At 59.8% G+C, this 47,558-nt stretch carries 47 protein-coding genes and 1 pseudogene; 31 read left to right on the top strand and 17 right to left on the bottom strand.

What is annotated here, in order from left to right; translation table 11 throughout:
- The 3 genes and pseudogenes from EZI54_RS25130 to EZI54_RS19685 all read right to left on the bottom strand — a co-directional run.
- Nucleotides 1–348, bottom strand: a pseudogene (locus EZI54_RS25130) (IS630 family transposase); the annotation flags it as partial.
- Nucleotides 260–586: a helix-turn-helix domain-containing protein gene (locus EZI54_RS25125; protein WP_242674534.1), complete on the bottom strand. Its 327-nt coding sequence runs from the start codon at nucleotides 584–586 to the stop codon at nucleotides 260–262. The pseudogene EZI54_RS25130 and the gene EZI54_RS25125, both read right to left, overlap by 89 nt.
- 380 nt (nucleotides 587–966) lie before the next feature.
- A complete protein-coding gene (locus EZI54_RS19685) occupies nucleotides 967–1,698 on the bottom strand; it encodes an ion transporter (protein ID WP_131483588.1) in 732 nt (243 codons plus the stop codon).
- Between the two features lie 167 nt (nucleotides 1,699–1,865).
- Here EZI54_RS19685 and hxsD point away from each other — a divergent pair, with 167 nt between their 5' ends.
- The 12 genes from hxsD (at nucleotide 1,866) to EZI54_RS19625 (ending at nucleotide 13,551) form a co-directional block, all read left to right on the top strand.
- The gene (hxsD, locus tag EZI54_RS19680; protein ID WP_131483587.1) at nucleotides 1,866–2,138 is read left to right on the top strand and encodes a His-Xaa-Ser system protein HxsD; all 273 of its coding nucleotides are present in this window, start codon (nucleotides 1,866–1,868) and stop codon (nucleotides 2,136–2,138) included.
- Nucleotides 2,135–3,544 carry a His-Xaa-Ser system radical SAM maturase HxsB gene (gene hxsB, locus EZI54_RS19675; RefSeq protein ID WP_131483586.1) on the top strand — a complete coding sequence of 470 codons (1,410 nt, stop codon included), beginning with the start codon at nucleotides 2,135–2,137 and terminating at the stop codon, nucleotides 3,542–3,544. The genes hxsD and hxsB overlap by 4 nt, the downstream gene beginning before the upstream one ends.
- Nucleotides 3,537–4,649: a His-Xaa-Ser system radical SAM maturase HxsC gene (gene hxsC / locus EZI54_RS19670; RefSeq protein WP_131483585.1), complete on the top strand. Its 1,113-nt coding sequence runs from the start codon at nucleotides 3,537–3,539 to the stop codon at nucleotides 4,647–4,649. Before hxsB ends, hxsC begins: the two co-directional genes overlap by 8 nt.
- A complete protein-coding gene (hxsA, locus tag EZI54_RS19665) occupies nucleotides 4,646–5,209 on the top strand; it encodes a His-Xaa-Ser repeat protein HxsA (protein ID WP_131483584.1) in 564 nt (187 codons plus the stop codon). Before hxsC ends, hxsA begins: the two co-directional genes overlap by 4 nt.
- Nucleotides 5,209–5,565 (top strand): TIGR03982 family His-Xaa-Ser system protein, encoded by a 357-nt coding sequence (locus EZI54_RS19660; RefSeq protein ID WP_242674533.1) that lies wholly within the window; start codon nucleotides 5,209–5,211, stop codon nucleotides 5,563–5,565. Before hxsA ends, EZI54_RS19660 begins: the two co-directional genes overlap by 1 nt.
- A 35-nt stretch (nucleotides 5,566–5,600) precedes the next feature.
- Nucleotides 5,601–6,821 carry a His-Xaa-Ser system-associated MauG-like protein gene (locus EZI54_RS19655; RefSeq protein WP_207389279.1) on the top strand — a complete coding sequence of 407 codons (1,221 nt, stop codon included), beginning with the start codon at nucleotides 5,601–5,603 and terminating at the stop codon, nucleotides 6,819–6,821.
- A 298-nt stretch (nucleotides 6,822–7,119) separates the two neighbouring features.
- Nucleotides 7,120–7,476 (top strand): hypothetical protein, encoded by a 357-nt coding sequence (locus EZI54_RS24515; RefSeq protein ID WP_165495814.1) that lies wholly within the window; start codon nucleotides 7,120–7,122, stop codon nucleotides 7,474–7,476.
- A 394-nt stretch (nucleotides 7,477–7,870) separates the two neighbouring features.
- Nucleotides 7,871–8,350, top strand: coding sequence for a DUF1499 domain-containing protein (locus tag EZI54_RS24510; RefSeq protein ID WP_165495813.1), 480 nt, complete (start codon nucleotides 7,871–7,873; stop codon nucleotides 8,348–8,350).
- 291 nt (nucleotides 8,351–8,641) lie between these two features.
- A complete protein-coding gene (locus EZI54_RS19640; RefSeq protein ID WP_242674532.1) occupies nucleotides 8,642–9,376 on the top strand; it encodes a glycosyltransferase family 2 protein in 735 nt (244 codons plus the stop codon).
- A 2-nt stretch (nucleotides 9,377–9,378) separates the two neighbouring features.
- Nucleotides 9,379–10,047 (top strand): TVP38/TMEM64 family protein, encoded by a 669-nt coding sequence (locus EZI54_RS19635; protein ID WP_131483581.1) that lies wholly within the window; start codon nucleotides 9,379–9,381, stop codon nucleotides 10,045–10,047.
- 6 nt (nucleotides 10,048–10,053) lie between these two features.
- Complete coding sequence (locus EZI54_RS19630) at nucleotides 10,054–11,817, top strand: ArnT family glycosyltransferase (protein ID WP_131483580.1); 1,764 nt, start codon at nucleotides 10,054–10,056, stop codon at nucleotides 11,815–11,817.
- Between the two features lie 69 nt (nucleotides 11,818–11,886).
- Nucleotides 11,887–13,551: a phosphoethanolamine transferase gene (locus tag EZI54_RS19625; RefSeq protein WP_131483579.1), complete on the top strand. Its 1,665-nt coding sequence runs from the start codon at nucleotides 11,887–11,889 to the stop codon at nucleotides 13,549–13,551.
- Nucleotides 13,552–13,611: 60 nt separating this feature from the next.
- Here EZI54_RS19625 and EZI54_RS19620 read toward each other — a convergent pair whose 3' ends face one another.
- Nucleotides 13,612–15,246 carry a M28 family metallopeptidase gene (locus EZI54_RS19620; RefSeq protein ID WP_131483578.1) on the bottom strand — a complete coding sequence of 545 codons (1,635 nt, stop codon included), beginning with the start codon at nucleotides 15,244–15,246 and terminating at the stop codon, nucleotides 13,612–13,614.
- Between the two features lie 258 nt (nucleotides 15,247–15,504).
- On the opposite strand from EZI54_RS19620, the gene EZI54_RS19615 reads away from it, so the two are divergent.
- From EZI54_RS19615 to EZI54_RS19605, 3 genes are all read left to right on the top strand, one after another.
- Nucleotides 15,505–16,530: an adenosine deaminase gene (locus EZI54_RS19615; protein ID WP_131483577.1), complete on the top strand. Its 1,026-nt coding sequence runs from the start codon at nucleotides 15,505–15,507 to the stop codon at nucleotides 16,528–16,530.
- Between the two features lie 106 nt (nucleotides 16,531–16,636).
- Nucleotides 16,637–17,506 carry a diacylglycerol/lipid kinase family protein gene (locus EZI54_RS19610; protein WP_131483576.1) on the top strand — a complete coding sequence of 290 codons (870 nt, stop codon included), beginning with the start codon at nucleotides 16,637–16,639 and terminating at the stop codon, nucleotides 17,504–17,506.
- 245 nt (nucleotides 17,507–17,751) lie between these two features.
- Nucleotides 17,752–18,294 carry a hypothetical protein gene (locus EZI54_RS19605; RefSeq protein ID WP_131483575.1) on the top strand — a complete coding sequence of 181 codons (543 nt, stop codon included), beginning with the start codon at nucleotides 17,752–17,754 and terminating at the stop codon, nucleotides 18,292–18,294.
- Nucleotides 18,295–18,304: 10 nt separating this feature from the next.
- Here the strand turns inward: EZI54_RS19605 and EZI54_RS19600 are convergent, their stop codons facing one another.
- A complete protein-coding gene (locus EZI54_RS19600) occupies nucleotides 18,305–19,051 on the bottom strand; it encodes a DUF1223 domain-containing protein (protein WP_131483574.1) in 747 nt (248 codons plus the stop codon).
- A 259-nt stretch (nucleotides 19,052–19,310) separates the two neighbouring features.
- Between EZI54_RS19600 and EZI54_RS19595 the strand changes: the two genes are divergently transcribed.
- On the top strand, nucleotides 19,311–20,759 hold the full coding sequence (locus EZI54_RS19595; protein ID WP_131483573.1) for a TrkH family potassium uptake protein: 1,449 nt from the start codon (nucleotides 19,311–19,313) through the stop codon (nucleotides 20,757–20,759).
- A 185-nt stretch (nucleotides 20,760–20,944) separates the two neighbouring features.
- On the opposite strand, the gene EZI54_RS19590 is transcribed toward EZI54_RS19595, so the two are convergent.
- From EZI54_RS19590 to EZI54_RS19580, 3 genes are read right to left on the bottom strand one after another with little or no spacing between them, the layout of a single operon-like run.
- Complete coding sequence (locus EZI54_RS19590; RefSeq protein ID WP_131483572.1) at nucleotides 20,945–21,610, bottom strand: alpha/beta hydrolase; 666 nt, start codon at nucleotides 21,608–21,610, stop codon at nucleotides 20,945–20,947.
- A gap of 47 nt (nucleotides 21,611–21,657) precedes the next feature.
- Nucleotides 21,658–22,284, bottom strand: coding sequence for an acyl carrier protein phosphodiesterase (locus tag EZI54_RS19585; protein WP_131483571.1), 627 nt, complete (start codon nucleotides 22,282–22,284; stop codon nucleotides 21,658–21,660).
- A 7-nt stretch (nucleotides 22,285–22,291) separates the two neighbouring features.
- Nucleotides 22,292–23,485 (bottom strand): 1-acyl-sn-glycerol-3-phosphate acyltransferase, encoded by a 1,194-nt coding sequence (locus tag EZI54_RS19580; protein WP_131483594.1) that lies wholly within the window; start codon nucleotides 23,483–23,485, stop codon nucleotides 22,292–22,294.
- A 233-nt stretch (nucleotides 23,486–23,718) separates the two neighbouring features.
- On the opposite strand from EZI54_RS19580, the gene recQ reads away from it, so the two are divergent.
- Nucleotides 23,719–25,560: a DNA helicase RecQ gene (gene recQ, locus EZI54_RS19575; RefSeq protein ID WP_131483570.1), complete on the top strand. Its 1,842-nt coding sequence runs from the start codon at nucleotides 23,719–23,721 to the stop codon at nucleotides 25,558–25,560.
- Nucleotides 25,561–25,745: 185 nt separating this feature from the next.
- On the opposite strand, the gene EZI54_RS19570 is transcribed toward recQ, so the two are convergent.
- Nucleotides 25,746–26,303, bottom strand: a complete 558-nt coding sequence (locus EZI54_RS19570) for a DUF4442 domain-containing protein (protein ID WP_131483569.1) — start codon at nucleotides 26,301–26,303, stop codon at nucleotides 25,746–25,748.
- Nucleotides 26,304–26,492: 189 nt separating this feature from the next.
- On the opposite strand from EZI54_RS19570, the gene EZI54_RS19565 reads away from it, so the two are divergent.
- Nucleotides 26,493–27,440 (top strand): type 2 periplasmic-binding domain-containing protein, encoded by a 948-nt coding sequence (locus tag EZI54_RS19565; protein WP_242674531.1) that lies wholly within the window; start codon nucleotides 26,493–26,495, stop codon nucleotides 27,438–27,440.
- Between the two features lie 15 nt (nucleotides 27,441–27,455).
- Here the strand turns inward: EZI54_RS19565 and EZI54_RS19560 are convergent, their stop codons facing one another.
- Nucleotides 27,456–29,345 (bottom strand): methyl-accepting chemotaxis protein, encoded by a 1,890-nt coding sequence (locus tag EZI54_RS19560; protein ID WP_207389278.1) that lies wholly within the window; start codon nucleotides 29,343–29,345, stop codon nucleotides 27,456–27,458.
- 362 nt (nucleotides 29,346–29,707) lie between these two features.
- Between EZI54_RS19560 and EZI54_RS19555 the strand changes: the two genes are divergently transcribed.
- From EZI54_RS19555 to EZI54_RS19520, 8 genes are all read left to right on the top strand, one after another.
- Nucleotides 29,708–31,237 (top strand): bifunctional GNAT family N-acetyltransferase/carbon-nitrogen hydrolase family protein, encoded by a 1,530-nt coding sequence (locus tag EZI54_RS19555; RefSeq protein ID WP_131483568.1) that lies wholly within the window; start codon nucleotides 29,708–29,710, stop codon nucleotides 31,235–31,237.
- Between the two features lie 315 nt (nucleotides 31,238–31,552).
- Nucleotides 31,553–31,960, top strand: a complete 408-nt coding sequence (locus EZI54_RS19550) for a hypothetical protein (protein WP_328797770.1) — start codon at nucleotides 31,553–31,555, stop codon at nucleotides 31,958–31,960.
- Between the two features lie 181 nt (nucleotides 31,961–32,141).
- Complete coding sequence (locus EZI54_RS19545; RefSeq protein WP_131483567.1) at nucleotides 32,142–32,891, top strand: helix-hairpin-helix domain-containing protein; 750 nt, start codon at nucleotides 32,142–32,144, stop codon at nucleotides 32,889–32,891.
- Nucleotides 32,892–33,030: 139 nt separating this feature from the next.
- Nucleotides 33,031–35,301: a selenide, water dikinase SelD gene (gene selD, locus EZI54_RS19540; protein ID WP_341352862.1), complete on the top strand. Its 2,271-nt coding sequence runs from the start codon at nucleotides 33,031–33,033 to the stop codon at nucleotides 35,299–35,301.
- 120 nt (nucleotides 35,302–35,421) lie between these two features.
- On the top strand, nucleotides 35,422–36,279 hold the full coding sequence (locus EZI54_RS19535) for a putative selenate ABC transporter substrate-binding protein (protein ID WP_131483566.1): 858 nt from the start codon (nucleotides 35,422–35,424) through the stop codon (nucleotides 36,277–36,279).
- Nucleotides 36,279–36,929, top strand: coding sequence for a phosphonate ABC transporter ATP-binding protein (locus EZI54_RS19530; RefSeq protein ID WP_131483565.1), 651 nt, complete (start codon nucleotides 36,279–36,281; stop codon nucleotides 36,927–36,929). Before EZI54_RS19535 ends, EZI54_RS19530 begins: the two co-directional genes overlap by 1 nt.
- Before the next feature lie 18 nt (nucleotides 36,930–36,947).
- Nucleotides 36,948–38,423: a PhnE/PtxC family ABC transporter permease gene (locus EZI54_RS19525; protein WP_131483590.1), complete on the top strand. Its 1,476-nt coding sequence runs from the start codon at nucleotides 36,948–36,950 to the stop codon at nucleotides 38,421–38,423.
- A gap of 112 nt (nucleotides 38,424–38,535) precedes the next feature.
- Nucleotides 38,536–39,150: a hypothetical protein gene (locus EZI54_RS19520; protein ID WP_131483564.1), complete on the top strand. Its 615-nt coding sequence runs from the start codon at nucleotides 38,536–38,538 to the stop codon at nucleotides 39,148–39,150.
- A gap of 14 nt (nucleotides 39,151–39,164) precedes the next feature.
- On the opposite strand, the gene EZI54_RS19515 is transcribed toward EZI54_RS19520, so the two are convergent.
- The 5 genes from EZI54_RS19515 to EZI54_RS19495 all read right to left on the bottom strand — a co-directional run bounded on the left by EZI54_RS19515 (nucleotide 39,165) and on the right by EZI54_RS19495 (nucleotide 42,148).
- Complete coding sequence (locus tag EZI54_RS19515; protein WP_131483563.1) at nucleotides 39,165–39,479, bottom strand: hypothetical protein; 315 nt, start codon at nucleotides 39,477–39,479, stop codon at nucleotides 39,165–39,167.
- A gap of 473 nt (nucleotides 39,480–39,952) precedes the next feature.
- Complete coding sequence (locus tag EZI54_RS19510; protein WP_131483562.1) at nucleotides 39,953–40,423, bottom strand: hypothetical protein; 471 nt, start codon at nucleotides 40,421–40,423, stop codon at nucleotides 39,953–39,955.
- A gap of 76 nt (nucleotides 40,424–40,499) precedes the next feature.
- Nucleotides 40,500–40,877 (bottom strand): PilZ domain-containing protein, encoded by a 378-nt coding sequence (locus EZI54_RS19505; RefSeq protein ID WP_131483561.1) that lies wholly within the window; start codon nucleotides 40,875–40,877, stop codon nucleotides 40,500–40,502.
- 173 nt (nucleotides 40,878–41,050) lie between these two features.
- Nucleotides 41,051–41,743 carry an RES family NAD+ phosphorylase gene (locus EZI54_RS19500; protein ID WP_131483560.1) on the bottom strand — a complete coding sequence of 231 codons (693 nt, stop codon included), beginning with the start codon at nucleotides 41,741–41,743 and terminating at the stop codon, nucleotides 41,051–41,053.
- A complete protein-coding gene (locus tag EZI54_RS19495; RefSeq protein ID WP_131483559.1) occupies nucleotides 41,744–42,148 on the bottom strand; it encodes an MbcA/ParS/Xre antitoxin family protein in 405 nt (134 codons plus the stop codon).
- 276 nt (nucleotides 42,149–42,424) lie between these two features.
- Between EZI54_RS19495 and EZI54_RS19490 the strand changes: the two genes are divergently transcribed.
- The 3 genes from EZI54_RS19490 to EZI54_RS19480 are packed head-to-tail and all read left to right on the top strand — an operon-like array spanning nucleotide 42,425 to nucleotide 44,627.
- Nucleotides 42,425–43,351: an ABC transporter ATP-binding protein gene (locus EZI54_RS19490; RefSeq protein WP_131483558.1), complete on the top strand. Its 927-nt coding sequence runs from the start codon at nucleotides 42,425–42,427 to the stop codon at nucleotides 43,349–43,351.
- Entirely contained in the window at nucleotides 43,348–44,109 is a 762-nt protein-coding gene (locus tag EZI54_RS19485; RefSeq protein ID WP_131483557.1) for an ABC transporter permease, read from the top strand. The genes EZI54_RS19490 and EZI54_RS19485 overlap by 4 nt, the downstream gene beginning before the upstream one ends.
- Nucleotides 44,109–44,627, top strand: a complete 519-nt coding sequence (locus EZI54_RS19480) for a DUF192 domain-containing protein (protein ID WP_131483556.1) — start codon at nucleotides 44,109–44,111, stop codon at nucleotides 44,625–44,627. The genes EZI54_RS19485 and EZI54_RS19480 overlap by 1 nt, the downstream gene beginning before the upstream one ends.
- Nucleotides 44,628–44,638: 11 nt before the next feature.
- Here the strand turns inward: EZI54_RS19480 and EZI54_RS19475 are convergent, their stop codons facing one another.
- Nucleotides 44,639–45,034, bottom strand: a complete 396-nt coding sequence (locus EZI54_RS19475; RefSeq protein WP_131483555.1) for a DUF2306 domain-containing protein — start codon at nucleotides 45,032–45,034, stop codon at nucleotides 44,639–44,641.
- A gap of 92 nt (nucleotides 45,035–45,126) precedes the next feature.
- On the opposite strand from EZI54_RS19475, the gene EZI54_RS19470 reads away from it, so the two are divergent.
- The gene (locus EZI54_RS19470; RefSeq protein ID WP_131483589.1) at nucleotides 45,127–45,675 is read left to right on the top strand and encodes a PadR family transcriptional regulator; all 549 of its coding nucleotides are present in this window, start codon (nucleotides 45,127–45,129) and stop codon (nucleotides 45,673–45,675) included.
- A 6-nt stretch (nucleotides 45,676–45,681) separates the two neighbouring features.
- Here the strand turns inward: EZI54_RS19470 and EZI54_RS19465 are convergent, their stop codons facing one another.
- Nucleotides 45,682–46,692, bottom strand: a complete 1,011-nt coding sequence (locus tag EZI54_RS19465; RefSeq protein ID WP_131483554.1) for a substrate-binding domain-containing protein — start codon at nucleotides 46,690–46,692, stop codon at nucleotides 45,682–45,684.
- 372 nt (nucleotides 46,693–47,064) lie between these two features.
- On the opposite strand from EZI54_RS19465, the gene EZI54_RS19460 reads away from it, so the two are divergent.
- A partial coding sequence (locus tag EZI54_RS19460) for a hypothetical protein (RefSeq protein ID WP_131483553.1) occupies nucleotides 47,065–47,558 on the top strand: 494 nt, incomplete at its 3' end.

The following is a 47,558-nucleotide window of genomic DNA, read 5'->3' as shown; positions in this document are numbered from 1 at the left end:
TCGCCTGTGAAGACGTCCGATAACCTCACCGGTGGCCACGTCCAAGGCGGCAAACAGGGTGGTGGTGCCGTGACGAACGTAATCGTGCGTCCGAGTCTCTGAATAGCCAAACGACAGGGGGAGCGCCAGTTGGGTCCGGTTCAGCGCCTGTATCTGGCTTTTCTCATCCACACATAACACCCGAGCCCTGTCAGGTGGGTTCATATACAGCCCAACAATGTCGTGGACCTTGGCCACAAAGTGCGGATCGGTCGACAGCTTAAAGGTCTCCAGGCGGTGGGGCTTTAACCCAAAGGCTCTCCAGATTCGGCTGATGGCCATGGCATTGAGCCCGGCTTCCTTCGCCATCAGGGGGGGTAGACCAGTGGGTCGCACCTTTGGGTTTGGAGTGAAGGGTTTTGTTAATAACCTCTGTCACCTTGTCGTCGTCAATGCTGCGGGGCCGACCACTCCTGGGGGCATCGGTCAGCCCAGCCACCCGGAACTGCTCAAACCGCTTACGCCACTTGCTGACCGTTTCGGCCGTCACGCCCACTCGCTCTCCGATCACACGCCCGGGAAAACCCTCGGTGCTCAACAGGATCATTCGTGCTCGTTGTTGCTCAGCCGCAGGCATCTGCCGGCGACGAACCCACGCATTGAGCTCATCGCGTTCTTCGTCTGTAATAATCAAAGGGGTGACCGGTCGTCCCATTGCAGTAGCTCCCTCGATGCTTTCTGCAATTATAAACTTTAACCATAAAAATTCGACGAACTTTTGTTAAGGGACACTAGTGTCCCGTCTGATTAATTCGCTGATCTACTGAGTGCCTGAACGCTTTGAGAGCAAGGCGCGGTAGCGAAGGGTTGGCGCTCCGGTGGTACCAAATCGAGCTGCTGAAACACCGGTATCAAAGCGTTCAGATGCTCCCGACGGGCGCATCACTTTAATCGGGCTGGGCGCGCACGCAACGTCACGTTATCTACTTAGTGTCGCTCTGGATCGGATGTTTGGCGAACAGACGACAGCGCCGATGCCAAGATACCGGTGGGAACCGCAATCATTCCCAAACCGACCATCAGGATCACGAACGTGAACAACCGGCCGCCAACGGTTATCGGGTAAACATCGCCGTAGCCGACCGTCGTTAGCGTGGCGACAGCCCACCAAAGGCAGTCAAAAATGGATCCGAAGGCTTCCGGCTGGGCCGGATGCTCGAAGTAGTAAATACCAATGGCGGCCAGGTACAACAGCATGACACTTGCCAAGGTGAAAAGAACCAGCTCTTCTTTGGCGATCAGAACCGCGCGCGCGAAACGACGCAAAGCTTGGCTGTAGCGGGTCAGTTTCAGCAGACGCAGCAATCGGAAGAATCGCAGAATGCGAAGCGTCCGCAGATCAACGGCGAAGCTCAGATAGAAGGGCAGTATGGCGAGCAGATCAACCACCCCGAAGAAGCTGAACGCAAACCGCAACGGCCGGTCTGCAGCGTAGAGGCGTGCCAAGTACTCCGTCGTAAATACCGCCACCACTCCATATTCTGAATAACGTAGGAACAGCCGTTCGTCCAATGTGAGATTGGGCAGTGTCTGGAACGAAAAGCTCAACACGGAGTAGATAATCAGCAGGGTAATCCCGATGGCAAACGCGGGATGCTCAAGCAGCCGGTTAAGCTGGGTCTGGCCCGGACGACGAGTGGTCTGTCGAGTTGTGCGCATGGCGTCCTCTGCCTATTATTACGACATAAGCAGGCTATATTTTCAGAAGTCTTGGATGCATGCCAGTAGTTGCGCTTGACCGATAACAATTAATGGGTGCCTCTCTCTCTGCAGAGATTCGAGAAGAATTGCGGAAAGCAGCGGCTCGCTGGGTTGGATGAAAAACTGTGCGATATTTAGACAAGGAACGTTATTCGGAGTGGGTGGTTCGACAGGCACTCTATTGGCTCACGCCGACAACGCGATGGCGGTTGGACGAGACCGAAAACCAATGGGCCGTGGCGTTGGACGACGATTCGTATTCCGCCCAGGCTGAGCTGGATCGTTTGCTCAACGACTTTCTGCTAAGGGAGCGCATCGGCCGCCGGACAGAAACCACCCGATCGGCCATCGCCGACGCGGTCATCCGATCCATCCAGCAACGCCTCTCCGAATCATGATGCTCCCGTTCAATCTGGAACCCTTGAGCGATTCCCGGTACTTCATCAGCAACCTGGCGGGGTTCCACCGGGTCGTGGCTCGAGAAACGTTGGAGCTGCTTGCCGAGCAGGGAGACGGAGTCCTCGACGCTGGTATCAAGCAAGACTTGGCGCGAGGGTTGTTCTTGGCCGACAGCTCAGCGGGTGAGGAGGCCGGGGTGGCCGCTCTTGCCAGTGGCTACGCCCGGCGCCTAACACGGGATCTGGCGTTTCGCCCGACGTTCATGATCGTGCCGACACTGCGCTGTGACCACACTTGCAGGTATTGCCAGGTCAGCCGGGCCGCCCTGGGTGCCGCGCACTCGGACTATGACCTCGACGCCCGCCGGATTCCTCAGGTAATCGATCTGATCGCTCGGTTGGGGACGGCGCCCTACAAGCTGGAAATTCAGGGCGGGGAACCGCTGGTCCGGTTCGATCTGGTTCAAGCGATTTATGATGAAGCAGAAGCGCGTCTAGGCGCCACCGACTTTGAGGTCGTGATCACGACCAGTCTGTCGCTGCTCGATGACACCATCCTGGATTGGGCCAGGGGGCGGCGAGTGGTGTTTTCGACATCCGTCGATGGTACCGAGGTGGTTCACAACCGAAACCGCATCCTGCCGGGCGACAATGCTTATCAGCGAGTGAAACGGGGGATCCGCGCGATCCAGCGGCAGTTGGGGCCGGATCGTGTCGCGGCCGTCACCACCGTCACCAAGGACCTGCTGGCCCATCCGGAGGCATTAATCGAAGCCAGCCAGGAGCTGGGGCTGACCGAGCTGTTCGTACGCCCCGTCAGCCCCTATGGCTTTGCCCAAAAGTCAGGTACCGGGACCTATTCGTTCGACGACTACATGGCGTTCTACGACCGACTGCTGTCGTTGATCATTGCCCACGAGGCAGCCGGTGGCCAACTGCTCTCGGAGTATTCCGGCAAGATCCATTTACAGCGCGTGTTTCAGCCAGATTTCAACGGCTATGCGGACCTAAAATCGCCTAGTGGTTTCCTGTTGGACTGCGTGCTGATCAATTACGACGGCAAGGTGTTCGGCAGCGACGAAGCGCGCATGCTGCAACGCGTTAATCCAGAGCTCGATCTTTCTTGCGGGACCGTGGATCACTTCGACCCCGCGGCCAATCCCGTCTATCACAAGATCCTGAAGGAATCCCTAAACGCGGTGCATCCGGGGTGTGAGCAATGCGCTTATCAGCCCTTTTGCGGAACGGACCCATGCCAGGGCATCAGTGAGCAGGGCGAGCCGGTGGGGGATAAGTCACGGTCGGCCTTCTGCCAGTATCACAAACGCATGTTCAGTTACTTGATCGACCGGTATTACCGTGACCCGGAGGCCCGATCAGTCATGGAGAGTTGGTGTCATGCGTGAGGCCATCCGCCAGGACGTATTTGCGGTGCCCGAGGCGAATTTGGTCCCCGCCGGTTGCTGGGTGCTGCGTAAAACCTTACCGACGACGCCGGACACCTGGCTAAACACCTTGCTGGTGACGGGCAACGGAACCGACGCATCCTCCAGTAATGCTGGGGACATCTGCACGATCCATTCTCCCGAACTGTTTGACAGCATCGAGGATGGGGACGTTGGTTTGGTGAACGGCCGCGGTTCCGTGCGAGTCATATTGTCCCGTCGTGCCAATCACAATACGGTGTTGGTGACCGAACGGTGCGATAACCGTTGTCTGTTCTGTTCTCAGCCCCCCAAGGACCGCAACGACGACGAATTGCTGATGCAGGCGGCGGCCGCCATCATCAGCTTCGCCGGGAACGACGTCATTGGCGTCAGCGGCGGAGAGCCGCTGCTGTATGGCGATGCCTTCCTGAGATTCCTGGAGATCGTTCAGACTCATGCCCCCGAGACCGGATTGCATGTGCTTTCCAATGGGCGCGCCTTCGCCGATCGGTACTTCGCCCGGGCGGTCGCTGAGCGTCTTGAGTCGCCGGTCGTGTTCGGCATTCCACTGTACGCCGCCTTGGCGGAGGTGCACGACACTCTGGTCGGCGCAGCGGGCGCCCATGCCGATACCGTTCGCGGACTGATCAACGCGGGCAACGCCGGCATCCCGATCGAGCTGCGCATCATTCCGACCCAGAAAAACCTGCAGGAATTGGTTCCGCTCCTGGAACTGGCATTACGCTGCTTCTCGGGCCTGCAGCAGGTGTCGGTCATGAATCTGGAGCCAACGGGATGGGCCCGGGCTAACTGGGGCCAGTTGTATTGCGATCCGTCGCTGTATGCTGATCAACTGACAAGTATGGTGCGCCAGGCCGAGGCAGCCGGCCTGCCCATCGCCTTGTTCAATTACCCGCTGTGCCATCTACCGGACACCTTGCACCCCTGGGCCGTCCAGTCGATCTCGGACTGGAAGAATTATTACCCCGACACGTGCAGCGGATGCACAATGCGCCCCGAATGCGGCGGTTTTTTCAGCTCGTCACAGGGGCAATTTCATCAATCGCCGAGGATCATCTCATGAAAAAGAAATGGAGTTTGGCGGCCTTTCTGCCCGGGTTTATTGGGCTGACGGAAAACACCCAGGCGATCACGCTCAAATCGATGGCCGAGCAGGGCAGTGACGATACCCTCAAGCACATCGAAATCGCCCCCTTGCACGTGACGACGCCCCTCTACATTGCCGGACATCGCAGTCACAGCTCCCACGGCAGCCATCGCTCCCACCGATCCTCGTCCGGGGGGTACCGATCCTATTCCACACCGTCTTACCCGTCGACGCCGTCTTCTTCTTCGTCTTCATCCGGTTCGTCGTCCAGCAGCCGATCAGATCCTCTGGGCCAGCCGGCAACGCCGAGCTACACGGCACCCAAGCCATCCCATAAGCAGGTTGCCGATCGAACGGCGCTCATCATGCGCGTGCAGGTGGGGCTCAAGATCATGGGCTATTACACCGGCACCGTGGACGGGATCATGGGGCCGGCCACACGTTCTGCCATCAAGGACTATCGGGAAGAGAAAGGACTGCCCAACGGGCTGATTGATCAGCAACTGCTGAACGCCCTCGGGGTGGCCGCTCCGTGATGACACGCACCTTCCAGGTGATCGTTGCGCTGTTCTGCCTTGGGTGGCTGGCCAAAAACCTGGTGGTGCCGGCCGTGGCTTACTGGCTGTATCAGGACGACTACGTGGCTCTGGCGTCGCAATGCGGCGAGGCCATGGACGAATCCTGGTTCGCCCAGCAGGCGCCGGAGCTGGTGGATGACCGGTCCTCCCAAGTACAGCTGTTGGTCTGCCATGAATACGACAAAACGCGCAAGGTCATGCTGTCCATGGGGCTCAGCGAGTCGGTCTTGGCCTATCTGGGGTTGAAAGCCTTGGAAACGGGTCAGCATTCGGCTCAAGAAATCGTTGAACAACACCGTTTCCAGCAGCGATGAAGCGCTTGTTCTCCAATCTCTATTTAGGTTTGTTGGTGCTGTGCTGGTCCAGCGCTCTGCAGGCCCTCGACCTCGACGATCAGTTGCGGCTGGTCATTCAAGCTTACGGACTCGAGCCGGCGCTCTGCGAGGTAGACGCTCGAGTGGTCAAACACGGTAATCCGGAGCTGGGGCGCCTGCTGTTTAAATCGCCCGTGCTGAGTGGGGACTACGACACGTCCTGTGGCAGTTGCCACCAGGATCAGGTCGCGTTGGCCGATGGCTTGCCACTGGCGGTGGGCGTGGGCGGCGCCGGCAAGGGCAACGAGCGGCTGGCCAGTGACGGTGTGGTGGTCCCGCGGAATGCCTTTACGCTGTTCGGCCGTGCCAGTGCCGGATTCAACACCTTCTTCTGGGACGGCAAAGTCATGGAGATCCAGGGCAAAATTTACTCCCCACTGGGAGAGGGTTTTGCTCAGGGATTCCGCTCGCCCCTGGCGGTGGCCGCCGTGCTCCCCATCCTGGCCCGCGACGAGTTTCTGGGCCGCCAGGGAATGCTTAACGGCAACAGCCACCTTGAACGCATTAATAGCGCGTATTACGCCGATAAGGTGGCGGCCGCCAACCAGGTGCTGCAGGAGATCATCCGTAACCCGGAGGATCCAGTCGTCCGTGAACTGCGGGCGTTACTGGCCGCCCGGGGCCAAACGCCCGACGATTTCGACCTGACCATGGTGGGCAATGCACTGGCCAGTTTCATCGCGCAGAAAACAGCGGAGTGCCCGCAAACTCGGTGGGAGCGCTATATCGAAGGGGATCCTTCGGCGCTAACAAAAACGGAGAAGCAGGGCGCCGTGATCTTTTTCGGCAAGGGGCGCTGTGCCGGATGCCACAGCGGTAACCGGTTCAGTGATCTCCAGTTCCATTCCATCGGCGTCCCCCAGGGTGACCTTGGCCCGCATATGCACGGTCAGGATTTGGGGCGGGCGGACGTGACCTATCAAACCGAAGATCGGTACCGATTTCGGACACCACCTCTATGGCTGGTATCGAAAACCGCGCCTTATGGGCACAATGGCCGCTTTGAAACCTTGGACGACGTGGTGCGATTCCATTTGAATCCGATACCGTTTTTCGTCGCCCACAAGTGGACGTCCCAGCGGGAGTCGCTGACCTATGGCAAGGTGCTCGCGTCCCGCTCATTCCGCTTGGGGTTTATCGACATCACCTCCGAGGATGAACTGACGGCGCTGATCGCCTTCCTGAAAACGTTGTAGCAAGGACCGTTGTTCGTGTTCCAGAAAATTGCTGTACTGGTGCTGTGCCTGACATCGATGATGGCCGGGGCCACAGACCTCGTTAAACGCTCTAGCTCGATGCTGTGCCACCCGCCCGCAAGCCCGTACTACAACCGCATCCAACACTACGACGGCTTTCCATCGCTGCAGGCGTGCCTCGACAGTGGGGGCGCTTTACCGAAGGCATTGCGAAGCCGCGCCTCATCCGGGAGGCCGTCGAGTAGCCCATCGGAATACGATCGGGATGCGTTCGGTGCCGGTTGGGCGGACACCGATCATGATTGCCAGTATACCCGAGCCGATGGTACGTCGATTTGGATCGCTTCAACGCATCGGCACCTTTGGTATAAGCCGCTGGCAGCGCCAGAATTTCCTTCAGTTTGAACGAGCGGTGGCCAGAAGTTCGGGGGCCAAGTTCGGCCACGTCCTTGATTTGAAGCAGCGCAATTTCCTGAACGCGCATTCCGAGCTTGAAGCTGATCTGAACCAGTGCGGTGTTCTTTTCCGGATAGCGGTGCTCCTGAATTACATTCAAGAGATGGGCGAACTGCTCGGGTGTGAGCACCACAGCGCCTGCCTGCGTGCAATTGCAGGATTGGAGGGTGAGCACGAAAAACAACAAAGAAACATGTAGTTGGAGTCTGGATATCAAATTAAGTACTTTGTGTGGAAATTAAGTACTTTGCGTGGAGAAATTCAGAACTTTGCGTGGAGAAATTCAGAACTTTGCGTGGAGAAATTCAGAACTTTGCGTGGTCATCCAGCACTTTCTGTGGTCGTCCATTGGTGTCTAAAAGTTATCCACAGATGAATACCAAACTGCGCATAATGTATATTATGTTAAATTGAATATTGGGCCTGAAGTCTGGCTATGCACCTGAGCAATCACGACTCCCTATCTAGGCCCATGCTCTTATCTTTTGCTGGAACAGCAAACGTGAGACAGTCGGCGAAACTGCCCGTACCCTCTCAGGCGTGTTTCTTCTTTATTATAAGCTTCCAACCCGGCCAAAGGATTACTTCCTGCGATGCGATCCATCGTTCTTTTAATCTCTGCGCTCATTGCTGTGGCCGGATGCACGTCCACCCGATCAGTGCCGTCGACCGGCACGGACTTCCATCTCGACGGCTGTACGCCGTTCCTGAATTGCGTGTCGAGTGAGTCTTCCGTTTCTTTATATAAAGTCCCTCGTCTGGCGCTGACCGATCGTCTGTCGGTGGAATCCTGGAGTGGCATCCTGTCTATCGCGCTCGATTTGCGCGGTGCTAGGTTGCAAAGCGCCCGGTTCGGCTATGCGCAGGTTACCTGCTACAGCGATCTACTGCGTTTTCCGGATTATCTGGAGATACTGGTGACGGCGGATGAGCATCATCTTGAGGTCCGCTCCCAGTCGCTGCTGGGGTTCTATGACCTGGGCGTGAATCGCCAGCGAGTCGAAACCCTGCGTCGTCGTCTGCAGGATGCGGGGCTGGTCCTGGATTCCTCGCAAACCGGGGGGCCCGACTAAGGTCCTGGCGGGCTTTGGCTTTGCGGTTGCTTTAAATTACAACTTTAATGACCTCGGTGGCTGTAAAAACCAGCGCTACCCGCCTAGAATTCACACCGTTTTGTTGAAACCCAGCCGAACGTTGACCTTTGAGGCGGTTTTGACTTTATTTTGATATTGTCAGGGTTACCCTAGTCGCGCCGACGCTTCGCGATAATCCGCTCAATGGCAGGAACGACGCATCGATCCCCTCATGCCGTTTCCGTTTCGCTGTTTTAATCGTTTTGTTCATAAGACTTTGGAGTTTCCGCTTTGAAAATTTCTGTCGTCATTCCTGCCAAGGATGAAAGTGAGAATATTGAACCACTTGTGGCAGAAATCCATCAGGCGATTGACGGTGTCGTGCCGTTTCAGGTGATCGTCGTCGATGACGGCAGCACCGATGGTACCGGTGATGTTGCGATCGAGACCGGTAAGCGTCTTGGCTGCGAGGTGAAATGCGTCCGTCACCAGAACAGCGTCGGTCAGAGCACGGCCGTGCTCACGGGTGTCCGTCACGCGGACGGCGAGTGGATCGTGACGATGGACGGCGATGGCCAGAACGATCCGGCCGATATCCCGGCCATGATTGATTGTGCCAAGACCATGAAAAACGACATTTTCTGCGTCGCCGGTTACCGCAAGGCCCGCAAGGACACCGCCTGGAAGCGGTTCCAGTCGAAGCTGGCCAACCGGGTTCGGGATGCCCTGCTCCATGATGGCTGTCCGGATACCGGCTGCGGTTTGAAACTTTTTCCCCGTTCGACGTTCCTATCGTTGCCCTATTTCGATCACATGCATCGCTTCCTGCCGGCACTGATTCGCAGCCAGGGGGGCGACATTGAGGTGGTGGTCGTGAGCCACCGTGATCGCCAGCGTGGCCAGTCGAAGTATTCCGCCTGGAACCGGGTCTGGGTGGGTATTGTCGATCTGTTTGGCGTGATGTGGCTGCAACGGCGCGCCAAAGTGCCCGTGATTGCCCGTGTAGACGATACAAAGGCCGGCTAGCGATGCGTTTCCTGAAAAAAGTGTCCGTCATGGTGATCGTGATGGCGCTGGCTGCTTTTGTGGTTCAGCAGGACTGGCTGGCCCACATTGCCGATAGCCAGTGGGTCGCCGATTACCTGGCCCGGGAAGGCTGGCCGGCTTTCCTGCTCATGTCCCTGGTGGCGATCGCCTACACGGCAGCAGGCGGCCCTCGTCAGGTGCTCGCCTTTGTCTTTGGTTACGCGCTGGGCGGTTGGATCGGAATGGCGGTTTCGACGGTATTGACGACGTTCGGTGCGATGGTCTGTTTCCTGGTATCCCGTTTCATGATCGGAGATTGGGCGCGGCGCCGGTTTGGCAAACGCCTGGATAAGGTCCAGGTGTTGCTGGGCGAGAAGACGGCCCTGAAGGTGCTGATGATCCGGCTGCTTCCGGTGGGCAGCAACCTGATCACCAATCTTCTCGCCGGTGCCACGCATATCCGTCTTTTGCCGTTCCTGGCCGGCAGTTTTGTTGGCTACATCCCTCAAATGGCCGTTTTTGCGCTGTTGGGCGCGGGCATCGGGGTGTCCGACCATCGCAAGATGATCCTGAGCATCGTGCTGTTTATCGTCGCATCCATTATAGGCATCTACCTCTATCGCACTCGCAGCAGCCGACAAATCGGTGAACTGGTTACAAAGGATCTGTGAAGTCCCATGAATCGTTCGGTATCCCTGTCGCAACAAATCTATGAAACGCTGACCAGTGACGAATACAGCCGCGTTGTCTGGTTCCTGCTGGCCTTCGCCGCCATCCTGATTTTCCTGGGCATCGGGCTGCGTTCGCCGTGGCCTGCCGACGAACCCCGGTTCGCGGAAGTCGCCCGGGAAATGGTGGATTCCGGCCAGTGGCTGATTCCCATGCGCGGTGGTGAGCCCTATCCGGACAAGCCTCCGGTCTTCATGTGGTCGATCGCGTTCTTCTACTGGCTGACGGGCAGCCTGAAAGCCGGTTTCCTGCTGCCGAATGCCATTTGCGGCCTGGTGACTGCGTTCCTGGTGTTCGATCTCGGAGCCCGCCTCTGGAGCGTTCGCGTTGGCCGCAACGCCATGCTCCTGCTGCTCCTGGCGCCGCAGTTCGTCGTGCAGGCCAAGAGCGCCCAGATCGACATGATGGTGGCCTGCTGGATCACGATCGGCTGCTATGGGTTGCTGCGCCACTTTATGGTGCGTTCATCCTGGGGCTGGTATTTCACGGCCTGGGCGTTCATGGGACTTGGCATTATCACCAAGGGCGTGGGCTTCCTGCCGGCCCTGATGATGATCCCGGTGCTCTATCTGGCCTGGCGCCGGCCTGACGCCCTGGTGACGAAGCCGACCTGGACCTGCCTGCTCGGGCCTGTCGTGATGCTGCTGGTCGCGGCGGCCTGGCTGGTGCCGATGGTGCTGTACGTCAATGCCAGCGGTTCCGAGATGTTCATGCAGTACCGCGACAACATTCTGTTCAAGCAGACGGCAGAGCGTTATGCCCATTCCTGGGGTCATATCCAACCCTGGTACTACTTCATTGCCAACGTGATTCCGTCGCTGTGGTTCCCGCTGCCCTTGATGCTCCTGGCGGGCCTGGGGCGCCTGCGCGATGCCTGGAAAAACGAGCCCGGCGTGTTCCTGATGCTGGGCTGGATCGTTCTGGTCCTGTTTTTCTTCAGCATGAGTCCCGGCAAACGGGGCGTCTATATCCTGCCGGCGCTACCGATGTTCGCGCTGTCGCTCGCTGCGATGTACACCGGTTATCCGCTGGCACGCTGGTTCCGGCCGTTGATGGGTGGCATACAGGCGGTTCTCGGCGCCGTCCTTATCACCGTCGGTGTCCTGGCCTGGTTCAACCTGCCCAAGCTGGTCGAGAAGGCATCGGACTACACCAAGGATTTAAGTCTGTTGCACGAGGCCGGCAGTCTCCTGATTGTGGCGGGCCTGATCTGGCTGTTGACGTTGCTCCTCCTGCGCAAGCAGCACGCCCTTCTGCGCCTGTTGGCTGCGATGTCGTTGACATGGGTGTTGCTGTCAACCTGGGGTTACTCGGTCCTGGAGCCGTTCCGGACACCCAGAAATGTTCTTGCTAACGTCGAGAAAACAGTTGCCGGGAACCCCGGCGCTCAACTTGGTCTCATCAAATTTAAGGAACAGTTCATCTTGTTCTCTAAACTGGATGTCACCCAGTTTAGCTATTTCAACTCACTTCGCGAGCAGGAGCGCCTTGCTTGGGAGTGGATGAAGCAGCGGGATGATCGTTACGTGCTCGTCGGAGATGAGGACAAACTCGAGTGCTTCCGAGTAAAGAAAGGCCAGCCCATGGGTGTCGCCCACAGCGAGAACTGGATACTTCTGTCCCGGGATGCCATGACGCCGACCTGTCCGACGCCGGATCCGGACAAGCGAGAGATTTTCCACATACCGAATCCCGGTCGATGGCTGGACTAACGGAATAGCGCGGGCTTAGATCCTTTAAACGAGGTAATTATGGGGCGTTCCAAGATGTTGTCGCCGACAATGACCAAGTTTCGTTTGATTCTTCTGGTCTCTGCCTTCCTGATGCTGGTGGGTAATCAACAGTTTTTTACCAACATTACCCGCGTGTACCCGCTGGACTGGTCGACACTGCCATTCCTGGCCTCGATTGCCGTCGTATTCACAGCGGCGCTCGTATTGCTGTTGTCGCTGGTGTGTTTCGGGCGAAGCACCCGCCCTATCCTGATTGTCCTGCTCATGCTGTCGTCGTTCGCCGCCTACTTCATGGACAGCTACAACGTGGTGATTGATGCGGACATGCTCAGCAATGTCGTGCACACCAATGTTGACGAGGCCAGCGATCTTTTCTCGTGGCGCCTGGTCGCCTATGTGTTGCTGATCGGCGTGTTGCCCTCCGTGTTTGTCTGGCGGGTGCGGATTGAGCCGGTACCCTTCAGGAAGGATCTGCTGTCTTCCGCCAAGATGTTCGGCGGTTCCCTGGCGCTGGCGGCCGTGCTGATTGTCAGCCTGGGTAGCTACTATGCGTCGTTCTTCCGTGAGCACAAGATTCTTCGCTATTACGCCAACCCCACGTTCTATATCTATTCAACGATCAAGTTCGCCGGACGCTATATCGACTCCGCGCCCAAGGCGTTTGCCACGATTGGTAACGACGCTCACATTCCGCCGGAGGATAACGATCGTGAACTGGTCATCATGGTGGTGGGTGAAACGGCACGCGCCGACCATTTCTCGCTGAACGGTTATGAACGGGACACAAATCCGCGCCTTGAGAAAGAAAACGGTCTCGTCAACTTCAGCAATTTCTGGTCGTGCGGCACGTCCACGCAGGTCTCTGTGCCCTGTATGTTTTCAGATTTAACCCGGGACGATTACTCTGAGGACGATGCCGAAAATACATCAAATGCGTTGGATTTGTTGGCTAAATCCGGAGCGAACGTGCTGTGGCTGGATAACAACTCCAGCTCAAAGGGCGTCGCCGACCGGGTTGAATACCACAGTTATAAATCGTCCGACCTGAATCCGGAGTGCGACGAGGAAGAATGCCGGGATACCGGAATGCTGACAGGCCTGGATGACTACATCCGCAATCATCCCAAGGGTGACATTTTTATCGTGCTTCACCAGATGGGCAACCACGGGCCGGCCTACTACAAACGGTATCCCAAGGAATTCGAGCGATATACTCCCGTCTGCAGGACGAGTCAGCTTGAGGAGTGCAGCGAGGAAGAAATAATCAACGCCTACGACAACGCAATCCTCTACACGGATTACTTCCTGGATCGGGTGATAGATGTCCTGAAACGTCATACGCCCGAGTTCGAGACAGCGATGTTCTACCTCAGCGACCACGGTGAGTCACTGGGGGAATACGACGTTTACCTGCATGGGCTTCCTTACATGATTGCGCCGGATGAGCAGAAACACATACCGGCCCTGATGTGGTTCGGCAGCAGCTATGACGGCGTGGACGTGAGCGAGCTGCGCAAGCACAAGGACGATCGTTTCAGCCAGGACAACGTGTTCCACACGCTCCTGGGGCTTCTTGAGGTGCATACCAACATCTACGAGCCGAAGATGGACATCCTCCACTCATCCCGGGTACCCGATGAATGGGAAGAACACGATGCTTCATCCGTCGCGTCCCAGCCGGAATCGTCCGGGCAGAATGGCAGCACGAACTGAGCGTGAACGAAAAAGGGGCGCCTCATGGGCGCCCCGCTTCTTCTGCATCGTCTCTCAGGATCACTTGATCCAACGATCCCCCCAATGCGTCACGTCACGTGCCTGCTCAACCGACAGGGCCCGTGCGCCAAGCGTGTTTTCCGTTGATTCGGCCGCGGTGATCTCATCATCGATAAGGCGCGTCGACAGCGACAACCAGCTTGTCACGAAAGCCACGGCGTCTGCGTTGATCTCATAGGCCTCATCATCAAGGTTGGTAATGTCGTCACAGGCCGAGTGATAGCAGGGATCGAAGGCAACACCGGCTTCCCCACCAAACTTGGCGGCCTGTTCTTCGGTCTTCAGCACTTCGGCGCCGGTAAAGAGGCCGCCGAAGGCGATGCCGTTATCGAAGTACGCCGCATAGTCGGACCGGAAATCGATTTCCGTGCCTTCTGACGGCAGGCCCCGCAGGTTGAAGTATTCCTCGAACAGACCCTCGATAGCCGCGGACCCGGGAGGTCCCTCCAGTCCGAAGTCGGAGCCGTCACCGTCGTAGATGAAGTAGGCGAAATTGGGCGAGGCGATCATATCGAAGTTCAGGTACGCCTTGATCTGCCCTTTCTCCTCTTCTGACAGGCTGTCGACATAGTAGGTCGAACCGACCAGGCCGGCCTCTTCCGCGCCCCACCAGGCGAAACGCACCTGGTTGCGTGGATGCGCTCGTTTCATCTGCAGCGCCAGTTCCAGCAGGGCCGCTGAGCCGGACCCGTTGTCGTTGATGCCGGCACCGTCATAGACGGAATCCAGGTGGGCGCCGACCATCACGACGTTGTCCGGGTCGCCGCGTCGGGAGTGGGTGACGACGTTATAGGTTTCCGTCTGCTCCCGCACCACATTGGCGACCATATTCAGCTCCAGGCCATCGGTCTGGGCCCAGGTCACGCCGTTGTCGTAGGTCGCGAAGAACACCGGGACGCCTCCGGAATAGTCCTCACCCAGGGTGGCGCTGATCAGCCCGGTGCGATCCTCGGTATCGCCCTGGTTGAAGATGATCACCCCGACAGCCCCTGCGTTCGCCGCATTCTCGGCCTTCTGGCCGAAGGTGCAGGCACCCCGCTGCACCAGAGCAATCGCCCCTGCCGGAAAGCCGGTAAAGTCGGCCGGCTCGCAACCGCTGGTCGAGGCGTTGCCGGTACCCAGGTCCAGATCCACCGGTACCACCGGACCGGTCACGTCACCCGGCTCGGTCTGCGACAGATAGTTGAAGTCCTCTTCCCAGACATAGCTTTCCGGCGCGGGAGCCGTTGCGGCCAACTCGCCCTCCGCTTCCGGATAGAATGCAGTGAACGGGAAGGTCTGGACCGTGACGTCATAACCGGCGCCTTCCAGCGTCGATTTTACGTAGTCGACTGACGCACTATAGCCGGGAAGCCCGGCTGCCCGATTACCGTCATTGGCCTGTGCGATACCATAAAGCATCTGCTCGTGGTATTTGATGTTGTCCACCTGCATGCACCGCGGCAGGCCGAATGGCGTGCTGTTGAGGATGCCTGCCCGACATTCGAAGAAGCCCAGGTGATCCGGACTCCAGAAGCGGTTGAGTATATCGCTGGTCGACGGTTGGTAGGACGGCAGCTCTGGGGCCGCCTGCAAGTTGAAAGCAAGAAGGCATGACCCCAATCCCAGGGCCACATTCGATATTGCCAGTTTCATTTTTCGTCTCCAATCCTAGGAGTTTATTCCCGGCAAGGGCAGCGTGGGGTCTCAGATCGACTCCGAAAATCCCCCGGCTTCCCTGCCGCGCTGGCACCACTGCGTCCTTCGGTGCTGAGAGAAATACTAGACGTGATTCCGCCCGTACGAAAATTAAACATATACCAAAAGTGGGGGTAAGCCGGGCGGGTCAGCGCCAGGGACGCAGCCTGAGCGTGTGTGATAAGGTTTTCTGAACTTTGTTGCTAAGGATCAGGTATGTCGCAGTCCACACTCGCCCTCGCCGATGCGCTGCCCAAGGCGGAGCTCCATATGCACCTCGAAGGCAGCCTGGAGCCGGAGATGATGTTCGCCCTCGCCCGCCGTAATGGCGTGGATCTGCCCTACGCGGACGAAGAGGCGTTGCGCCAGGCCTACCAGTTCAACAACCTGCAGGAATTTCTCGATCTCTACTACAGTGGGATGTCGGTCCTCCAGACCGAGCAGGATTTCTATGACCTGACCTGGGCCTACCTCGAGCGCTGCCAGGCCGACAACGTCATCCATACCGAGGTTTTCTTTGACCCGCAGGCTCACCTGGAACGGGGCGTTGCCTTTGGCACCCAGTTCGAGGGTATTTACCGGGCGCTTAGCGACGGGCGTGACAAGCTGGGCATCAGCTTCCGCCTGATTCTTTCCTTCCTCCGCCACCTGAGTGAAGAAAGCGCCTTTGAAACGCTGGAACTGGCCATGCCCTACCTCGACCGGATCGACGGCGTAGGCCTCGATTCCTCGGAAATGGGACACCCACCGGACAAGTTCGAGCGGGTCTTCAGACGCTGTCGGGAGTTGGGCCTGAAAGTTACTGCTCATGCCGGCGAGGAAGGTCCGCCCGACTATGTCTGGCAGGCCATCAATCAGTTGGAAATACAGCGTATCGATCACGGCAACCGCGCCTTGGAGGACGAGGCACTGACCGCCCTGATCGCCGAGAAGGGTCTGACCCTCACGGTCTGCCCCCTGTCCAACCTGCGGCTCTGCGTAATCGATAGTCTTGCCGATCATCCGCTGACGACCATGCTGGACAAGGGGCTGCATGTCACCCTGAACTCCGACGATCCCGCCTACTTCGGCGGTTACGTCAATGCCAACTTCCACGCCATGATCGAGCACCTTCACCTGACACCCGAGCAGGTCGTCCAACTGGCCCGCAACAGCTTCGAGGGAAGCTGGCTGAGCGACGCCGACAAGCAGGCGGCGCTGGCGCGGGTTGATGCGGTCTGGCAGGCCCGGAAGCCAAGTTAGCCTGCAGCAGTCGTCCGAAGTTTCCTGTATGGCGCCCGGGATACGGGCTCGTTTATAACGTAAGGATTCCGTTCCATGGATTCCGGCCAGCGAGGATAAGGAGACCATGACGACCTGGTTGATAGCCAACCCCAAGGCCGGCGACGGCCAGCGTGGCGCCGGTTTCTGGCAGGAACGGCTCGCTCGCGCAGGCGTGACCGGCCTGACTGTCTGCGACTTCGATCAGGACGACTGGATGGAGCGCGTCAGCGCCGATGACCGGGTCCTCGCGGCCGGTGGCGACGGCTCGGTAAACCGCGCGGCGTCCCTTTGCCTGCGCACCGGCGCCACCCTCGGCATCCTGCCCTCCGGAACCGCCAATGATTTCGCCCGCAACCTGGGATTACCCGATGACCCGACGGCGCTGTGCGAGCTGGTCGCCAGCGGCCGGACCCATTGGCTGGATGTGGCCGGCTTCGACGATCAGATTTTCCTCAACGTGGCCCACATTGGCCTGGGCACATGGCCGGTGCGGGAGTCGTCCAGCCAGACCAAGCGCCTTCTGGGGCGTTTCAGCTATGTGGCGACCCTGCTGCGAAAGGTCCGGGACAAACGCGGGTTTCGCGCCGTTATCGAGTGCGAGAGCGGCGTCGTGGCCGGGCGCTGGTTGTCTATTGTCGTGGCCACTGGCGCCTTTTTTGGCGGCGGCAACGAGATACCCGAGGCCTCCGCCAACGATGGCCAACTGGATATCGTTGCGGTGAAACCCCGTTCGTTGATGCGACTGTTCCTGACGTTTCTGCGGGTGCGAATCTTCCGGCGCTCGCCGGGCCAGACGGACACGGTGGTTCATCTGAAAAGTCCCTGGTGCCGCATCGATACCCACAAGCCCAAGACGGTAACCGCCGATGGCGATGTGGCCGGAAAGACGCCACTGGATGTGACCTGTCGTCCCGGCTGCCTGAAAGTCATCTGCGAACAGGTGGTCTGTACCTGAGCATCGTCACAGCTTTCAAAGTCAATGACAGTCTCCATATCAAATACGCCGTGGTGACGTTCGACGAGCCCGCGTGCATACCCGATTTGGCATTTATGGCATCTTTTATGTCGAATTTGCCACTCTTGTAGAGGGTTGGATACTGCCAGTATGGCGTCTCATCTATGAACCTTTTCAACAATCGTCTGCGCGCCCACGGGCGCCGTATAATGATAGTGATGTCTGCAAGACAGGGGGATACACCCATGGAACGCAAGATGTTGCTCGGCTTCGGCCTGGTTGCCGCCGGACTTCTGCTCAGCGGCTGTGCCACTACCACCGATAACGGCATCTCGGTGAAATATGCGACGGACAATCTCCAGGACCGGATTATCGTGTCGTCAGAGCTTTACGATCAGCCTTTTACCGGCTACCCGTCGCCATCGGACTATTTCTTTGCGGCTTCCATCGATAAACGGAGCGGCGAGAAATTCTATCAAATCAACCTGCTGGTCAATTCAGAGGACTGGAGGCGGTGGGACCAGCTGCAATTCCGGAAGAACGGTGAGCCGGTTACACTGCCCATTGCATGGCAGGGCACCGACATGACCTGCACGGATTACGGCTGCGCCCACACCGAATACGGCGTCGCCAGCCTGGATGAGCCCACCCTTGAGTACATCGCCGGGCAGGACCGTCCGGTGGAGGTGCGAATGGGGTCATCCCGTGTCGACAGCCACCTCGACGTCCAGTTGTATCCGGACGAGGCACGGGCTTTCCTGACCAAAACCAGTCGTCTGCCGATGTAAGCGGACGCCATTAATCCAGATATCCACCGACAGCCTGGACGATTTCCGGGCTGTCGGGCGGTGACACCCAGACAGCCAGCGCCGTCTGCGTCTGCCCTGCTTCCGGTCTTGGCGGCAAGGTGACTGACCACGGCGAACCGCCATCAGGGTGCGTCACATCCAACACCACAAAATCATGGTTCAGCTCACGCCCCCGGTTTTCACCGGCCTTGACCCGGGTTTTCATCCCTATGCCGAGATAGGCAACGTTTAGCCTCTGCCCTGGCTGGTAGCCGGTAAACTCCACCGTCAGCCGCGCCTGCCCGTCCAGTGTTGCGGTCATCCTGCCGACCTTGGCCGGTGTCGACTGCCAATCCCGTTGGCCCTGGAACCAGTCGCGCCATTCGTGGCTGTTGATGACGATCCCCGGTGTGTAGACCTGGCTGACGTCTCCCGAGTCGACGTATTGGCGTTGGCGGGCGCTGAAGGCCGGATCGGCCATGCGATCCTTCCAGCCGATGTAATCCCAGTAATCCACATGGAACGCCAGCGGGATGAACGACTTGAACAGGCCGGGCCGGGATTTGAGTGAAGACAGCCAGCGGTCGGCGGGCGGGCAACTGCTACAGCCTTCCGACGTGAAGAGTTCGACGGTATCCGTTGATTCCGAACCACTTTCCCAACGCTTGAGCGGCTCGGCAAACACAGCGCCGGAAAGGCTGAAAGCAAGCACAGGGAGCAGGAATCCTTTGACCAGAAACCGCCTGGACAGTGGCATGGCGAAGACCTCCGACGTGATCCGTTGCCGCGTGGCGACGTGGCGTGCAACCCGTGTTCCTCTGGTTCGAGTGCCAGGTGCCGGGAAGGTTCCCCAGGGGAGCCATTATGGTCGGTTTGCGTCGATGTAAAGCATACATCATCGGCCAGGCGCTCCCTTGTTGACCGGGATTAACGACGACATTCGCCTTTCGCGGCGCGTGAAGGTACCCTTCGCGCACCGCGACCAGCCGTCCGTCCATGGAAAGACCTTGTTCTGAATGAGAAACCTGTCTCCCGTTACCTATATCGTCAGCATCACGATGGTGCTGCTCAGCATCTTTATGGCTATACCGGCCTTGCTCTATCTCGGCGAGGCGGATTCCAATACGACCGCGTTTGCATACCCTGCGCTGGGCATATTCATCGCCGCATCGGTCGGGATCCTGCTGACCCGCCACCGCTCTCACCGGCTCCAGCCCCGTTACATGTTCGTTCTGACGGTCAGCAGTTGGCTGATCATCTCCATTCTCTGTGCCCTGCCCCTCTACTTCAGCAACCTCAACCTGTCGATGACCGATGCAATCTTCGAGAGCTTCTCCGGGATCACCACCACCGGTTCGACGGTGCTGAGTGGCCTGGACACCATGTCTCCGGACATCCTGCTGTGGCGCTCGATCATCCAGTGGATGGGCGGCATCGGGATCATCGGCATGTTCGTCGCCGTTTTGCCGTTCCTGGGGATCGGTGGCATGCGCCTGTTCGCAACCGAGTCGTCGGAATGGACGGAGAAGGCCTTGCCGCGAATGAAGAGCCTGAGCCGCGGGCTGCTGTTCGTGTACTGCGCCTTGACCCTGGCCTGCATCCTCATTTACTGGGTGTCCGGCATGAGTCTGTTCAACGCCGTCAACCACGCCTTTACCACCATCTCCACCGGTGGCTATTCCACCTCCGATCAGTCCATGGGCCAGTTCAATTCCAACCTGATCCTGTTTGAAGCCTCGATCTTCATGGCCCTGGGCAGCATGCCCTTTTTCCTGTTCGTCCGCGAGCTGCATGGGCAGCACTGGGTCCTGTTCCGCGACCAACAGGTCCGTGCCTTTCTCGGGCTATTGATCGCCGCAGCGCTGGTCATGACGGTTTACCGGCTCTGGATGCATGAGGAGCATCCGTTGGGGCTTTTCGTTTCCGCGCTGTTTAACGTGACGTCGATCGTGACGACCACCGGTTATGCCTCCGAGGACTACCTGCAGTGGGGATCGTTCACGAGCGTGGCGTTCTTCTTCCTGACGTTCATTGGCGGGTGTTCCGGGTCGACCAGCGGCGGCATGAAGATTTTCCGCTTCCAGTTGTCCTTCATGGTGCTCAAGGAACAGTTCCGGCGTTTGCTGCACCCCCGGGCGGTGCTGACCCGGAATTTCAACGGACGGGCGGTGAGCGATGAGATCATCGCCTCGATGATTGCCTACGTGTTCGTCTTCCTGATGGGCATGGCGGTGATGACGCTGGGCCTGTCGTTGATGAACGTGGACCTGACGACCGCGTTGACGGCGTCGATAACGGCCCTGACCAACGTGGGTCCGGGACTGGGGCCGGTCATCGGGCCGGCGGGTAACTTCGCGTCCCTGCCTGATGCGGCCAAGTGGATTCTCAGTGCCGGCATGATCCTCGGACGCCTGGAGCTATTGAGCGTGATTATCCTCTTCTCGCCGGCGTTCTGGCGGACCTGAGCCCCCCGTCCCCACCGGTTTCTCCTGGACTGGCTGGCGGCCGGTATCATCCGGTGCCAGCACGGTTTCAAACAGGACACCTTTGGAAATTGCAGACGCCAGCATTATGAGCAGGGCCAGTAGGGTGACGCGCACGATCACCTTTTGTGGCGTCATCCTGGAGCGTCTGCGGAAAAACACGACGATCAGCCCAGGTTCAGGTGCTTGCGGAGAAACTGGCCAATATCCAGGATCTCCTCCAGGCAAACGCTGTGATCCATCGGGTAGGTTTCATAGCTGACGTCGTAGCCCATGTCCTGCAATGCCTGGACGCTCTTCCTGCCCAGGCTTTCCGGCACCATCGGATCGTGGGTGCCGTGGTAGATCCGGATGGGAATGCGGCGATTGGCCTCGGATGGCTGGATGCTACCGGCCGTCGCGAAGTAGGTGGACAGGCCGAGAATGCCCGCCAGAGGCTTGTCATAACTCAGGCCCACCTCATAGGCCACCGCCCCGCCCTGCGAGAAGCCGGCGATGACAATCCGTCGGCTGTCGATGCCCCGGTCGATTTCCTGTTCGATCAGTTCGACGATGGCATCCGCCGACTTGCGCAGCTGTTCTTCGTCGACAGTGCGGTCGATATCCATGGCCTTGATGTCATACCAGGCCGGCATATGCATCCCACCGTTGATGGTCACCGGCAGGTTGGGTGCGTGAGGAAAGATGAACCGCACGCCCGCATCCTGCGGCAACCGCAGCTCGGGCACCACCGGTTCGAAATCGTGGCCGCTGGCACCCAGGCCGTGCAGCCAGATGACGGCCGCATCGGGGTTGGGTCGGGTTTCGAGTTCTATGGTCTTGAGTGTGGTCACAGTTACCTCACAACGTTGATTTTCAGGATTAGGGATGTGTCGGCAGTCTACCGAATCCAGTGCCACGGCTCACCGGGCACGGGCTCAGCCGGCTGTTCCAGGCTTCGGGCCTGGACATGGGCAATCAGGTCCGGCAGGAAAGCCAGGAAATGCGCTTCCAACTCGCTGTCGTGCTGCCAGATCTCTTCGATAACGCCCTCAAACCGGTTCGCAAAACGGATGCGGCCAGCGATCCGGTCCAGCGCAAAGCCTACCTGTTCCAGGTCCCGGTAGGCATCAAACCAGTCATGTCGGATCATCCGTTCCACAACCGTGGCCATGGACGCCGGCATCAGGTGCTCTCCGGCTTCAAGATCGGCATAGGCCCGGGTTACGAAGGCGTCGAAATCAACGGTTGCGAACCTGGACCAATGGCGGATCAGGAAATGATCGTAGAGCACGTCCAGCGCGATGCCGGCGAAACGCCGGCGGCGGGATGAGAACAGAGCCTTGGAAGCCATGACCTCAGGATGGCGATCGGTATAGGCGTCCACCGCCCAGTGGTTTTGCAGGCCCTGGCGGACGGGCGCCGGCAACGCCTCCGTCCGCACACCCCGGGCAAAATCTCCCAGCAGGTTGCCAACGCGGGAGGGTGTCGTCGGCTGTGCCAGGAAAAGGTGCGCGAGGTGATTCATGGTGGGATCAGCTGTCGGTCAACGGTGGCGCCATGGCTTTAAGCATACTGTTTACCGGGTTGGCATACATCGCCAGCAGGAACGGATGCAACGCCCGGTCGGCGGCGGCCAGTCGCCGCTCCAGTTCGGCCCGTGCCGCTTCGATATCCGCCGGTGACCAGGCTTCTGCGGTTTCGATCGTTTCCGGAACCTGGGGTTCCGTCTGGTGGCTCAATTGGTTCACCTGGCTCATGTCGTAGGCAATGAGGTTGGAGGCATGCAAGTGATAGTGACGGTGCATGTCGTCGTCGATGCGCGCAGCCAGCTCTTTCGCCGTATCCGGCGAGTCGGTGATGGGGGCACCGAAATGCACGTGCACGTGCCCCTTGAAGCCGGTCAGTCCCTGCACGATCTGGTCGGTATCCTCGTCAGCATGCTTCTGGTAGGAGCCGGTTCTTGCCCGTGCTTCCAGCTCCCGGGCCTTGGGCATGTCGCAGGGGTCGTACTCATAGGCGATCGAAACCGGCACGATGCGAAGCCGGTTCATCGATTCGGCAAAGCTGACGCCGGATTTCTTCTGGCTCATGTAGAACATCTTGATGATGGCCGGATCCGTCAGGTCCAGTCCATCCTTGGCACGGCCTTCCCGCTGCGCAATCCAGATGCTCTGGTTGTCCTCGATCGAGTGATGGATGAACGCCGACAGGGTCTGGTAGGCGTCCCGCATCTCCCGTGGGCTCGACATGCTGCGCTTGACCACGAAGCTCTTGTTCAGGCGCATCATCTCCGCGAAAAGCCGGTTCTGCAGCAGGTTATCGCCGATGGCGATGCGCGTGGTCTGCTCCTTGTTCTCGTGCAGCAGGAAATTCACCACCATCGGGTCGAACACGATGTCCCGGTGGTTGGAGATGAACAGGTACGCGGTGTCCTTATCCAGCCGATCGAGGCCGGAGTGGGTCAGCCGCGTTGTGGTCCGCTCGATCAGCTGGCCGACAAGCGGATGGAGGCGTGCCTGCAGTCTGCCAATGGAATCCACACTGCCGAACTCGCGTTTCAGCCAGCGGCTGATCCAGAACCGGGTCACTGCGGGCGCCAGGCGGGTCATGGTGGGCGCCTTGAAACGGCCTATGAGCGTCAGGAACTCCGGATCATTGATCAGGCGGCGGATGGCACCCGGGGTTTCGTCATCCCGGTACGGCCGAATTGCATCGAAATCCTGCATGGTGTCCTTGTTGGAAATTTTTTTGGGGCGAAAACCGCAGCTATGCCCGTCCATGCCAAGGTTCCGTGCGGGCGACTATGGCGCCATCGATTCGAAACCTGTCGGCAAGTTTAGGTGGCGCCATTCTACCGCGCCAGATCAAAGGGCGACATTGTACCGTCCCCGACGGTGAGAAAAAGGCCCCGTCTCTGGTATCCTTCTCGCCTTCCATTCATCTGCCGTCCTGAAACCCTATGACCCTGACCGAGAGACCACCGGCCACCGATCCCGAGAGCCTGAAAGCCCGTGCCCAGACGGTGCTGCACGACACCTTCGGTTTCGAGGATTTCCGCCCGCTCCAGGGCGACGTGGTCGAGGCGTTGCTCCAGGGCGAAGACGCCTTGGTGCTGATGCCCACCGGTGGCGGTAAATCCCTGTGTTACCAGGTGCCCGCGGTGGTGCGGCCGGGCGTCGGGATCGTAATCTCGCCCCTGATTGCCCTGATGCAGGACCAGGTTGCGGCACTGAACCAGGCGGGTGTTCGTGCCGCCTTCCTGAATTCCACCCAGTGGCCGGATGAAGCCCGGGGCATCGAGAACGCCCTGGTCCAGGGCGAACTGGACCTCCTCTACTGTGCGCCGGAGCGTCTGCTCCAGCCGCGCATGCAGCAACTGCTGCACCAGGCACCGCTGTCGCTGTTCGCGATCGATGAGGCGCATTGCGTGTCCCAGTGGGGGCATGATTTCCGGGAAGACTACCTGTCGCTGGACATGCTGGAGCGGGAATTCCCGAGCATCCCACGCATTGCCCTCACCGCCACCGCCGATGAGCGGACCCGGAAGGAAATCGCCGAGCGCCTGCACCTGACCGGCGCCCGGCATTTTATCAGCAGTTTCGATCGCCCCAATATCCAGTACAGAATTACCGAAAAAGACAATGCCAACAAGCAATTATTGGCATTTATTAAAGAAGAACATCAGGGTGACTCCGGGATTGTCTATTGCCTGTCGCGCAACAAGGTGGAAGCCACCGCGAAGATGCTGAGCGACAAGGGCTACGCGGCACTGCCCTATCACGCGGGGCTGCCGGCCGATATGCGGGCGGCGCATCAGGAGCGATTCCTGCGGGAAGACGGCATCATCATCGTGGCCACCATCGCCTTTGGCATGGGGATCGACAAACCGGACGTGCGCTTCGTGGCCCACCTCGACCTGCCCAAGAGCATCGAAGCCTACTACCAGGAGACCGGCCGGGCCGGGCGTGACGGTGCCCCTTCCAATGCCTGGATGGTGTACGGGTTGCAGGATGTGATCAAGCTGCGGCAGATGCTGGAATCCTCTCCGGGGAGTGATCATTTCAAGCGCGTCGAGCGCCAGAAGCTGGATGCGATGCTGGGGCTCTGTGAGGTCGTGGACTGCCGCCGCCAGGTTCTGCTGCGCTACTTCGGTGATGAACTGCCGGAACCTTGCGGTAACTGCGACACCTGCCTTGAGCCGCCGAAAACCTGGGACGCCACCGTAGCGGTCCAAAAGGCCCTGTCCTGCGTGTTCCGGACCGGTCAGCGATTCGGCGTCAACTACCTCATCGACGTACTGCGCGGCGTGGACAACGATCGCATCCGCAGTATGGGGCACGACAAGGTCAGCACCTTCGGCATTGGTGCCGACCTGTCTGCCCGCCAATGGAAGAGCGTATTCCGCCAACTGGTGGCCAACGGCTCGCTGCAGGCCGATGCGGAAGGCTACGGCGCTCTCAGCCTGACCGAGAACTGCCGCCCCCTGCTCCGCGGCGAGGAGACGGTCTGGCTGCGCCAGGATCCGGAACGCCGGAAAACCAGCAAGGGCAGCTCCGGCAGTAAGCGCCAGTTGGTGGTCAGCGATCCCGAGGGCTGGGAAAAACTCCGCGCGCGCCGCAAGGAGCTGGCCGACGAACAGGGCGTTCCACCGTACGTCATCTTCCACGATGCCACCCTGCTCGCCATGCTCGAACAGAAGCCGCGTGATCTCGATGCCATGGGCGAAATCAGCGGCATCGGCGCGGCAAAGCTGGAGAAATATGGCGAGAAGTTTCTCGAGGTGCTCGGGACGCTGGACTGAGCTCTCACAGGTAACCCGGTGTGGGCTGACGCAGGAAGCCCACAATTGGTGTCCAGGCATCACAATATTTCCGGATTGCGGACCTCTTTAAGGCACCATCCATTTCCGGCGACTGGCCACAACCGTTGGGCATTAAAGCTTTGTCTTCGGGATAGCGCCTGTTGGGCTTCCTGCGTCAGCCCAATCTACGAGTGGCCAATGGCTTGCTCAAATCCTTTCTTCCGCACCCGGTAATGCGCTACTGAACGGGCGACCAGGGTGCCGGATTCGTCTTTCAGTTCGCCTTCCAGCGTAAAGGCCGCACGGCCTGTGGTGTCCGCATCCGCCTGGATCGCTTGGCGTGTGGTTTCGGACATGCTCAATTCAATGGTCACGTCACTGTTGGCTGGTTCCAGAAATTGCAGCGACATCTCCTTGAGGATGGGGATGTAATCCGGCCCGAGATCGAACAGCGTCATCACCCCACCCGGAATTTCCGCCACCAGGAAGTAGGCGCCGGCGTAGAGGCTGCCAAAGTGATTATGGTTCCCCTTGAGCGCAATGCGTGCCCGCACGTAACCCCGGCTAACGGCCTCGACCCGAAACCGGTTGCGGGTGGCGAACGGGATCGACAGGCCGACCAGCCGATTCACCATACGGATGCCTCCCTGGCGCTGCAGCCAGTTCAACGGCTTTTCCAGACCGGCCTCCGGGTCCAGTCCGGCCAGCCAGTCGCCGGTCATTGCGATCAAACGATTCTTCATCGGCTGCTTCCTCCCGTGGTTGGTCGCAGATTCCCAAAATGGGACCCGGCAAACAACTTTTAGCATCATTTAATGATTCACTGGCAGTCCAGTTGGTTAAAGCCGCTACACTGAAGCAAGTGGTACCGCATAGGACGTGCTGTGTTGTCACACCGGGGATTTTCATTGGGGCCGATCCTGCGAAGGCCCATGCGGTCTATCCGTCTCCTTCTGGCCTCGCTCGGCCAGGCGCTGCCTGTTGCAGTTGCTCTTATCCTGCCGGTGCAGGCCGCTCCCCTGGCAGATTCACAGATACCTCAACAGATTATCCTCTGGTACCGCAACTACGACAGCCCTGCCATTCAGGCCCTGCTCGACCTGGCGCTGACGAAGACGCCGGAGTACGGCTCATATACTCTCAAGCGCAGTCCGGAAATGAACCAGGGACGGGCATTGAGAGAGCTGGCAAACAACAATTCGCGGGCGGTCCAGGTGGCCAATGTCGCCGCGTCCCCGGAAAGGGAAGACGATCTCCTGGCGGTCACCATCCCGATCGACGGCGGCCTGCTTGGATATCGCGTCTGCGTGACGACCCGGGACATGCTGCCCCGGTTCAAGGGTATCACCCGGCTTGCAGACGTCCGGGAAAGGCACATCCGGTTCGGCCAGGGACGCCATTGGCCGGACACCCGAATCCTGGAAGCCAATGGCCTGGATGTGGTGACCCATCCCGGGTTTGAAACCCTGTTCGACATGCTTGAGGGGGGACGCTTCGAGTGCTTTGCGCGGGGCGTCAGTGAAGTGTATTACGACCTGGCTTTGCGGCGGGATGAGAACCTGGTCATCGAGCCCAACCTGCTGTTCACCTATACCATGCCCAACTATTTCTTTGTCGGGCGCCAGGACATCGGCCTGGCCGTCCGGATCCAACTGGGTCTGGAGCGTGCCATCGCCGACGGCAGTTTCGCCGAGTTCATGAATACCTACTACACCCAGCCCATCGAGGCACTCAACCTTTCCGGTCGCCATGTCTTCCATCTGGGAAATCCCTGGCTGCCGGGCGGCATGCAGGGGGTCGGCAAGGATGTACTCCAGAACACAAAGGTCCGGGTCCACCTGGGCGAGGAGCCGGGAGCCCGGCCCTCGCCCAACGACTGACCATTATTCCGTCGATCAGACCTTGAACCGCTCCACATTGTCATGCAGGGATTGACCGATCTCGTCGATCTTGCCGCTGTAGATGTCGTTCTCGCTGGTGGCGGCGGCCGCTTCCTGCCCCTGGTCCGCGATGCGGTTGATGGAGGCATTCAGCTCTTCGGTGACCGACGTCTGTTCCTCGGAGGCCGTCGCGATCTGGGTGGTCATGTTGCTGATCGACGTGATGGCTTCGGCAATCCGGTTCAGGGAATCCATCGCATCCTGGGCCTTCTCCATACTGACATTGGATACCGCCCGGGATTCCTGCATGACGTGGACGGCGTTGTCGGCGCCCTTCTGCAGGCGTTCGATCATCGCGTTGATTTCTTCGGTACTGTCGTGGGTCCGGCGCGCCAGGTTGCGCACTTCATCGGCCACCACGGCAAACCCGCGACCGGCCTCACCGGCCCGGGCCGCTTCGATGGCCGCGTTCAGCGCCAGCAGGTTGGTCTGCTCGGCCACATCCTGGATGACTTCCAGGATCGTGTTGATCTGGGTGACGTCCTTGCCAAGGGTTTCGATGACCTCGGCAGCCTGGCCAATCTCGGTTGCCAGGCGCTCGACCGCATCGCGTGACGCCTTAACGGTGGCCTGGGTGGACTGGGCATCCTGGTCCGCCGTATTCGACGCGTCCGCCGTCTGCTGGGCATTCTGGGCGATCTCGTTGGCGGCCGCCGACATTTCGTTGATGGCGGTCGCCACCATGTCGATCTCGGTCTGCTGACTTTCCACACTGTTACGGGAGGCTCCGGCCGTCTGGCGCAGCGATCCGACCGCGTCCCGCAGCTCGATCGCACCGCGTTGCACATCCCGAACCACGGTCTGCACATTGCCGATGAAGGCGTTGAAGCTCTCGGCAGTCTGGCCAAACTCGTCTTTGGTATCGACATCCAGGCGCTGGCTCAGGTCGGCGTCGCCACTGGCGATGTTCTTCATCGCATCGCGCAGGTTTCGAACGGGTCTCATCAGGACCCGTACGCCGATGTTGAGCAGGATCAGCGTGACGATGATGCCAACGACCGCGACGATCGTGCCGGTGATCCGCGCCGATTTCACCGGGGCCATGATCTTGTCGTCGTTGGCGAAGGCGCCCAGGTACCAGTCGACACCCTGCGTCCCCTTGATCGGGTGGAAGCTGACACGCCAGTCCGCATCGTTGATGCGATAGATATGCTTGCTGCCATCCAACTGCGGAGCGCCGCCGATCAACTGGTCGATCTTCTTGCCGACCAGCTTGCGGTTGGGGTGGAAGAGAATCACGCCCTTGTCATTGATCAGCGTGGCGTACCCGGTATTGGCCAGGGTGACCGGCGACAGGATACGGTCGATGGTTTCCAGGGTGATATCGCCGCCAACGACCCCTTTGAACGTGCCGGATTTCACCGGGGCAACCGTCGAGATAATCATGTTGTGGGTGCTGACATCCTGGTACGGGGCCGTGAACGAGGCCTCTCCCCCGGACTGGCCGAGCTTGTACCAGGGCCGTACACGGGGATCGTAACCGTCGGGAAGCGTGGCATCGTCGGCTGGCGACTTCATCAGCATGTAGCCGTCCGCACGCCCGACATAGACGTTTTCAAAACCGCCGCCCTCGGTCGCCGACTGGAGAATGGCCCGGGCCTGGTCCTCACCGTCGATCTGCCGAAGCGCGTTGGCAGCGCCCTCGGTAATGGCCAATCGACTGTTGAGCCATTCGGCGATGCTCGCAGTACTCTGGGCAATGGAATCGTCAACCAGTGCGTTGACATAGGTGTCCGTCGTCGACACCAGTCGACGGTCGCCCATGACGGCATAGGTGCTGATCACGAGAATAAGAAGGATCGCGACGGCGGTCAGCAGTTTTTGGCCGAATGACATACTGCGCATGAAGGGGGTCCCCGATCTGATCGTTGGAATTGGTTGCTTGTCCCATCCATGGTCTGTGGCGGCGACGGCAATCCGGCATACCCGGCGGCAGGGTTCCCGGGGCGTCGGGCGCCAGCGGCGACGGCCAATCCTACAGTAGTCGCCCATGACTATTAGATCGGCCGGTGGTGTCCTAACTTTAGGCGGGATTTTGGAATCGGCCGGACAGCGCAACCGGCGAAGGGAGGATGCCGGTACCGGAGGCGCTGCCCCCATGTCGAGATACCGCAAGGCCCATATTTGATCTGTTATGCTACCCCCTTATTGATCGCCCTTTTTTGCAACCCTTTGCTACACGCTTCTACTGCCCGGGAGACGCCTTGATGGCTCACGAAGAACTGCATCTCAATCTCCGCAACCTGACCGATGACGACTATCCCCAGCTCAAGGCGCTGATGGATCTTGTCTATAACGACATTGGCGGCGCCTGGCCCGAGGATACGATCAAGGAACTGGTGGAACAGTTTCCCGATGGCCAGATCTGCATCGAGGACAATGGCGAGCTGATCGCCGTCGCCCTGACGGTCTGCGTCAACTACGACCGCTTCAGCAACCCGCACACCTATGACGACCTGATCCTCAAGAACGAGCGGATCTGGCACAACGACGACGGAGACGCCCTCTACGGGCTCGACGTGTTCATCCATCCGGACTACCGGGGTTACCGGTTGGGCCGGCGTCTCTACGAGGCGCGCAAGGAGCTGTGTCGGTCACGCAATTTCCGGGCGATCCTGGCCGGCGGCCGGATACCGAACTACTACAAGTTTTCCGACCAGTTCACGCCGGCAGAGTACATCGAACGGGTCGACCGCAAGGAAATCTACGATCCGATCCTGACGTTCCAGCTCTCCAACGATTTCCAGGTCACCCGACTGATGCACAAGTATCTCCCGGAAGACCAGAAATCAATGGGTTATGCCACACTCCTCGAGTGGAATAACATCCTATACACACCGCCGGCGCCGGTCCTCAAGACCCGCAAGACCCAGGTGCGCATGGGGGCCGTCCAGTGGCAGATGCGGGAATTCACTTCCGTGGATGAAGTCCTCAAGCAGGTGGAGTACTTCGTCGACGCGCTGTCCGACTACAAGAGCGACTTTGCCCTCTTCCCGGAGTTCTTTAACGCACCGCTGATGGGGCTGACCGACCAGTTGGACCAGACCCGTGCCATCCGCTTCCTGGCCGGCTTCACCCAGCAGTTCCGGGACCAGATGTCCGAGATGGCCGTGAGCTACAACATCAACATCATCACCGGTTCCATGCCGCTGTTGGACAATGAACGGCTCTACAACGTCTCCTACCTCTGCCACCGGGATGGCCGTGTGGACGAGCAGCGCAAGATCCACATCACGCCGCACGAGCGCCGGGACTGGGTGATCGAAGGCGGCAACCAGTTCGAGGTCTTCGAGACGGACGCAGGCCGGGTTGCCATCCTGATCTGTTACGACATCGAGTTCCCGGAACTGGGACGGATTGCCGCAGCCCAGGGGGTCGATATCATCTGCGTGCCCTTCTGGACCGACACCAAGAACGGCTACCTGAGGGTTCGGCATTGCGCCCAGGCCCGGGCCATCGAAAACGAGTGCTATGTGGTGATTACCGGCAGTGTGGGCAACCTGCCCAAGGTCGAAAACCTGGACGTCCAGTATGCCCAGTCATCGGTCTTCTCGCCGTCGGACTTCGCTTTCCCTCACGATGCGGTGATGGCGGAGACCACGCCCAACACCGAGATGATCATGTTCTCGGATATGGACCTGGAAAAACTGACGCTGGTGCGTGACGAAGGTTCGGTCACCAACCTGAAGGATCGTCGTACGGATATGTACTCCGTGTCCAAGACCTCGGACCAGTAAAACGCCGGGCCAGCTGCAGGCGACGTGGCACAAAGTGTCACAAATGGTTACCATGCGTCTGCATCTGGCCCCTTACGACACCTTGTAAACTTGAACAAGACGTCAAAAAGTTTAATGTACAAGGCTGATCACGTTGCCATATTGCCCGTCGCTGACTACAGTTTGAGCAATATTGCAGGTGAAAGGCGTCAGTCGAGGGTACGATCGAACGCAGTCGATGCCCATTGAAGGTGCCGCCGGGGAACCCCGACGGTGCGAACCTGTCTTCAACCGGTAGTAGATTTTGCCGGAACAGCGGTTTTGCCCATGGATCGAATGGATCTCACAAGCACACAGCCCCTGCCCGACCTGACGGCGCGCTTTCGTTTCAAGAAAGGCCTGTTCAGGAAGGAACTGATCGAATCCCGTATTTTCGGACTGGACGAATACGGCTGCATCCTGAAAACAGACAAAGTCTTCGAGCCCGGCGACACCCTCCAGTTCGACCTCATCATGCAAATGCCGTTCGACAACATCGAAGCGGAAGGCCTTCAGGGACTGGTCGTTGAGGTGAGAAAGCACTGTAGCAATTTCTTCTATTCCATTGATTTTGCAGCCTCACAGACCCGCACCGACGCGGATCTGCGCGGCAAGTTGGGTCGCATTCAGGAAGTGCTCGAGCGCAAACAGTCGTTGCGCTCAAGGCGCAGTCAGAGTGGCACCGGCGCCACGCAACTGGCCTGATCGTACAGGGATTCTGGACAAAACCCGTGGCAGGTTGATGGCGCCACAGGCAATCCGGACAGACAGGGAAAGGGCGTCACACTCCCCCAATCCTGCTTGAAGATTTCAGCGTAACCGCCTGACGGGAAACGCATCGAAACACCGCAGTCATCAATAAACCAGAGCAAACGGGGAATGAACCATGGCCAAGAAAGAGAAGGCAGGTGTCGATAAACTGGTGAAGAAGGTCAACAAGGAATTCGAGAAGACCTCCACCCAGATCGAAAAACTCATTAACGACGCATTCAAGCAGTTCGACGCCCTGCAAAGTCAGGTCCAGGAACCGATTCGCAAGCTGCTGGATGAAGTAGAAAAGCTCCGTGAGCGCGAAATGAAGCGTTTCAACGAAGAGCTGGATCGTCGCCTGAACGAATTCCACGAACTGCAGCATCATCTGCTCGAGCGCGTAGGTCTCGCTTCCAAGGAAGTGAAACAGACCACCGCGAAGGTCGCCGACAAGACGCAGGAAACCGCTGCGAAGGCAACGCCGCCTGCTGCGAAAACCGCGGCTAACAAGGCTGCCAAGACCGCCAAGACGACCACCAAGAAGGCCACGACCAAGCCAGCGGCCAAGAAGCCCGCCGCCAAAGCCTCGGCGAGCAGCAAGGCATCCGCATCCAAGGCGCCCGCCGCAAAAAAAGCGGCTGCACCGAAGAAAGCCGCAGCCACCAAGACGGCCACGGCCAGTAAGCCGAAAGCCGTGAACGAAAACGACCTGACCAAGGTCAAGGGCATCGGTCCGGCGACTGCCAAGAAAATGCAGGCCAAAGGCATCACCTCCATCAAGCAGATCGCCGATCCGTCCGCCGAGGAAAAGGAGAAAATGAAAGAATTCTCCACCATGCGCGGTTACGACACCTGGTCTGCCGAGGCAAAGAAGCTGCTCTCCTGATTCGAATACCGGGGGGCGGTCACTGCGCCGTCCCCCAACCTTTCCCCATTGCGTTGATCCGATCCGAGCGCCGTCCGGCGGTTCTCGTCAAACGTCTGTCTGCGTATCATACGCAACCGTTTATCTTGTCTGAGGTTGAATGATGCGCTCTCCCGAGCAGCCCGTTCTGCGCGATATCGTCCTGATCGGCGGTGGCCACAGCCACGTCGGCGTGTTGCGACGGTTTGCCATGAAGCCGGTGCCAGGCGTTCGACTGACCGTGATCTGCCGCGACACCCACACCCCCTACTCCGGCATGTTGCCGGGTTATGTGGCCGGCCATTACGACTATGACGACGTGCACATTGACCTGCGTCGCCTGGCCGAATTTGCCGGCGCTCGCTTTTTCCGGGATGAGGCCCTGGGCATCGATCGATCGTCCCAACAGGTGCTCTGCCGCAATCGACCGCCAGTGCCCTATGACCTGCTGTCGATCAATATCGGCTCCGCACCGGGACTGCGCGACGTACCCGGAGCGGATCAATACGCCGTCCCCGTCAAACCCATCCACGATTTCAACAACCGCTGGCAGGCCTTGCTTGAGCGTTGCGAGCATCATCAGGGGCCGCTGTCGATTGCCGTCGTCGGTGCCGGTGCCGGCGGCGTCGAGCTGATCCTGGCCATGCAGTATCGCCTGCGCCAGGTGTTCAAGTCCCTGGACAAGGATCCGCGCCAGTTGCGCTTCCATTTGTTCGACGCCGACAGCACCTTGGTGCCCACGCACAACGCCCGGGTTCGGGCCCGGCTGGAAAGCGTGGTCCGGGACCGCGGCATCCGCCTTCACCTGGGCGATCCCGTGGTCAAGGTGAGCGCCAACCAGATTCATACCGCCGGCGGCAGCTCGCTGGCCGTCAATGAAACCCTCTGGGTCACCCGGGCCGGCGCGCCGGACTGGTTGAAAACGACGGGACTGGCGCTCGACGAAGACGGCTTTATCCGCACCCGGGACACACTGCAAACGGAAACCGACGACCGCATCTTCGCGGCCGGCGATATCGCGCACGTCTCCGAACATCCCCGGGAAAAAGCCGGCGTGTTTGCCGTACGCCAGGGGCCGCCTTTGGCGGATAACCTGAGACGAGTTGCACTGGGGCAAACACCCAGGCCGTTCCATCCTCAGCGCCACTGGTTGGCACTGATCAGCACCGGCGACCGCTACGCCATCGCGTCCCGGGGCGCCCTGGGATTCGGCGGCCGATGGGTCTGGCGCTGGAAGGACTGGATCGACCGGCGCTTCATGGCCCGTTTTAATGATTTGCCTGCGATGGCGGAATCGGCGCAACAGCCCGACACCTCGGCCGCGCTGAACGACGAGGATGCCGCCCAGGCGATTTCAGCACTGGCCATGCGGTGCGGCGGTTGCGGTGCCAAAGTGGGCAGCACCGTCCTGTCCCGAGCCCTGGCCCGGATCCAGCCCGTCGAACGCGATGACATCCTGGTGGGCCTGCATTCACCCGATGACGCCGCCGTACTCGCCGTCCCCGACGGCAAGGCGGTCGTCCAGACCATCGACTTCTTTCGCGCGTTCATTGACGACCCCTATGTGTTCGGACGTATTGCCGCCAACCACAGCCTCGGGGATATTTTCGCCATGGGCGCCGAGGCCCAGAGCGCCACGGCCATCGCCATGGTGCCGGCGGGGATCGAGTCCAAGGTGGAAGATCTGGTGTTCCAGATGATGAAAGGCGCCGTCGATGTCCTCAACAGCGCCGGCTGCGCCCTGGTTGGCGGGCACACCGGTGAAGGGCTGGAGCTGGGATTGGGCTTTGCCGTCAACGGTCTGGTCGACCCGGATGCCATCCTGCGCAAGGATGGCCTGCGACCGGGCAACGTCCTCATCCTGACCAAGCCGCTGGGCACCGGCACCCTGTTTGCCGCCTACCCGCGGCTCAAGGCCCGCGGACGCTGGATCGACGGTGCCCTGGCGCAGATGCAGGTGTCCAACCAGAGAGCCGCCCAGTGTCTGAAAGAATTTGGAGCCACGGCCTGCACCGACGTCACTGGCTTTGGATTACTGGGGCATCTGGTGGAAATGACCCGGCCGTCCGGCGTCGATGCGGCACTGGATCTGCCCAGCCTGCCCCTGCTGGAAGGCGCCGAAGAGACCTTGAAAGACGGAATCCTGAGTTCGCTGCAACCCGCCAACGTGCGATTGCGGCGGGCGATTCGCAACCAGGCCGAGAAAGCGGAGGATCCCCGCTACCCGATCCTGTTCGATCCGCAGACAGCCGGCGGGCTGCTCGCCGGCGTGCCAGCGGACCAGGCCGAGGAATGTCTGGCCGCCCTGAAAGAGCGGGGGTACGGGCAGGTAGCGATCATCGGAAAAATCCTCGAGGCGGGCGATGAACTGGCGCCCATCCGCCTCGTGTAACCGCGCAGGATGCGTCAGGCGGAGTGCTTCAATCCACTGCAGTAAGGCGGTATTCTTGCGCACCCAGAACCCAATGCCGGAGGGAAACCCGGCGAAACAGGCATCGACGGAGAAAACAACATGCTGAAACAGATTCGACGGGCGTTGCTGCTCTCCCTGGCGCTGGTGGCCCCGGTCATGGCGGACACCTTTGTCTTTACTGCGATTCCCGATAACGATGAAACCCGACTGCGTGAGCGTTTCCAGAGCGTGGCCGATTACCTGTCCGAGCAACTGGACGTGGACGTGCGTTACGTACCGGTGAAGAGCTACGCCGCTGCGGTCTCTGCATTCCGCAACAACCAGGTGCAACTGGCGTGGTTTGGTGGCCTGTCCGGCGTCCAGGCCCGGCAGCTGGTTCCTGGCTCCGAGGCGATTGCCCAGGGCAAGGAAGACACCCAGTTCATCACCTATTTCATCGCCCACAAGAGCACCGGCCTGGAGCATTCCGACACGCTGCCCAAGGCGATCAGGGGCATGACCTTCACCTTCGGCTCCAAGGGCTCCACCTCCGGTCGGCTGATGCCGGAATACTACATTCGCCAGGCCTTCGGCGAGGCCCCGAAAGACGTTTTCAGCCGCGTCGGTTTCAGCGGTAACCACTCCCGGACCATCCGCCTGGTGGAATCCGGCACCTATCAGGTGGGCGCCGTGAACTACGCGGTCTGGAACAGCGAACTGGATGCCGGCAAGATCAACACCGATGCCGTCAAGGTCATCTGGGAGACCCCGCCTTACCAGGATTACCAGTGGACCATCCGCGGCGACGTCAACGAGCGTTTCGGCGAGGGCTTCAAGGATAAGGTCAAGCAGGCGCTGCTCAACATGGACGATCCCGAGCTGCTCAAGAAATTCCCGCGCTCCGCCTTTATCCCGGCCAGCAATTCGGATTACGACTCCATCCGCGAAACCGCCAAACAGATCGGAATCATCGACTGATGGATGCCGTCCACCTGCGCAACCTGACGGCCGCCTACGGTGGCCAGCAGGTCCTGGGTCCGATCTCGCTGGACATCCGTCCGGGCGAGCATATTGCGCTGGTCGGCGGCAGCGGTGCGGGTAAATCGACGCTGCTCGGCCTGCTCTACGACCAGGTGCGGGACCGGGCAGCGCTGGTGCCCCAGGAGCAGGGACTGGTCCAGTCCCTGCCCGTTTTCCATAACGTCTACATGGGTCGATTGGCGGCGCACTCGCGCTGGTATAACCTGCTCAACCTCGTCTGGCCGCGCCGGCGGGAACTCCGGGCGATCGAACCCCTGCTGGAAAAACTGGGCATCCCGGACAAACTCCGCACGCCCGTAGCCACCCTGTCCGGTGGCCAGAAGCAACGCACGGCCATTGCCCGGGCCCTGTTCCAGGAGGCGGAGATCCTGCTCGCGGACGAGCCGGTGTCCGCGCTGGACGGTCCGCTCGCCCACGTTGTCATGGGCCTGATGACCGAATCCTACGCCACCTCCGTTGTTGCCCTGCACGATATCGACCTGGCCCTGCGCTACTGCGATCGCATCATCGGCATCCAGAATGGCCAGATTGCCCTGGATGACATGACCCGGCGCCTCACACCCAGCGATATCCTGCCGCTTTACTAGGAGACGCCCGGCCTCGTGATCCTATCGTCCACATCCGTCAGGATTACCGCCGCCTTTGTGGCGATAGCGATCCTGTGCCTGTTTGCGGCGGATCTGGCGATCACCACCATCAATCCCTGGCAGGACCTGGCGGCATTGTTCCTGGGGATGGTCACCCCGGATTTTTTCTCCCTCGAGCACATCGGCACCGCGCTGCTACGCACACTGGCCTTTGCCTTTACCGGTGTGGCCTTGGGCAGCGTCAGCGGTTTCCTGCTGGCCCTGGTGTTTCGGTTCCGGGCGGTGCGGATGTTCTGCGCGTTCATCCGGGCCATCCACGAACTCTTCTGGGCGCTGATCTTCCTGCAGTTCTTCGGCTTCCATCCGCTGACCGGCGTGCTGGCGATCGCCATTCCCTACGCCGGCATCTTCGCCAAGGTCTACTCCGAAATCCTGGACGAAACCGATCCAACGCCGGAGAGAGTGCTGTCCCGCAAGGTGGACGTGTTGTCGTCGTTTCTCTACGCACGGATTCCGGACGCCCTGCCGCACCTGATCACCTACACCTCATACCGGCTGGAGTGCGGTCTGCGATCCAGCGCGGTGCTGGGTTTCGTGGGGCTGCCGACATTGGGCTATTATCTGGAGTCGTCCTTCTCCCAGGGCTATTACTCGGAGGTGGGCGCCCTGCTCCTGTTGTTCTATGTGTTGATCGCCACACTCAGGCTCTGGGCCCGGCCGCGACTGATTCCACTGTACGTGATCGCAGCGCCGTTTTTCCTGGGGGATGGACTGCCGATCGTCTGGGGCAATGTGGTGCGTTTCTTCACCCAGGACATTGTCCCGTCACCGCTACGGGATGGCGAAGGGCTATCCGGATTGTGGCACTGGCTGTCGGATCTTGCTGTCAACCAGGCGATGCCCGGCATCTGGAACACCCTGGTGTTGACGCAGATCGCCCTGGTGCTGACCGGCCTGGTGACGCTGATGGCCTTTCCGCTGATTTCCCGCCATTTTGGTGGACCGACCCGGCGGGGGCTGGGCCATGTCGTACTGGTCATCGCGCGGTCGACGCCGGAATACGTAATCGCGTACATCCTGCTCCAACTCTGGGGACCGTCCATGCTGCCGGCGATTGTCGCCCTGGCGCTGCATAACGGCGGCATCATCGGCCACCTGATCGGTCGTCGCAGCAATGAGATCACGTTGCGCCCGGATGCCCCCAAGGGCATAGAACGCTATGGCTACGAACTGCTGCCTCGGCTGTACAGCCCGTTCCTGGCCTTCCTGTTCTACCGCTGGGAAATCATCATGCGGGAAACCGCCATCCTGGGTATTCTGGGGATCTACACGCTCGGCTTCTTTGTCGACAGCGCCATCCAGAACATCCAGTTCGACAAGGCCATGGTGCTGATCCTGGTCACGGCCTTTCTCAATATCGGTGTGGATGCCATCTCCCGCCGCGTCCGTGCCCGCCTGAAGCTCAAGGTCTCCATGACCTGCGAAGGCCACTGACACGCCTTTTACATCAGATTTTGCACTCCTTCACGTCTTTCACCTGATATTCGGCAGTAACATTTGGTTACAATCCGGGCTCAACATGAGCGACCAGCACGACAGGGATCGTATGATGGGATTAATCGTATCGGGTGTGGAATTCAGTCTGGCTGTCCTGCTGGCGCTGATGGCCTATCGCATGTATTCGCTGGCCCGCCTGCGGCCATTCCGCTCGACGTCCGCGTTCGCGCCGGCGCCCGTAGAGACAGCTTCCGTGTCCACCGCATTTCCGGCGACTGAAGCCACCCGGAAGGCCTACCAGCGAGCTGCCGACGGCCAGGGCGGCCGACACCCGTTACGCGCCACCGACCTGGTGACCCAGTTGCACATCTTCGCGTCGATCCAGCTTACCGATGTGCGTCACCACGGCCTGATCCTGCGCGATGCGGCCCCCACCCTGAAATCGCTGGCGGTGGCCTATTTCCACGGCGCCGCTTGCGGCCTGGCATATAGGCACGTAAAGGAACGGGAAAGAATTCAGGAGGCGGCCATCAAGGTCATCCAGCACGCGCTGGACATCGGGGATATCGTCATCGAGCAGATGCTGTCGGACCTGACCGCCAGCAGCAGTCTGCTGCACTGCTACCGGAACGGACTGGAGGGTGCTGAGCACTGGCAGGAGCACCGGTTCGTACCGGAAGCGCAATCGCTCTACACGTCGCTGACCGAAAACGCCCTGCTCTGAAGCCGCCCCCTGTCTTAGGAACCGGCCTGCCCCGCAGCGCCCTTGGCAACGCGCCATTCCGTACCCAGGTTCAGGGGCGCAATATCCGGATGGGCTCCCTCCGGGACACCCCATACCACCGGTCGATTCAGGCTGCCGTCTTCCTGGCGCGTCATGCTGTCCAGATCCACCGAGTGAACAGAGTAATGGGTCTCGCCGACGATGACCTGGCTGCGGTGCGTCAGGCCGAAAATGAAGCGGCAATAATCCAGTTTGAGCTGCATCAGGTCCTGCTCGGCCTTGTTGATCTTGCGCAGGAGAACCTTCTGTACACTGTCGGCGTAGTCCATAGCATCATCCGTGAAGCGAGAAAGTAAGAGCGGTATCGCTTTCACATTATTTTAACATGTCCGAACCTCGACAGCGCCTGCCGTGTAGGCCTGGAGGTGATGGAATTCACGTTCCAGGAGTGGGAATAGGATGGAGGAGCTAGGGAATGTGCCGGGGGCACGAATGGGGCACCTTCGGCGCCTCAGAAGCTAAAGCATCTGCTACATGCTCGAGCTGTATTCAAAATGTAGCCGACGCTTTAGCTTCGGAGCAGCCCGCAGGGCTGCCCTATGTTCCAGGCGCCTGACCGGCCCTCAAACCAGTAGCGTAGGTTGGGCTGACGAAGGAAGCCCAACATCCGTTATCCAATACATTCAAAATTTTGGCAGGAGCTCCCAAGAGCAAAAGGCTGGATAGAGATCGGGGCCTTCCGTAAATTGTTGGGCTTCCTTCGTCAGCCCAACCTACGCAGGGTTTGCAATAAAGGTGGTGTTTATTTGGCGGATACCACGTTATGGAACACCACAACCTCAGGCATCGCGACATCCGAACCACCCTGCCGCAAAGCCACCTGCCAGGTCATCTCGGGATCCACACTACACACCGGTGCCTGACTTTGCCCCCGAAACTGGCCAGGTTCACCGGTTGGCGTCAGCGCTACCGGGAAGGTCCCCATCTCCATGGAATAACCGCTCAGAACCGCCATCAACCGCTCAGATGAAGCGACGCTTTCAGGCGCAGACAGCGACAGCGTAAGGGTTGGAGGCGTGGTCTTCCCGGATAGGCTCAGGCTCACTTGCCAGTCGCCTGCCTCGTTTCGCCACTGGCAGGCGCCATCATCCAGGTTGCAGGTTTCGGCCGACGTCTTGGCCGCCTCATCGGTGGAGCGCAGGTAACGAGGCCCCAGGACCAGCAGAGCCACCAACCCGACAATCAATACAACAACAGTCAATCCGCGCAGCAAACCCGTGCCTCCCGATCAATTGAGCCTGCATTCTCCGGGAAAACACGGGGCAATGCCATGCTGCGCCTGAAGTAGATCACGTCATGCGCTGGGTGACCGCCTTGAAGCGGGTCAATACGCTCTCGATCCGGCTTAAGGATTCAGCCACGCCACTTTTCTGGTTATCAGCAAATTCCAGTCCAAAGATCGTCCCGTCGTCTCCGACCCGGGAGTTGCGGACGACGGCCTGGGCTTGCTCCACCGTGATGTCGCCCACCTCGGTGTTCAGGCGCAGGCTGAACTGGATCTTGTCCCCTTCGCGAAACGCATGGTCACCCACAATGGCCATACCCAGTCTGTTGAAATCGCTGACGCTGACATCGATCCAGCGATTGGAAAACAGGTTGCGCCGTACTTTCACGCGGGCGTCCATCTGTATAAACGGTAAACGTTCCCGCCGCCGTCGTTCCTGCATCAGGTCTCTCCACTTGTCGATAGGCCGTGGTGGTTTGGCAAGGCCAATTGAAGTTGTTGTTTTCCATGACTTTATCAAAAGATCCTGGCGGAACGCGGCTCTGGGTCACAGTTTGCAGGGCGGGTTAGACGAGTTTTTGGCGTCATCTATGACACAATGCCAACGACGCCCCGTCAGAGCGAGCGGTGGCGGGTGATGCGGAACGTATCGGTGATGGATTCGCCGTTCCAGACGTAGCGCAGATGCGGGCCTTGCCAGGGCAGACCCATGGTGCGTGGGCGGAAGGCCGCAACGCATTCACCACCGGCATGGCGGACGCTGGGATAAAGCAGACCGTGGCTGCCGCCGGCCCGGCGCTGGGCGGCAAAAGCCTGGCAACGGGGATAGCTGTCCAGATCAGGCTGGTGGAGGCTGGCGTAGGTCTCCGGCCGGATGTCGTCCAGGGGCAGTACTACCCGGCTGATGTAGCAGCGCATGGTCAGTTCCATGGGCGGGTCCTGCGTGGCCCGGAGAAAGCGTTCCCGGTGGAAGACCGTTTCGCGGATGGCGGTCTCCAGACTGCTGGCGGCGTAATAGACGCCAAAATGACCGTCGGTAAACCGGCTGGCCGCACCGGTATGGGTGAACGCGGCCATCAGCGGCGTCGACCCGGCTCCGAAAACCCGATCCTCCGGCGCGACGCGCTCGATGTCGCCCGTGAGATCGCGCAGGCGGTCGTTGGTCAGCCCTTCAATCTCGGCGGCAATATCAAATTCGTCCTGGGACAGGACCGACTCGAAAATCTCGATCGGCGGGAAGTGCGACGGCACGATCCGATGGGCTTCCCAGCCGGGAACGCAGGTTTCCGGTTCCGGCCATGCCGTCATCTACCAACCCCGCTGCGCGTCGAGATAGCGGCGGGTCTCCGCCAGGTGCATCATGCTGCCGCGGGTCATGAATTCCAGGGCGGAGTGGCCGTTGAACGGCAGCGCCTGGTTGGGCGCCTTGATCCAGCGCGTCGCCAACTCCCGGCTGGGATAGAGAATCTGCAGGGCTTTGTAGATCCCCATGATGTAGCTGATCCGTTCCAGCAGGTCCCGGTTCAGGCGCTGCGCCGGCAGGCGCGCATAGTTGTTGAGCGTGGAGCGCGCGATGTCCCCCAGCAGTTTCTGGCGATCGGCCTGGGTACAACCCCACTCCGCCGTGATGTTGAAAAACGCCTTCAGCGCAACCTGGCCGCGCCGCTCCTCGCCATGGAGGTCTGTGGCGGTTGTCGTATCCGGTAGTGTCATCGCGCGACTCCTCCGGGCACCCGGCCCGTTTATGGTTTCAGTCTATGCTTCTCGCTCCAGCCTGTCCATAATTGTACATCCAAGTATAAGTCGACCATATTCGAACAACTGCGGAGTAGGTAAATTCCACGACAACGAATGACCTGAATCACCGGAAATCGTGGGATTCGGCGCGATTTATAGAGGATCGGGTCATGCCGGACAGCCCCGCTTTCGTATAAAATGCCCGTTTGCCCGAAAGGGCCTCCCGATTCAATCGGCCAGACAGGAGCGCGTGTGCATCCCGACATCTCCGTCACCAACCTCTATAAAACGTACGCCTCCGGGCACCAGGCCCTGAAGGACATCAACCTCGAAATCCGCCGGGGCGAGATCTTTGCCCTGCTGGGCCCCAACGGCGCCGGCAAGACGACGCTGATCAGCATCATCTGCGGCATCGTCAACCACACCAGCGGCACGGTGCTTGCGGACGGCCACAACATTGCCTCGGATTACCGGGCCGCCCGTGCCAGGATTGGTCTGGTCCCCCAGGAACTGAACACCGACGCGTTCGAGACCGTCTGGGATACGGTCAGTTTCAGCCGCGGCCTGTTCGGCAAGGCACCCAATCCGGCGCATATCGAGAAGGTGCTCAAGTCCCTGTCCCTCTGGGACAAGCGGGACTCGCGCATCATGGCCCTCTCCGGCGGCATGAAGCGCCGGGTGATGATCGCCAAGGCCCTGTCCCACGAGCCCCAGATCCTGTTCCTCGACGAGCCCACCGCCGGTGTCGACGTGGAGCTGCGCCGGGACATGTGGGAACTGGTCCGCCGACTGCGGGAGAGCGGCGTTACGATCATCCTCACCACGCACTACATCGAGGAAGCCGAGGAAATGGCCGATCGCATCGGTGTCATCAGCCAGGGCCAACTGATCCTGGTGGAAGACAAGCACACGCTGATGCGCAAACTGGGCAAGAAAGAGCTGCGGCTGCATCTTCAGGCTCCGCTGGAGAGTGTTCCCGAGTCCCTGTCCGATCTGCAGCTGGAGCTGTCCGAAGACGGCACGGAGCTGGTCTACACCTTTGATACCAGCGAGGAGCGCACGGGCATCGCCACCCTGCTCCGCCGCCTGGCCGAACAGGGTGTGGACTTCAAGGATCTCCGCACCCGGGAAAGCTCCCTGGAAGAGATTTTCGTCAACCTGGTCAAGGCGAAGGTATGAACGTTTACGGAATCCGCGCAATCTACAAGTTCGAAATGGCGCGCATGTGGCGAACGCTGATGCAGAGCGTCCTGTCGCCGGTCATCTCCACCTCGCTCTACTTCGTGGTGTTTGGCTCCGCCATCGGTTCCCGCATGGGCGACATTGACGGGGTCAGCTACGGCGCCTTCATCATTCCCGGCCTGGTCATGCTCTCGCTGCTGATGCAGAGCATTTCCAACGCCTCATTCGGGATCTACATGCCCAAGTTTTCCGGCACCATCTACGAGGTGCTGTCCGCTCCCGTGTCCTTTGTAGAGGTGGTCATCGGCTACGTGGGGGCGGCGGCGACCAAGTCCACCATCCTGGGCCTGATCATCCTGCTGACGGCGCGCCTGTTCGTGGACTACTCCGTCGATCACCCGATCTGGATGTTCCTGTTCCTGGTGCTGACGGCCATCACCTTCAGCCTGTTCGGCTTCATCATCGGGATCTGGGCGGACACCTTCGAGAAGCTGCAGATCGTGCCGCTGATGATCGTCACACCGCTGGTTTTCCTGGGCGGCACCTTCTATTCCATCAGCATGCTGCCGCCGATCTGGCAGACCATCACCCTGTTCAATCCGGTGGTGTACCTGATCAGCGGCTTCCGCTGGGCGTTCTATGGCATTTCGGACGTCAACGTCCTGCTCTGCGCCGGCATGACGTTCCTGTTTATGGTCATCTGCCTGGCGATCATCGCCATGATCTTCAAGACCGGCTACCGGCTGAGAAGCTGATGCGCCGGCGACACCTGCTTGCCGCCACCACCATCGTGGCGGCACTGACCGGACTGGAAGGTTGCCGGACGCCGTCAGAGGCGGCCAGCCAACTGGATAAGGTTCAGGTGTGCATTCAATCCCAAAACGGCATCCAACCGGTCACGGCCGAGCTGGCGGTAAACGATTCGCAACGCCGCAAAGGATTGATGGGACGCGAGTCGTTGGCCCCGGATCATGGCATGCTGTTCGTCTACCAGGAACCGCGCCCGCCGGAAGCCACCTTCTGGATGTACCACACCTTCATTCCGCTGGATATCGCCTACATCAGCGAGGCGGGTGACATCCGCGCCATCCGCAGGATGCTGCCCTGCACCGCCGACGATCCCGACCGCTGCCCGCAGTACCCGGCCGGCGTCCGCTACACCATGGCCCTGGAAATGCCCCAGGGTTACTTCCGCAGCAACGGCATCCGCGAAGGCCATCGCGTGGACGTCCTCGAGACACCGAACGCCCGCTGCCCTGATCCCGCCGCCTGAATCACCACCGATTAACCGAAGAAGACCGCGTGCAAAAGGCGCCCGGGCACCAGCGTGAAGAGCCCGGCGCCAATCAGCCCGAACACGAACAGCGAGACCATGATGCGTCCATGCTGGCGGTAGCGCTTCTTCCTGAGGCTATACAATGCGCCACACAGACCAAACAACGTCAGCAGCGAGAGCAGGTGGATCGGGCTCCAGGGGCCGAGCAGCCGTATCTGGTGAATAAAGAACGACGACACCGCCACGACGAACATGGCAAGCACCCAGGCCATCCCGACGCTACGGTGCCACAGCGTCCCCCGGGTCCCTGCCAACTGCGCGATACCCAGCACCAACGCCAGACAGGCTGCCGCAACGTGCAACTGTATGGCGGGTGGCGCATTCATCAGAACAGACACGGTCATTGCCTTAAGCTCCTTTATGCAACAAGTTGCATATTGAGCTAAACCGCCCCTGTTATGCAACAATGCGCATAATAAAAATCAGGAGACGGATGATGGCACTGCGTTACGCGCTCATGGCGGCCCTTCACGAAGCGCCGGCCACCGGGTATGAATTAACACAAAGGTTCCGGTCGCGACTGGCGAACGTCTGGAATGCCAGCCACCAGCAGGTCTATCGCGAACTGGCCCGCCTGCTCGAAGACAACAAGTTGCTGGTCGAGACCGTGGCGCAGTCGGACAAACCGGACAAGAAGCGCTACCACCTGACGATCGCCGGCCGGAAGGATCTCGAAGAATGGTTGAACACGCCGCAGCCGCGCCCACCCGTGCGCGACCCTCTGCTGGTGAAGCTGTTCGCCGGTGATCTGTTGGACAGCGACGTCCTGAAGGAGGACATCGAGAAGTTGAAGCAGGACTGGCTGGCCCAGCTCGGTTATTTCCGCAGCATTGAGCACACCTACTTCCGTCAGCCCAGCGCGCTCTCCCGTCAGTATCGGCTGCAGTACATGGCCCTGCGTCGGGGCATAACCCAGATTACAGCGGGCCTGGAGTGGCTGGAGGAACTGGAAACAACGCTCGAGGAACTGGACGACGCGCCGTAGATCCCCTTATTCGGGGGCCGGCTCATCAAGGGAGACCGATGCCGGTCCTGGCAGCACCGGAATCACCGGCGTCGGCCAATATTCCTTGACCGCCCTCCCCTCATGCAGCCGCTTGAGAACCTCATAGCTTGCCCGGCCCATCGCCTCAAAGTCGATGGACACGAACCCCTGTATCAGCCCCTCGTTCATCAGGGCCGTGTCCTGGGGCCGCAGCCCTCCGGTCGCCAGGATAAAGAGCTTCTCCCGGGAGCGTAGCTGATCGCGAAAGGGCGCCAGCGCACTGCGTAACCGATTGTGGTCCAGCAAAGGCCAGGCGCCAACCGAGACAATCGCATCCGAGTGTTCATAGGTATACGCGGTAAACACCTGGGTCACGGCCCGGCTCTTGTCGTCGGCGTTGTACCAGGGGCAACGTCCGGTCTCCGTCCAGCCGTTTTCGCCGGTTAGAAGCCCTGGCTCATCCGGCGTTGGATCCCCGGTCAGCGCCTGCCGCACGCCCAGGAGCCGCTCATTCAGATTGGTGTCGAACGGGCTGGCGGACATCAGGCACAAGGTGCCCCCGTCCATAAACAGATTCACGATCCGCCCCAATTGCCGCCCGATTTCCGCGTTATCCGGCCCCACATAGGCTTGACGCAGCGAGTGAAGGTCGTCCGGTAAGTCGGAATCAAAGGTAATCAGGGGAATGTTCCGCTCGGCAACCTGCGCCAGACTCTTCCGCGCCAGGTACTCACCATTGGTCACCGACAGCGCCATACCATCCACATCCCGCTCAAGCAGATGCCGAATGGCCAGGTCCTGGTTGCGAAAATGCGCTGCACCCTTGGGGCCCACATGGACGCAGTGATTTCCATCCTCCGAAGCCGCCTGCTCACAGCCCCTGGCGGCAGCGATGAAGTTGGCGTCCTGGAGACTCTTGCTGATCAGGGCAAACGTCAGCCCCTGGCCATGCGCGGCCGGAATCGCGAAAACGGAAAATGAAAGGACAATCCCAGTGACTCGCCTGCGGAGATCCATATCCAACCACCCTGAAGCGGGAATGTAGCCACGTGCCTGTGGTCTTTGGCTGCGGTACAGACAGTATAGCGGGCAACCCGGTATTCGCAGGAATCAGGCGCCATATGACTGAAAGTTTTTGGTGCCCGGGGCCGGACTCGAACCGGCACGCCTTGCGGCAAGAGATTTAAGTGCTCCAGTACCTACTGATTTAAGGCGGGCGTAATGAGTCAAAGGGTTAGGAGTCGACCTGCCAGTTGCTAACAAACCTGGGATTTTCCCGAGATGTTTGCCTGCCCCATTCGTTCCCCTTGCCATTCCAGCAGCAACACCATAGCATTCCCCATGCTGTAAAAAGGACCCAAGGACACACAGGACAAGGAAGCAGTCGCAATGTCCTACGCGCTCTACGTTACGGGCGGCTATGGCTTCACCGAAGCCATACTGCCCACGCTGTTGCATCCGTCTAATGCGGTGGACATTGCCCGGGATTATTTCACCCGAGGCTATCAGGGCCATCATATCGACCTGCCGCCGGATGCGGATTTTTCGCAAAGCGGTAACCTGACCGACACCCAGAAACGCAAGCTGCTGGACGACCTGCAGGACGGGCGTCTTGTGCTCGCCAGCCGCTATGGGCCGGGCTTTGAACTGTTCACGGAATCCAGGGCGAGCCCCGATTTGCTGCGTAACGATCTGCCACCCGCACTTCGGCACCGTCTACAACAGCATTGGCCCAGCGGAGCGCGGGGTGCTTTCGCCCGCTCCGACTCCCTGGCGCCGGCCATCGAGCCCGTGAGCCGTTCGCCAGAGCGTCCCGTTCCGGAAACACCTGCGCCGGGATCGGGCCCTTACCACGTCAAGCTGGTCTACCACTGGCCCGACGG

Origin of the sequence: Marinobacter halodurans (assembly GCF_004327985.1) — a bacterium.
Classification (GTDB): domain Bacteria; phylum Pseudomonadota; class Gammaproteobacteria; order Pseudomonadales; family Oleiphilaceae; genus Marinobacter_A; species Marinobacter_A halodurans.
This window is presented reverse-complemented; position numbering and strand designations above follow the sequence as displayed.

What these genes read in the sequence shown, in the direction of transcription:
- EZI54_RS19635 (WP_131483581.1), top strand. Translation starts at nt 9,379, where the DNA reads ATGCGTTTCCTGAAAAAAGTGTCCGTCATGGTGATCGTGATGGCGCTG.
- EZI54_RS19620 (WP_131483578.1), bottom strand. Translation starts at nt 15,246, where the DNA reads ATGAAACTGGCAATATCGAATGTGGCCCTGGGATTGGGGTCATGCCTT.
- EZI54_RS19470 (WP_131483589.1), top strand. Translation starts at nt 45,127, where the DNA reads ATGGCACTGCGTTACGCGCTCATGGCGGCCCTTCACGAAGCGCCGGCC.
- hxsC (WP_131483585.1), top strand. Translation starts at nt 3,537, where the DNA reads ATGCGTGAGGCCATCCGCCAGGACGTATTTGCGGTGCCCGAGGCGAAT.
- EZI54_RS24515 (WP_165495814.1), top strand. Translation starts at nt 7,120, where the DNA reads ATGATTGCCAGTATACCCGAGCCGATGGTACGTCGATTTGGATCGCTT.
- EZI54_RS19585 (WP_131483571.1), bottom strand. Translation starts at nt 22,284, where the DNA reads ATGAATCACCTCGCGCACCTTTTCCTGGCACAGCCGACGACACCCTCC.
- EZI54_RS19545 (WP_131483567.1), top strand. Translation starts at nt 32,142, where the DNA reads ATGGCCAAGAAAGAGAAGGCAGGTGTCGATAAACTGGTGAAGAAGGTC.
- EZI54_RS19505 (WP_131483561.1), bottom strand. Translation starts at nt 40,877, where the DNA reads ATGCAGGAACGACGGCGGCGGGAACGTTTACCGTTTATACAGATGGAC.
- EZI54_RS19515 (WP_131483563.1), bottom strand. Translation starts at nt 39,479, where the DNA reads ATGGACTACGCCGACAGTGTACAGAAGGTTCTCCTGCGCAAGATCAAC.
- EZI54_RS19530 (WP_131483565.1), top strand. Translation starts at nt 36,279, where the DNA reads ATGGATGCCGTCCACCTGCGCAACCTGACGGCCGCCTACGGTGGCCAG.
- EZI54_RS19520 (WP_131483564.1), top strand. Translation starts at nt 38,536, where the DNA reads ATGATGGGATTAATCGTATCGGGTGTGGAATTCAGTCTGGCTGTCCTG.
- EZI54_RS19500 (WP_131483560.1), bottom strand. Translation starts at nt 41,743, where the DNA reads ATGACGGCATGGCCGGAACCGGAAACCTGCGTTCCCGGCTGGGAAGCC.
- EZI54_RS19595 (WP_131483573.1), top strand. Translation starts at nt 19,311, where the DNA reads ATGAGAAACCTGTCTCCCGTTACCTATATCGTCAGCATCACGATGGTG.
- EZI54_RS19600 (WP_131483574.1), bottom strand. Translation starts at nt 19,051, where the DNA reads ATGCCACTGTCCAGGCGGTTTCTGGTCAAAGGATTCCTGCTCCCTGTG.
- EZI54_RS19685 (WP_131483588.1), bottom strand. Translation starts at nt 1,698, where the DNA reads ATGCGCACAACTCGACAGACCACTCGTCGTCCGGGCCAGACCCAGCTT.
- EZI54_RS24510 (WP_165495813.1), top strand. Translation starts at nt 7,871, where the DNA reads ATGCGATCCATCGTTCTTTTAATCTCTGCGCTCATTGCTGTGGCCGGA.
- EZI54_RS19630 (WP_131483580.1), top strand. Translation starts at nt 10,054, where the DNA reads ATGAATCGTTCGGTATCCCTGTCGCAACAAATCTATGAAACGCTGACC.
- EZI54_RS19580 (WP_131483594.1), bottom strand. Translation starts at nt 23,485, where the DNA reads ATGCAGGATTTCGATGCAATTCGGCCGTACCGGGATGACGAAACCCCG.
- EZI54_RS19660 (WP_242674533.1), top strand. Translation starts at nt 5,209, where the DNA reads ATGACACGCACCTTCCAGGTGATCGTTGCGCTGTTCTGCCTTGGGTGG.
- EZI54_RS19565 (WP_242674531.1), top strand. Translation starts at nt 26,493, where the DNA reads ATGCGGTCTATCCGTCTCCTTCTGGCCTCGCTCGGCCAGGCGCTGCCT.
- EZI54_RS19495 (WP_131483559.1), bottom strand. Translation starts at nt 42,148, where the DNA reads ATGACACTACCGGATACGACAACCGCCACAGACCTCCATGGCGAGGAG.
- EZI54_RS19610 (WP_131483576.1), top strand. Translation starts at nt 16,637, where the DNA reads ATGACGACCTGGTTGATAGCCAACCCCAAGGCCGGCGACGGCCAGCGT.
- EZI54_RS19605 (WP_131483575.1), top strand. Translation starts at nt 17,752, where the DNA reads ATGGAACGCAAGATGTTGCTCGGCTTCGGCCTGGTTGCCGCCGGACTT.
- EZI54_RS25125 (WP_242674534.1), bottom strand. Translation starts at nt 586, where the DNA reads ATGATCCTGTTGAGCACCGAGGGTTTTCCCGGGCGTGTGATCGGAGAG.
- EZI54_RS19615 (WP_131483577.1), top strand. Translation starts at nt 15,505, where the DNA reads ATGTCGCAGTCCACACTCGCCCTCGCCGATGCGCTGCCCAAGGCGGAG.
- EZI54_RS19560 (WP_207389278.1), bottom strand. Translation starts at nt 29,345, where the DNA reads ATGCGCAGTATGTCATTCGGCCAAAAACTGCTGACCGCCGTCGCGATC.
- recQ (WP_131483570.1), top strand. Translation starts at nt 23,719, where the DNA reads ATGACCCTGACCGAGAGACCACCGGCCACCGATCCCGAGAGCCTGAAA.
- EZI54_RS19475 (WP_131483555.1), bottom strand. Translation starts at nt 45,034, where the DNA reads ATGACCGTGTCTGTTCTGATGAATGCGCCACCCGCCATACAGTTGCAC.
- EZI54_RS19465 (WP_131483554.1), bottom strand. Translation starts at nt 46,692, where the DNA reads ATGGATCTCCGCAGGCGAGTCACTGGGATTGTCCTTTCATTTTCCGTT.
- EZI54_RS19480 (WP_131483556.1), top strand. Translation starts at nt 44,109, where the DNA reads ATGCGCCGGCGACACCTGCTTGCCGCCACCACCATCGTGGCGGCACTG.
- hxsB (WP_131483586.1), top strand. Translation starts at nt 2,135, where the DNA reads ATGATGCTCCCGTTCAATCTGGAACCCTTGAGCGATTCCCGGTACTTC.
- EZI54_RS19550 (WP_328797770.1), top strand. Translation starts at nt 31,553, where the DNA reads ATGGATCTCACAAGCACACAGCCCCTGCCCGACCTGACGGCGCGCTTT.
- EZI54_RS19555 (WP_131483568.1), top strand. Translation starts at nt 29,708, where the DNA reads ATGGCTCACGAAGAACTGCATCTCAATCTCCGCAACCTGACCGATGAC.
- selD (WP_341352862.1), top strand. Translation starts at nt 33,031, where the DNA reads ATGATGCGCTCTCCCGAGCAGCCCGTTCTGCGCGATATCGTCCTGATC.
- EZI54_RS19625 (WP_131483579.1), top strand. Translation starts at nt 11,887, where the DNA reads ATGACCAAGTTTCGTTTGATTCTTCTGGTCTCTGCCTTCCTGATGCTG.
- hxsA (WP_131483584.1), top strand. Translation starts at nt 4,646, where the DNA reads ATGAAAAAGAAATGGAGTTTGGCGGCCTTTCTGCCCGGGTTTATTGGG.
- EZI54_RS19570 (WP_131483569.1), bottom strand. Translation starts at nt 26,303, where the DNA reads ATGAAGAATCGTTTGATCGCAATGACCGGCGACTGGCTGGCCGGACTG.
- EZI54_RS19535 (WP_131483566.1), top strand. Translation starts at nt 35,422, where the DNA reads ATGCTGAAACAGATTCGACGGGCGTTGCTGCTCTCCCTGGCGCTGGTG.
- EZI54_RS19485 (WP_131483557.1), top strand. Translation starts at nt 43,348, where the DNA reads ATGAACGTTTACGGAATCCGCGCAATCTACAAGTTCGAAATGGCGCGC.